We start from the raw sequence: 57671 nt of genomic DNA on the forward strand, positions 1-57671 counted from the left end.
GCGTAAATCTTCGTAAACGCTGCCCTGAATGATGCCAAAAAGCGCATTTTTGTTGCCCAAACCATCAAAACGGTCGCGGCTGCGCTTCGCCCAGCGTAAAGACATCTCCATAGAGCGTTTAGCATAATCCCAGTCCGCCGGGTACGGCGTACATTCGTCGAAAATCATGACGATATCGGAACCGAGATCATACTGAATCTCCATGGATTTTTCAGGATCGAGGAAAATCGGATCGCCGTTGATCGGGTTGCGGAAATGCACGCCCTGCTCGGTGATCTTGCGAATATCGCCGAGGCTGAACACCTGGAAACCGCCGGAGTCCGTCAGGATCGGGCCTTTCCACTGCATGAAATCATGCAGATCGCCATGCAGTTTCATGATTTCCTGACCCGGACGCAGCCACAGGTGGAAGGTGTTGCCGAGAATAATTTGTGCGCCGGTGGCTTCAACTTCTTCCGGCGTCATACCTTTAACGGTGCCATACGTACCGACGGGCATAAAAGCAGGCGTTTCCACTACGCCACGATCAAACACCAGGCGGCCACGGCGAGCGCGTCCGTCGGTAGTATCCAGTTCGAATTTCATTTTCTCTCCATACGCCAGAAAAACAGTCTGACGTTTAAACCTGTGCCGCGAACCTACTTCCCGACACGCTCATTCAAAGTCTGCGGATTGTACGTGATAAACATCGCGTCCCCGTAGCTAAAAAAGCGATAATTTTGTTCTACCGCAGCCTTGTACGCATTCATCGTGTGCTGATAACCCGCAAAAGCGGACACCAGCATAATCAGCGTCGATTCCGGCAGATGGAAATTGGTCACCAGCGCATCAATCACTTTGTATTGATAACCTGGGTAGATGAAGATTTGCGTATCGCCGAAGAACGGTTCGATCAGGTCGTTTTTCGCCGCCTGCGCCGCACTCTCCAGCGAGCGTACCGAGGTGGTGCCTACCGCGATGATCCGATTGCCCCGCGCTTTTGCCGCCAGCACCGCATCAACCACCTCCTGCGGGACTTCGGCGTACTCCGAGTGCATGATGTGATCTTCAATGGTCTCCACACGCACCGGCTGGAACGTCCCCGCGCCGACGTGCAGCGTCACAAACGCCATCTCAATGCCTTTTTCGCGCAGCGCGGCCAGCAGCGGATCGTCAAAGTGCAAACCCGCGGTTGGCGCGGCAACGGCCCCCGGTTTTTCACTGTAGACCGTCTGATACAACTCACGGTCGGCGTCTTCATCCGGGCGGTCGATGTACGGCGGCAGCGGCATATGGCCGATCGCGTTGAGAATCTCCAGAACCGGGCGCGCGTCGTTGAACTCAACTTCAAACAGCGCGCCATGACGTGCGGTCATGGTGGCGTTAATGCTTTCGTCATCGCCCAACAGCAGTTCCGCGCCCGGTTTCGGCGCTTTGGAAGCGCGAATATGCGCCAGAATGCGTTTGTCATCCAGCATCCGCTCAACCAGCACTTCAATCTTGCCGCCGCTGGCTTTACGGCCAAACAGACGCGCCGGGATGACGCGGGTATTATTAAAGACCAGCAGATCGCCAGGGTTGAGCTTATCGAGCAGATCGGTGAAAGTACCGTGCGTCAGCGCGCCCGTCGGCCCGTCCAGTGACAGCAAGCGGCAACGACTGCGCTCAGGCTGCGGATAGTGGGCAATCAGGGATTCGGGTAATTCAAAGGAAAAATCGGTAACGCGCATGACACTGACTCAGACTAAAATAAGAGGCGGGTAGTCTAGTGCCGGGGCGCGCTCCCTGCAACCGTTACCCCTCAAGTTAAGAAATATAAGCTATAGACAAAATCATTCAGGATGCATCGAGGCGGCAACTGAATGACAAATTCGTCAGGAACGAATTTGAACGCTGCTTGCAGCGGCCCCGCAGGGGTGAGGCCCGGGGATGGGCCGAGTAACTCGCAGCCAACAAAGAGGCAGTTTGAAGGATGAAGTGGATATGAATTTTCTTGCACACCTGCACTTAGCGCATCTCGCCGACAGCTCGCTTTCCGGCAATTTACTGGCCGATTTTGTTCGGGGAAACCCGGAGGCTAATTTTCCCCCTGACGTGGTGGAAGGGATTTATATGCATCGACGGATTGACGTCATGACCGATAATCTGCCGGAAGTGCGTGAAGCGCGGGAATGGTTTCGCAGCGAAACCCGTCGTGTAGCCCCCATCACTCTGGATGTGATGTGGGACCACTTCCTGTCGCGCCACTGGGCGACAATATCTCCCGATTTCCCGTTGCAGGCGTTCGTGGGCTACGCCCATGCGCAAGTCAGCACTATTTTGCCCGACTCGCCGCCGCGTTTTGTGAATCTGAACGATTATCTGTGGTCGGAAAAGTGGCTGGAGCGTTATCGCGATATGGATTTTATCCAGAATGTCCTCAACGGGATGGCGAATCGCCGCCCACGCCTCGATGCCCTGCGCGACTCCTGGTACGATCTGGATGCGCACTACGATGCGTTAGAAGCGCGCTTCTGGCGCTTCTACCCGCGCATGATGGCGCAGGCGCGTCAGAAGTCGCTTTAGCTGCCTGATAAGCGTAACGCCATCAGGCAAAAAATTGATAGGTGAAACCTGTCTCATTGATTGTCAGCACCGCGTTGAGTTGCCCTCTTCCCCTCCCTATACTTGCCCGCGTTGCGTTCCAAACCCCTTAACTTTGCAGGAGTATTTATATGGTACTGGTTACTCGTCAGGCCCCGGACTTCACAGCAGCCGCCGTACTGGGTAGCGGTGAGATCGTTGAAAACTTCAACTTCAAACAGCACACCAACGGCAAAGCAACCGTTCTGTTCTTCTGGCCGATGGACTTCACCTTCGTTTGCCCGTCTGAACTGATTGCTTTCGACAAACGTTATGAAGAGTTCCAGGCGCGTGGCGTAGAAGTTGTCGGCGTTTCTTTTGACTCTGAATTCGTCCACAACGCATGGCGTAACACCCCTGTCGATAAAGGCGGCATTGGTGCAGTGAAATACGCAATGGTTGCTGACGTGAAGCGTGAAATCCAGAAAGCTTACGGTATCGAACATCCGGAAGCGGGCGTTGCCCTGCGCGGTTCTTTCCTGATCGACGCCAACGGCGTGGTTCGTCACCAGGTAGTTAACGACCTGCCGCTGGGCCGTAACATCGACGAAATGCTGCGTATGGTTGACGCGTTGCAGTTCCACGAAGAGCACGGCGAAGTGTGCCCGGCACAGTGGGAAAAAGGCAAAGAAGGGATGAACGCCTCTCCAGACGGCGTGGCAAAATACCTGACTGAAAACGTCGCCAGCCTGTAATCGGCTCGAATTGAAAAAAGCTCGCTATGGCGAGCTTTTTTATTGCGCTTATCAGGCCTATAGATTTTTGTAGGCCGGATAAGGCGTTCCGCCGCCATCCGGCGTAGTGCCCGGTGGCACACCGTTTACCGGGCCTACAAACACGTAGCGTTTACGCCGCGCCGTCCTTTTTCACCTCACGCCAGATTCGCCACGCCATCACCAACAGTACCGCGACGCCAGCAATCAACGCCCCCCACACCAGTAACGTTTTCCAGCGGCTTTGCTGCTCCGCAGCCGACGTTGCCGTCAGCCGCGCCTCACCGCCCAGCGTTACGCGCTGCTGCGTCATCGCCCAGGGCAGGTCGTTAACATCCTGCGTTTTGCGCAGCGACGCCGGGATCAGCATATCCAGCTCAACATCGGCTTTTTCCGCCGCCCGGTTTCCCCAGGCCAGCATATACGGGCCTTTCCCCTGCGTATTGAACACCAGTTGATAACTGTCCCGCGCGCCGCTCAGCGCAGGCAGCGTTTCCGGCAATCGGGCGTTGATGGTGGTCATACGGATAGCTTCAACCTGTTGACCTGAAAGAAGAATATCCTCCGAACGCTTCCCGTCGAGGCGGTACAGGATCGTTTTCGTCAGTGGACGCCACGCCTCTTTTTCCCCGCCGCGCCATGCCAGCTCAACCGGTAAAACGCCCTCGTTTTCCAGCGCAATTCTGAGCGACGTCAGCGGCTGCGGCTGATTCCAGCGCCATACGGCTTCTGTTTCCGACACTTTCTTTGCGTGGGCCTCCAGCGCAATACGCTCCGACGCCGGTTCTCCGCTGTCCGCAATGGCGCTTACGCTGTTTAACGTCAGCGGCGGACTTTGCGAATCGAGAATCACCAGCAGGTAGCGACGGCCTTCCGCAGAGAGCGTCAGGCTGGCGCTGATGGTGTCCATTTTCAGCCGATCGTTATCGCGCGTCAGATCCATCAGCGGCGCGTCTTCTTGCACGGGTTGCCAGTAACGTAAATCACGGCTGGCATAAACGGACGCCTTCCCCTGCCAGTTGCCCGCAGGCGTGTTCCAGTTCAGGCGCAGTTGCGCCAGCGAAAAGGCCGCCGTCATCTCTTCCGGCAGAGTCAGTAAATAGCTCTGCCCAACCGCGTTAACGTCATCGCTTTCCAGATGAATTTCCACGCCGGTCTTTGAACGCAAGACAAAGGATTCGCTTCCACGGCGCTCCCCTTCCCGCGGTGATACTGGCGACATATCCAGGGGAAAAAGCCGCAGCGCCACCGTCTCTGGCGTGACAGACGGCGTTTTCTGCGCCGTCAGCGCAAAGGGCACCGTATCGCCCTGGCGGTTAAAAACCCGCACATCGCGTAAATCCGGCCAGGCGCTTTGTTGGTAAAGCGCCAGTGGCAGCGAAACGCGATACCACGGCGATGAACCCGTCGCTTCCAGCATCATGCCGGTGGCGTAATCCTGCGGCGTTTCCGGGGCTTCATCACGGCTGAACGCCGGCCACGCCACACTCAGCAACGCGCTCCAGACTACCGCTTTCATCCATTTCATTTTTCTTCTCCTGCTTTGGGCGGTAACGGTGAGAAATACCCGACGATAAGTACCAGGATCGCCACGCCGATAAAAGCGATGGCGCGCGCCAGCCCGCCGCCGCGCGCGCTATCCACCAGCATCAGTTTAACAATGACGATCCCCAAAAGCACCGCGCCGCATAACCATTCCCGCCGCGAACGGCGACGGGTCGCGAGCAACATCATAATTAACGCTGTCAGCATCCAGAACAGGGCGAAGCAGGTCTGGATCAACCGCGAATGCCACAATGTCTCCATGCTCCACGCCACCTCGCCATACCACGCCAGCGCCCGCATCAGCCCTCCGTTCAACCACCAGAATGCGAGCGCCGCCAGCACCACAGGCGCCCATGCGCGATATTTCGCTAACGGCGACGGCAGAAAACGACGAGAGAAACGCGCAAGGAGGAACAATCCCAGCAAGGCGAAAGCGGCTCCCTCCTCAAGCGGGTTCACCACTGGCAGATAGCGCTGTTGGAAAACCACGCCATCCTGTAAATTCGCCAGCACCAGAAGCAACAGCAGGATCGCTGCCACGGGCGCCAGCGCCAGCGCGCCGTACAACGCAGGCCAGCATTTGAACGGCCACAAATCGCGGCGCAGCGCGGCGTGTACCAGCAGTATGACGATTCCGCCCGCCGCCATCATCAACCCGCTGCGCCAGGCGTCCATTCCCCACGGCAACGACTGCACAAACCAGAACAGCTCCATCCCGAGCGCTAAAAGCACCATCCAGAACAAGGATAAATGCAGCGTCCGGGAGATGCGCGGCGGCAGATGCGCATCATCACGATAAAGCATGAGCACCGCACAAGGCAGCGCCACGCACCACGCCAGATTTTGCCAGCCTGCGGCGAAAATCTGGCGTTCTTCAATCTGGTACAGCAATGCCAGCAGCATCGCAGGCCACAGCAGCCAAGGGCTGTAACCTAACGCCCGCCAGGCGAGCCGCCCGCTCAGATAACGCCAGAGCCAGGCGGACGCGGCGAGTAGCGCCAGCACGCCAGACCATTCGGCAGCATAACGCGCCAGCGCCAGTTGCGAGGCCCCCGTCAGCGCGACGATCCAGAAGGCGATGCCGCCCGCCAGCAGCGCCCAACTGACCTCCTTCTTCTCGCTGCGCCACAGCCACGCGCCGCCCAGCCAGCACAAACTCAGCACGGCGAAGATCATCATCACCGTCAGCGGCGCGGCGTCATCGGCCAGCGCCCACAGCGCGCTGCCCACAGCCAGTAGCATGAGCGCAGTGCCGCTATAGCTCATCCGCCGCTGCTGTTGCTGCATACCCAGCCACAATACGCCAAGCCCCTCCAGCGCCCAGGCCATTGCCGTCCAGCGCGCCGAAAGCGCCAGCGGGATGGCGAGGGTGGTAAACGCGCCGCCCAACGCGAGCGCCGCCAGCACCAGCGGCCTTCCCATCGACGGGTAGCGGCGCAGCGCCAGCCACGCCAGCGCCATATAGAACGCGCCGTAGCCCAGCGCACTGAGCGCCGGACCATAATCCATATGTTGGGTAATGGCGTACTGCATGCCAAACCCAACCAGCGGCGGCGCAAACAACAGCACGCCATCAACAATATGTTTGCCTTTTTCCTGCGCCCGCAGCGACAGCGCCACGCTCAGCACGCCGAAAATAATGATATTGGCAATCAGGAAAAGCTGGCAGTTGAGCCAGTATTCAGGCCGGTAGTCACTGACACCCCACAGGCCGCCGACCCCGAAAGTGAATAATAACCCCAGCAGATTAAGCTCACGCCAGTGCTGCCAGACGCTTATGGCAAGAATGCCTGCCGACAGCAGGAGATAGAACGAGAACAGCGCCACATAGTTCCCGCTGCCCGTCGACAGCAGCAGCGGCGCAAGATAGCCGCCCAGGCTGGCCAGCATCGCCAGGCTAAGCGCTTTTTGCAAAATAGCCAGCCCTACGCTTGCGGCGCAAATCAGCACCAGCAGCGCAAACGCCAGCGTCATCGGCAGCATTTGCCACAGCCGGAATGCGCCAAAGACGGTCAGATAGAGCGCGCCTGTCGCGCCGCCTTGCAGGATCAGCGCATAGACCGGCTGTTTGCGTCGCAAACGCCAGCCTGTCGCGAGCAGCACTACGGCACACAGCGCCGCAGTGACAAGACGCAGTTCAAGCGGAAACAGCGCGTGTTCAACCGTATAACGCAACAGGAAAGATAAACCGAAAAAGAGGAGCAGAATGCCCAGCTTCGCCAGCGGATTTCCCTGCATAAACCAGCGCGCCAGCGAAGTGAAAACGCCGCCGAACGCGGAAGGTTTCGCCGTTTTCGCAGGCGCCGGGAGCGGTTTTGCGAGGGTTTCCTGCGCAGCCCAGGGATTTTCCGGCTCAGGTATGGCCGCTTCAATGGCATCAGGCGGCGATGGCGCGACACGCTCTTTCGCAGGTAGCGAAGGTTCCGCCGTCACCTGTACCGCTGGCGCTTCTCCCGCACGCTGCTGTTCAAGTTGCTCAACCCGTCGGCGCAACACCGCCAGCTCAAAGCGAACCGCCGCGCTGCGGTTGAGCGCGACAATCGCGAGAATGGGAACCACCACCAGCGCGAAGAATAAAACAATGCAGCCAAGGATTAAAAGCTCATCCATGTTTCCACCTTCACTGTACAAGGACAGACCAGAATGACATAGATTATTACATTTTTGCCATCCCTGAAGGTGAAAATGCCGGATCGCAGCGTAAACCAGAACGCGGCTTCGGGGCGAATAGAGCCGACCATGTTTAATGCATTATTGAGGAAATGAACCATGCTAATGACGTGGTTATTTCATCTTATTTTGCATAACAGACCCCCTCAAAAAAATGCCATGCTTTGGTCTAAATTATTCACTGGCATTGTTTTTCGACAGTCTGTACAACGTACTTATTTCATTTTCAGGATATTTTCAGATCATGCGAATCAATCTGGACGTTCTGCTCATTCTTGATGCTATCGACAAACACGGCTCGTTTGCCGCTGCGGCCGGGTCGCTGTTTAAAACCCCCGCGGCGCTTAGCTATATGATTCAGAAACTGGAAAACGATCTCGATATTGAGCTTCTCGATCGCTCTGGCCACCGGGCGAAATTTACCGATACCGGACGAATGATGCTGGAAAAAGGGCGTCTGCTGCTCAACGCCGCAAAAGACCTGGAGAAACAAGCCGTGCAGTTAAGCTCTGGCTGGGAAAAAGAGCTGGCGATAGCGCTGGATGATTCCTTCCCTTTCGAGACGCTGCTGCCCGTTATTGATGCGTTTTATGCGCTGAATAAGCAAACGCGCCTCAATTTTACACACCATACGCTGGCGGGATCGTGGGAAGAGCTGACGCACAACGGCGCGGACATCATTCTCGGCGCAATTAACGAGCCTCCGACCTCCGCCGCCTGGTCATATAAAATGCTCGGCACCCTGGACAACGTATTTGTGGTCGCGCCTTCGCACCCGCTGGCCGCCGCCACGGACGGTCTGACCAATGAGCAACTCTGTCTGCACCGGGCGGTGGTGATCAGCGACAGCGCCCGCTTCTGCCATCCCCTGCAATCCAATTTAATGGATGAGCAGCCGCAAATTCGCGTGGATGACTTCGACAGCAAAGTGACGCTGCTGCGCGCCGGTTTAGGGTGCGGATTCCTCCCCCGCCATATTGTCAGACCGTGGCTTGCCACCGGCGAGCTGGTGGAAAAATCCGTCATCTCTTTCCGGCAGAAAGATGTCGCCTATATGGCATGGCGCAACCACAGCGACGGTCTGGCGCAGCGCTGGTGGCGAGAAGCCCTGCTCGCCAGCCCGGAAGTCGCGCAGCTCTATCAGTGATTCACCCAGACCGTAGCGGAAATGGCGGGCAGGCTGAGAACACCCTCAGCCAGTTGGCCTTTCCCCTCTTTGCCTCGCCATTCGCTGACGTTAAGCAACGGTGAGGCAGGCAATACGACCTCACAGGCCTCGCCCCGGTTGATCGCCACCAGTACGCGCTGCTGGTGATAGACTCGCACAAAGACCACCACATCTTCTTCGGCATAAATCACCTGGCAACCGCCGTGACGTAGCGCCTGCGTGCGCTGGCGAAGTTTCCCCAGACGCTGGTACAGCGCCAACAGCGTGGCATCCTGTTTTTCAACCTGCCACGGGAACGGCTTACGACAGAACGGATCGTTATTGCCGTCCAGCCCCACTTCATCGCCGTAATAGATGCAGGGAACGCCAGGCCAGGTAAACAGCCAGACGACCGCCAGCGGCAAACGCGCCACGTCTTTGCCCAGCAGCGATTTGAAACGGGCGGTATCGTGGCTGTCCAGTTGATTAAACATCCGTAACTGCTGCTGATGCGACAGGCCAGCACGGTAGTTATCCATCCAGGCGATGCAGGTTTGCGCGTCAATGTGCTGCGGATCGTAAGAGATATCGGTATTGGCGAGAAATCCCCACAGCGGGAAAGTAAAGCCGCGATAGTTCATGGCGGCGTCTTCCGCATCCGCCTGGAGCCATTGCCGCGCATCGCCAAAATGCTCGCCAACGATATAGGCGTCAGGCTGCGTCTCTTTTGCCGCCTGCGTAATGCCGGCAACGTGTTGCAGGTTATTGCGCGCGCCTCCGGCCTCGCCCAGCATATGCACCACATCAAGCCGCCAGCCGTCCATATGCCACGGTGCTTTCAGCCAGTGACGCACAATGCTGTCTTCACCGCGGTAGATTTCATTGACCAGGCTTTCCGACTGGAAATCCAGCTTGGGCAGACTCGGATACCCCAGCCAGTCCAGCGCCACGCCCTCCGGGGAGAAAGAGTACCAGTCACGCCAGGGCGATTCCGGGTTGTGGCATGCGCCGCCGCTTCCCCGATTGTGCCTGTCAAACCAGGCGTGCGAGTCGCCGCTATGGTTAAAGACGCCGTCCAGCACCAGGCGCATTCCCTGCTGCTGCGTATGCTGCCGAAGGCGCAGTAGCGCCCGATCGCCGCCAAACTGCGGATCAACGTGACGATAATCTTCCGTATCGTATTTATGGACGCTTGGCGCGCTAAAGACCGGGTTCAGGTACAGCGCCGTCACCCCCAGTTTTTTCAGGTACGGCAGTTTCTCGCTGATCCCGTCCAGATCGCCGCCGTAGAACGTCGATCCCCCGGCCTGCGCAGTCACCGGATCGTCCCAGTCATGCAAGACGATATCCTGACCGGCGGCATGATGGTAATAGACATTATCCTGTTCCGCTTCGCGCGGCTGGCTGCGGGCAAAGCGATCCGGGAAGATTTGATAGAAAATCTGATCGGCGACCCATTGCGGGCCATTGTCCGGCACATCGACGGCAAACTGCTCCAGCCGCGCGGGCGGGAAACGGCTAAATCCCTGCGGCGTGAACCACAGCTGGCGATCGTGCCAGAGGAGTTTAAAGCTGTAGCGACGGCGCGGCTGTCCGCTGGCGAGATCGATCGCCGCCCGCCACGCCGTGACGCCCGGTTGCGGTTGACTGCGCAGCCGATGCATCGCCAGCGAGATTTCTTCATTATCGTTCTCAGCGCGTAGCGTCACACGCTGGGGCGGGTTTTCCCCGCTCAGCCATAACGTTATGGTCAGTTGTTCTTTGTTTTGCTTAACAAATGGGGCAACCGGAAGGTGCCAGGCGTTCAACATCACGTATCCCCTTTGATGAAAATGAAGCCACCTTGCCATAGCGACATCAAGGATAACTCATCATCTTAATGTTTATTGGGGGAGGAGTCCGGGGGAGGATATTGTTTGATACTGCCGGGCGGCGGCTTCGCCTGACCCGGCCTACGGTTGCCTGTAGGCCGGGTCAGCGTTAGCGCCATCCGGCGGGGAATCACCCCACTTCAGCCAGTTGGCGGTCGCGGCGGCGTTTAAACATCCAGCCGACCAGCAGCAGTGCGATCCAGGCGAAACCGACGTACAGCGAAATACGGGTATCTGGATGGTAGCCGATAAGCGCGATAATAAAGACCAGGAAAATCAGGCCCGTAACGGTTGTCGCCACGCCGCCCGGCACTTTAAATTTCAGCGCCTTCACCTCATCCGGCGGCAGACGGCGGCGGAACGCAATCTGCGACAGCAGGATCATAATCCATACCCATACCGTGGCGAAGGTCGCCAGCGAAGCAATCACCAGGAAGACGTTTTCCGGCATGATGTAGTTCAGGTAAACCGCGAACAGCAGCGCAATGGTCATCACCATAACCGTCACCCACGGAATACCGCGACGCGACGTTTTAGCGAACACTTTCGGCGCACTGCCCTGCTCCGCCATACCGTGCAGCATACGTCCCACGCCGAACACGTCGGAGTTAATCGCCGACAGCGAAGCGGTCAGCACCACAAAGTTCAGGATGCTGGCGGCAAACGTAATGCCAAGATGCTGGAAGGTCAGGACGAACGGGCTGCCGTTGGTGCCAACCTGGTTCCACGGGTAGATAGACATGATGACGAACAGCGTGCCCACGTAGAACACCAGAATACGCATCGGCACAGAATTGATGGCGCGCGGAATAGATTTTTCCGGGTCTTTCGCTTCTCCGGCGGTGATGCCGATAATTTCAATCCCGCCGTAAGCGAACATCACCATTTGCAGCGACATCACCATCCCCAGCCAGCCGTTGCTGAAGAACCCGCCGTTGCTCCACAGGTTGTGGACCCCGGTCGGCTGCCCGCCGTTGCCAATCCCCCAGATAATGATGCCGAAGCCGGCAACAATCATGATGATGATAGTGGCGACTTTAAAGAACGAGAACCAGAATTCCAGCTCGCCGAATACCTTCACGCTCATCAGGTTGATGGCACAGATAAGCAGCACCACGCTCAGCACCCAGATCCAGTGCGGCACCGTAGGGAACCAGACCCCCATATAGATACCGAAGGCGGTCACGTCGGCAATGGCGACAATCAGAATTTCAAAACAGTAAGTCCAGCCGGTAATGTAACCGGCGAGCGGGCCGAGGTTTTCCTGCGCATAGCGCGAGAACGAGCTGGCGGCGGGGTTATGCACGGACATTTCGCCCAGCGCGCGCATAATAATGTACGCCGCGACCCCGCCGATAATGTAGGCCAGCAACACGCTTGGCCCGGCCATTTTGATGGCGTCTGCCGAGCCATAAAATAATCCGGTGCCAATTGCCGATCCCAATGCCATAAAGCGAATGTGCCGGGTGCTCAGCCCACGCTTTAGCTTGTTATTGCTTTCCATCAATTCCGAACCCATCAAAATAATAAAAAAACCACGGGGCCTGTAGCCCCGTGGTTAAAACATACTGTCAGTGATCTTAGTGAGCGCTGGAGGTCACTTGTCGACCTGCGGCGCGATCCCAGATAATTGCCAGAACAACCATCACCACTGTTGGCATCAACCACGCCAGCCCCTGTTCCGCCAGCGGTAAACGCTGGGTCCAGGCCGGTAAGATGTCACCAATCGCAGAGGCTTTAATCCCGTCAAGGATACCAAAAACCAGGCTGATAAACATCGCCGGAGCAATGACGCGGGAAGAATTATGCCACCATGAGCGGGTAAAGCTTAATACAACCAGTGCGATACACGGCGGATAGATGGCTGTCAGCACCGGAATAGAAATCTGAATCAGATGGCTCAGACCCAGATTCGATACCACCATTGAGAAGCCGCCCAGAATAAACACCAGCGTGCGATAAGAGAGTGGGACGTACTGCGCAAAGAACTCCGCACACGCACAGGTCAGGCCAACCGCCGTCACCAGACAGGCGATGAAAATCAGCGCCGCCAGCAGCAGGCTACCCGCGCCGCCGAAGGTATGCTGAACGTAAGCGTGCAGGATTGCCGCGCCGTTAGCAGACTGATCGACCAGCGTCGCGCTATCCGATCCCAGACGGAACAGCGCAAGATACAGCAGCGTCAAACCCACACCCGCCATCAGGCCCGCCCAGACGGTATAACGGGTCAGCAGACGCGCTTCTTTAACGCCGCGCGAGCGCGCCGCATTGACGATAACGATACCAAACACCATTGCGCCCAGCGTATCCATCGTCAGATAGCCATTCACAAAGCCATTAGAGAACGCCGCGTTCTGGTAGGCATCCATCGCGTCGCTAATCGGGCCGGCAGGCCAGATGATTGCCGCAACGGAGAGAATAATCAGCGCGATGATTTTCAGCGGCGCCAGGAAGTTACCCACCGTGTCCAGCAGCTTGCCCGGATAGAGCGATACCAGAATCACAATGGCGAAATACACCAGGCTGTAGATAAACAGCGGCAGTGCGGAATCGCCGGTCAGCGGCGCAATCCCGACTTCAAAGGAGACGGTCGCCGTACGCGGCGTTGCGAATAACGGCCCCACCGCCAGATAACAGACGGTCGCCAGCAGAACGCCAGCCACTTTACCAATCGGGGTGCTCAGGCTATCAACGCCGCCGCCGACTTTCGCCAGCGCCACAACGGTAAGTACCGGAAGACCTACGGCAGTAATCAGAAAGCCGAACGCCGCAGTCCAGACGTGTTCGCCTGCCTGCAAACCGACCATCGGCGGAAAGATAATATTGCCTGCGCCAACGAACAGCGCAAATGTCATAAAGCCCAGAGCGATAATATCGCGCGATTTTAACTGATGGGTCATAAAGTTTTACTGCCTGTGGATGTGGTGTTGAAAACGTTAAATTTTCTGCCCTTCCCTGCGGGACGATACAGCGGCATTTTTAAGCAATTCCAGCGGGATATGCTCCTGGGCTGGCGCGGCGAAGAATAGTTTTTCGATTTACCGCGTAAATGCAGTCGGTATGACAGCATCTGGAGCGCAATTTAAACGCTTATAACGTTTTAAAGCAAGGTGAGATCCAAAAACCAGAAGAATATAGCGATATGAAATTAGCAACCAGTACAAAACGCTATCCATAAGAAAAAGTCATGGCTAATCATGCGAACAAAAAAGCATCAGACGTTGAAAAATTCAGCAGAGTCTTCTTTACTGCAAAGAAAATAAGCCAGCATCCGCTGGCTTATGGAAAGCTAACCTTACGAACCACAATTAAGCGCAATTTTTGGCAATTAATCGTTCCGGCAGCACAAAGCTGAAGCGCGTCCCTTTACCCGGCGAACTGTCGATAATCAATCGACTCTCGTGATGATTCAGCGCATGTTTCACAATCGCCAGACCTAATCCGCTTCCCCCGGTTTGCCGCGACCGCGCTTTGTCCACACGGTAGAAACGCTCCGTCAGACGCGGAATATGCTCAGGCGCAATCCCCGGCCCGTTATCTTCCACGCTGAACTCCGCACCGTGGGTCACATGCTGCCAGCGCACGGTAATATGCGTTCCCGCAGGCGTATGATTTACCGCGTTATAGACCAGGTTCGAAATCGCGCTGCGCAACTGTTCTTCGTTGCCCAATACGCTCAGCCGGGCATCCACTTCAAACGTAAAGGTGTGTTTCTGCTGGCTGAGCGCCTGCGCCTCACGCTCAACAACGCGCAGCATCATCGGCACATCCACCCTTTCGTTCAACAGCAGCGCGGGCGCCGCCTCAATTTTCGACAGCGTCAGCAGTTGTTTCACCAGCCCTTCCATCCGGTGCGTTTGCTCACGCATCGTATGCAGCGCCTTCTCCCGCGTCGCGCCTTCCAGAGGCTGCTCCTGCATCATCTCCAGATAGCCCTGCAAGACGGTGAGCGGTGTGCGCAGTTCATGGCTGACGTTCGCGAAGAAATTGCGCCGCGCGCCTTCAAGCTGGTGCATCTGCGTCACGTCGCGCGCGACCATCAACAGTTGCTGATCGGTATAAGGCATCACGCGGATCTCCAGATGCCGCCCGGTGTTGAGCACCAGGTTGAGCGGCCGGATAAAATCGCGTGTTTTGAGATACTGCGTAAATTCCGGGTAGCGCAGCAGGTTCAGAATGTTTTGCCCGTTGTCGTCCGGCCAGCGCAGCCCAAGCACCTGTTGCGCCAGCCCGTTACACCAGAAAATCCCGCCGTCTTCGGTTGTCAGCACCACCGCGTCGGGGAGGGATTCCGCCCCGCTGCGAAAGCGTTTAATCAGGTTTCCCAGTTCGCGACGCCGCTTTTTATTACGCAACTGCATCTGGTGCAGACCGTACAGCAGCGGCTCCCAGCTCCCGCGTCCCGGCGGCGGCGTCATACTCATATCGACCCACAGCCACCAGGAGAGGCGCAATAAATTCCAGAAATGCCAGATCAGCAATCCCGTTACCGACGCCAGTAAAAACCAGGGCAGATAACCAAAAAAAGCACTGAGGATAAAAGCGGGGATGCAGCAGAGGATCAGCTCCAGCACCAGCCTTTTCCATGACAGCCGTTCCAGCACGCGTCACACTCCCTTCAGAATAGTAAACCCGCCCGCCACACCGAGATGCCGGTCTGGCGGCAAGGTATTAAAAACGGGTCGAAAAGCGATACCCGGTTCCGCGTACCGTTTGCACCATACGATCGTGACCGCTGTGCTCCAGCGCTTTACGCAAACGACGAATATGCACATCGACCGTACGGTCTTCAACATACACATTCGTTCCCCAGACATGGTTGAGGAGCTGCTCGCGACTGTAGACGCGCTCAGGGTGCGTCATAAAGAAGTGTAACAATTTAAATTCGGTCGGCCCCATATCGAGCGGATTTTCCCCGGTCATCACGCGGTGCGAAGTTGGATCGAGGCTAAGCCCCTGCATCTCAATCACCTCTTCTACCGCCATCGGCGAAATGCGGCGCATCACAGCTTTGATACGCGCCACCAGCTCTTTAGGGGAAAACGGCTTGGTGACATAGTCATCCGCCCCGGTTTCCAGCCCGCGCACGCGGTCTTCCTCTTCGCCTCTTGCCGTCAGCATAACCACAGGGATATCCCGGGTCATCGCTTCACGCTTGAGGTGTTTAATAAACTGAAGGCCCGACCCGCCGGGCAACATCCAGTCAAGGAGGATTAAATCCGGCCAGGGTTCATTCAGTTGGTTCACAGCACTGTCATAATCTTCGGCTTCTACTGGCTGAAAGCCATTTTGCTCGAGCACGAAGCAGACCATTTCACGAATTGGAGCTTCATCTTCTACGACCAGAATACGTCTCGCCATGATTTGCCCTGTTTAAATAAGTCGTTGTCATCAATGCGGCGCCATTATGCGTCAGATTTATGACAGATTTATGAAAAAGATAGTCGACATTCGGCTCAGGTTATTGATTTATGACAGTCACGAAACAAGATATTACCGTTCCCGACGGGTTATAATCCTGCCCACGCTTTTTCGTCATGGAACCGTTATGCGCATCCTTCACACCTCTGACTGGCATCTGGGACAAAACTTCTACAGCAAAAGCCGCGCCGCCGAGCACCAGGCGTTTCTCGACTGGCTGCTGGAAACCGCGCAATCTCACCAGGTGGATGCGATTATTGTCGCGGGTGACATTTTTGATACAGGATCGCCGCCAAGCTATGCCCGCGAGTTGTATAACCGGTTTGTTGTCAATTTACAGCAAACCGGCTGTCATCTGGTGGTGCTGGCCGGAAACCATGACTCCGTCGCCACGCTCAACGAATCCCGCGATATTCTGGCGTTTCTCAACACCACCGTGGTCGCCAGCGCAGGCCACGCGCCGCAGTACCTTTACCGTCGCGACGGCACGCCGGGCGCCGTGCTTTGCCCGATTCCGTTTTTACGCCCGCGCGACATCATCACCAGCCAGGCGGGGCTTTCGGGCAATGAAAAACAGCAGCATCTGCTCGGGGCGATCACTGATTATTACCAACAACAGTATCAGGAAGCCTGTAAGCTGCGCGGCGACGGCGATCAAACTCTGCCGGTTATCGCCACCGGGCACCTGACCACCGTCGGCGCCAGTAAAAGTGACGCGGTACGTGACATCTATATCGGCACGCTGGACGCCTTCCCGGCGCAAAACTTCCCTCCTGCCGATTATATCGCGCTGGGACACATTCACCGGGCGCAGATCATTGGCGGCACGGAACACATCCGCTACTGCGGCTCTCCGATCGCGCTGAGCTTTGATGAGTGCGGCAAAAGCAAATGCGTCCATCTGGTCAGTTTTGCAAACGGCAAATTACATCAAGTAGAGAACCTCACCGTTCCCGTCACTCAACCGCTGGCGGTGCTGAAAGGCGATCTGGCCTCCATCACCGAACAACTTGAGCAATGGCGCGATGTTCACCAGGAGCCTCCCGTCTGGCTGGATATTGAAATCACCACCGACGAATACCTTCACGATATGCAGCGCAAAATTCAGGCATTAACGGAGTCGCTGCCCGTTGAGGTTTTACTGGTGCGCCGCAGTCGGGAAAATCGCGAACGCATTATGGCTAACGAACGACGTGAAACCCTGAGCGAACTGCGCGTGGAAGACGTTTTTACCCGCCGTCTGGCGCTGGAAGAGCTGGATGAGCCCCAGCGTGAACGTCTGACGCAGCTTTTTACCACCACCCTACATTTGCTGGCCGGGGAGCATGACGCATGAAGATTCTCAGCCTGCGCCTGAAAAACCTCAACTCCCTGAAGGGAGAATGGAAAGTCGATTTCACGGCAGAACCTTTTGCCAGCAACGGGCTGTTTGCCATCACCGGGCCGACCGGCGCGGGGAAAACCACGCTGCTCGACGCCATCTGTCTTGCGCTCTATCACGAGACGCCGCGCCTGAGCACCGTTTCGCAATCGCAAAACGATCTGATGACCCGCGATACGGCCGAATGCCTCGCCGAAGTGGAGTTTGAGGTTAAAGGCGAGTCTTACCGCGCTTTCTGGAGCCAGAACCGCGCCCGCAATCAGCCGGACGGAAACCTGCAAGTGCCGCGCGTGGAGCTGGCGCGCTGCGCCGACGGAAAAATCCTCGCCGATAAGGTCAAAGATAAGCTGGAGATGACGGCATCGCTCACCGGGCTGGATTACGGACGCTTTACCCGCTCCATGCTGCTGTCGCAGGGGCAATTCGCTGCGTTTCTCAATGCGAAGCCGAAAGAGCGCGCCGAGCTTCTGGAAGAGCTGACCGGAACAGAAATCTATGGGCAGATCTCCGCACTGGTGTTTGAAAAGCACAAGACCGCCCGCACCGACCTGGAAAAGCTTCAGGCGCAGGCCAGCGGCGTCTCGCTGTTAGCGCCGGAGCAGCAGCATTCCCTCAATGAAAGTTTGCAGGCGCTCACTGACGAAGAAAAACAGCTGCTCGCCCGCCAGCAGCTTCACCAGCAACATCTGCACTGGCTGACCCGTCAGAATGAGTTGCAGGCTGAAATGAATCGCCGCCAGCAGGCGCTGCGGGTCTCCCAGGAAGAACAGGAAAACGCGCAGCCGCAGCTGGCCGCGCTGAACCTGGCGCATCCTGCCCGGCAGTTACGCCCACACTGGGAACGCATTGAGGAACAAACCGCTGCCGCCGGGCGCACACGTCAGCAAATTCAGGAAGTGAATGCTCGCTTACAAAGCGTATTACACCTGCGCAGCCGCATTCGACACAGCGCTCAACAACAATCCGCCGAACTGCGCGCCACCATGCAGACGCTGACCGGGTGGCTCACCGAGCATGAACGCTTCCGCTTGTGGAGCAGTGAACTGGCAGGCTGGCGTGCGCTGTTTGCTCAACAGTCCAGCGATAAAGTGCAGTTGCTTAAATGGCAGCAGCAGTGTGCAAGCGATATCCGCAAGCGTGACGCGCTGCCACCGAATCCTCTGACGCTTACGCCAGAAGAGGCCACGGCAGCGCTGGCGCAGCATACGCAGCAGCAGCCGCTGCGTCAGCGGCTCGCCAGCCTGCATGGGCAGATAGCGCCTAAGCAAAAACGACGGGAACAACTGCAAACTGCGATCCAGAATAGTCAGCAGGAGTTGGCCCGACGCAATGCGGCGATGGAGGATAAACGACAGAAATATAAAGAAAAAAATCAGCAGTTCATGGATGTGAAAACGATTTGCGAGCAGGAGGCGCGCATCAAAGATCTGGAAAGCCAGCGAGCGCTGCTGCAATCCGGCCAGCCATGCCCGCTCTGCGGATCGACCTCGCATCCGGCGATTGCATCCTATCAGGCACTCGAACCCGGCGTGAATCAGGCGCGGCGCGATGCACTGGAAAAAGAGGTCAAGACGCTGGCGGAAGAAGGCGCCACCTTACGCGGGCAACTGGAAACATTAACGCAGCAGCTACACCGCGACGAAAGCGAAGCGCAGGCACTGGTAAAAGAGGAGCAAGCGCTCACTCAAGAATGGCAGACGCTGTGTGACGCGCTGAACGTTACGCTGCACCCTCAGGACGATATTTCACCGTGGCTGACCGCCCGGCAGGACTATGAACAACAGCTGTATCAGCTCAGCCAGCGCCATATGTTGCAGGCGCAGATCGCCGCCCATACCGGGCAGGTTACGCAATTTCAGCAGCAAATCGACCAGCGTCAAACCACGCTGCTGTCTGAACTACGCCGCTACGGGTTATCCCTGCCCGCCGACGGAGAAGAAGCGTCGTGGTTAAACGCCCGCGCGGATGACGCGCAAACATGGCAACAGCGCCAGACGGAACTGGGCGAGCTACAAACGCGCATCGCGCAGTTGGCTCCCCTGCTGGAAACACTACCGGAAACAGATATTCTCCCGGAGAGCGATGAGCGCGTGGCGCTGGATAACTGGCGGCAGGTACATGATGATTGCGTTTCGCTACAGAGCCAGTGGCAGACCTTGCAGCAGCAGGAAGCGCAGGAAATGCAGCGGATAGCACAGGCGCAGGCGCACTTTGACGCCGCGCTCAAGGCCAGCGTATTTGACGATCGCGCCGCCTTCCTTGCCGCGCTGCTGGATGATGAGACCATCGCCCGCCTCGAACAACATCGCCAGGCGCTGGAAAACCAGTTACAGCAGGCGCAGGCCTTAGCCGCTCAGGCGAACCAGGTACTGGCAGAACATCAACAACATCCGCCCGAGGGGCTGGATCTCACGCTCACACCTGAACACATTCAGCAGGCCGTGACGCAATTAACCGGACAACTGCGGGACAATACGACGCGTCAGGGGGAGATCCGCCAGCAGCTCAAACAGGATGCGGATAACCGCCAACAGCAGCAGTCTCTGATGCTGGAGATTGAAAACGCCTCGCAGCAGGTGGAGGACTGGGGTTATCTGAACGCGTTAATCGGCTCTAAAGAGGGCGATAAATTCCGCAAATTTGCTCAGGGACTGACGCTGGATAACCTGGTCTGGCTGGCGAACAATCAGCTGACTCGCCTGCATGGTCGTTACCTGCTCCAGCGCAAGGCCAGCGAAGCGCTGGAACTGGAGGTGGTCGATACCTGGCAAGCGGATGCCGTTCGCGATACCCGCACGCTGTCGGGCGGCGAAAGTTTCCTGGTCAGTCTGGCGCTGGCGCTGGCGTTGTCCGACCTGGTCAGCCACAAAACGCGCATCGACTCCCTGTTCCTTGATGAAGGGTTCGGCACGCTGGACAGCGAGACGCTGGATACCGCGCTGGATGCCCTGGACGCGCTGAATGCCACCGGTAAGACGATTGGCGTAATAAGCCATGTAGAAGCGATGAAAGAACGCATTCCTGTGCAAATTAAGGTGAAGAAAATCAACGGGCTGGGTTACAGCAAACTGGATAAGATGTTTGCTGTGGAATGACGGTTGTTCTGCCGGATGGCGGCGTAAACGCCTTATCCGGCCTACAGAGTGCACGTTGTAAACCCGGTAAGCGTAGCGCCACCGGGCATTACGCCTTATCCGGCAAAAACCGATTTACTCCTGCGGCCACAACCATGCCGCGCCGCGAACACCGCTGGAATCGCCATGTAACGCCTTACGAACCGGCGTTTCGCATTCGCCGCCAAAAACAAACGGTTTAATCAACGATGGCACGGTGTTGTACAATCGATCGACATTGCTCATCCCGCCGCCTAACACGATAACGTCCGGGTCGAGGATGTTGACCACATGGGCTAACGATTTCGCCAGGCGCAGTTCATAACGGCTAAGCGCCCGTTCCGCCAGCGCGTCCTGCTCGTTAACCAGACGGATAATGTCATTCCCTTTCAGCGGATGACCACTCAGACGATGGTAATCCGTGGCAAACCCGGTTCCTGAGATAAAGGTTTCAATGCAGCCTTGTTTGCCACAATAGCAGGGCACTTCTGCACGGTAGCGTAGTTCATCTTCATCCATCCACGGCAAGGGATTGTGCCCCCACTCGCCTGCCGTACCGTTGCCGCCGGTATGCGCCCGACCGTTCAGCGCCACGCCAGCCCCGCACCCGGTGCCGATGATCACCGCAAAAACGGTCTGCGCTCCGGCCGCCGCGCCATCCACCGCTTCGGACACCGCCAGACAGTTGGCGTCGTTCGCCAGGCGCACTTCCCGCTGCAAACGCGCACTCAAATCTTTATCGAACGGCTGACCGTTAAGCCAGGTTGAGTTGGCGTTCTTTACCACGCCGGTATAAGGCGAGATCGAACCGGGAATACCCATCCCTACCGTACCCGTCTGGCCCGTCGCCTTTTCCGCCATTTCGACCAGCGAAGCGATGGTCTCTATCGTTTGTCGATAATCATCCCGCGGCGTAGGCAGACGATGGCGAAACAGCTGTTCCCCCGCATCGCCGAGCGCAATTACTTCCGTTTTCGTGCCGCCTAAATCGATACCTATACGCACACATCGCTCCTCATTTTTAGGGAATATCAACAGAGTAGAGGCGGGTGTTCTGGTTGGCAATGCAAGCCCGCCGACAATTCGTTATTATACCCGCTGGATTTAACGACAAGGCCGTGGAAATTATCATGCTGTGGTTCAAAAATTTAATGGTTTACCGTCTTAGCCGCGATATTTCGTTGCGCGCCGAGGAGATGGAAAAACAGCTAGCCTCGATGACGTTTACCCCTTGCGGCAGCCAGGATATGGCAAAAATGGGCTGGGTTCCGCCAATGGGCTCGCACAGCGATGCGTTAACGCATACTGCCAATGGCCAAATTATTATCTGCGCGCGCAAAGAAGAGAAGATTCTGCCGTCGCCGGTGATCAAGCAAGCGCTGGAAGCGAAAATCGCCAAACTGGAAGCTGACCAGGGGCGCAAGCTAAAAAAAACGGAAAAAGACTCACTGAAAGATGAAGTGCTGCACTCACTGCTGCCGCGCGCCTTTAGCCGTTTTAGTCAGACAATGATGTGGATCGACACCGTTAACGGTCTGATCATGGTCGATTGCGCAAGCGCTAAAAAAGCGGAAGATACGCTGGCGCTGCTGCGTAAAAGCCTCGGCTCGCTGCCGGTGGTTCCGCTGGCGCTGGAAAATCCTATCGAGCTGACGCTCACCGAATGGGTGCGTTCCGGTACGGTGGCGCAGGGATTCCAGTTGCTGGACGAAGCAGAGCTGAAAGCAATGCTGGAAGACGGCGGCGTGATCCGCGCGAAGAAACAGGATCTGGTCAGCGACGAGATCGCCGTGCACATTGAAGCGGGTAAAGTGGTCACGAAACTGGCGCTCGACTGGCAGCAGCGCATTCAGTTCTTGATCTGCGATGACGGTTCGATCAAACGCCTGAAGTTCAGCGATGAACTGCGCGATCAAAACGAAGATATCGATCGCGAAGACTACGCTCAGCGTTTTGATGCCGATTTCATTCTGATGACGGGTGAGTTGGCGGCGTTAATTCAAAGCCTGGTTGAAGGTCTGGGCGGCGAAGCGCAACGCTAAGTGAATATTCCCTCTCCGCCGGGAGAGGGAAGCGCCATTATAAATAGCGGCAAAGATAGGACGTCGGTTCAGCCACCTGCAAATGGAACTCACTTTGGCCAGGGACGTTAAACACCTCGCCCGCTGCGTAGACTTTCCACTCGGTTTCCCCCGGAAGCAGTACGTTCAACGCGCCACTGACCACCGTCATCTCCTCCGGCGCGGCAGTGCTAAAGGCATATTCGCCTTCCGCCATCACGCCGACACTGGCGCGACCAGTACTGCTGCTGGTAAAGCCGATCGATTTCACTTTGCCGGAAAAGTATTCGTTACTTTGTAGCATAAACTGGCCCTTTCTCATGGTTACGTTAAGCACCAATATAGGGTCGCGACCTTCTGCCTGTCACGCAAAATTAACCGAGTAATTCCGAAGCCAGCCGTGCAATCAATACATTAGAGAGCAAGACCGGAACATCCAGCGCTCTTTGCAATAAATCACGATGACGCTGATTAAATCCAATGGAATCCAGCATGATCACATCCGCGCCCTGTTCCAGCAAATCTTTACCGGCATCAATCAGTTGTTGTTCCGATCCCTGCACGGGATTCGCCAAAGAAAAGACCGGAGGACGTTGTAAGACCTGCCATTTTCTCGCCTGCACATCCAGTAACTCTTCAACCGGCACAATCACGCCCACCTGGTGGCCATCAACAATCGACGCCACTAACGGCGGGATAATACGCAACGGCTCCAGCAGGATCGTGTTACGCGCGGTCATACTGTTAATCGCGGCGGTATTCATCAATAAAATGACATCGTAGCCCTGGTTATCCAGCACTTCGATAATACTTTGCAGGTCGCGCTCCACTTTCTGGCGCGAAACATGGACGATTTGGTTATCACTGAGCAACGTTAATAGCGGATCGTCTCCGGCCTCGACGGCGTACTCCGCCAACACCTCTTCACGGCTGATCTCACCCAACAGACTATGATGGGTAATATGTTGCTCATCAATATATTCCGTCAGAAGCGGCAGCACTTCGCTCATTGGCACAACGCCGATCGTGAGGATAGCCAACGACGCACTCATTTTCTGTTCCACCTTCTTTTTACTTCGTCGTTAATTCCCGGGTAAATGCCTGAACACTTACCTGCCCTGCGCTACAAATGCAGAAAAGCGTAGCAGGAGATCGGCAATGCATTGTGTAAAGATTCCAAATCACTCCAGTAGTATATTGTTATCGTTTAATTTTCAGTTTTAGCAGAATGCGGCAATGAGTGAAAAGTGTGATGCAAGTACGTTGTGACGTGACTCAGACGCCTTGCCGGGCGTTCCACACGTCAGGATTTATCAGCTTTTATCGGGATCTTCATAGCGCGTTTTGGCATCCATCGCTTCCTGCGCGGAAGGATGCTCGCTGATCAGTGCGTTGGGTTCGGGATAGTCGGCGCGGAGCTGATACCAGGTCACCGTCTGACCTGGCGTTCCTTTCTCAACGGTGACGATATACGCTTCCCGGGGATAAGGCGGTTTTGTTGGCATAGTTCTTCCTTTTTACTGGATGAACTTTAATTATAGACGCCGCCCTGCAATCGTTGCGCCGCCTGCGACAACGCCGCAAGAATTTCAGAAACAACCTGGTCAGGGGCATGGCTCGCATCGATGATGTAATGCGCGGCTTCACGATACAGCGCGTCGCGCTGTTCGAGCACTTCCTGCACCTCTTCACTTAAGGGCTTGCCGGTTAGCGTCGGGCGCAGTCCCTCTTCTGGCGCGGCCTCCAGCCGGTTCACCAGCGTGGACACTGGCGCGCTTAAATAAATCACAATGCCATTTTCGCGCATATAGCGACGATTGTATTCGGTGAGGATGATCCCTCCCCCCGTCGCAACCACCGTTGACGGCGCGGTAACCGCCTTCAGCGCTGCTGTTTCTCTGGCGCGAAAGCTGTCCCACCCTTCCCGGTCAACAATCTCCGCAACCGTCATCTGAACGTGCGATTGCAACCACCGATCGGTATCAACAAACTGGAAATCCACTGCCTGCGCAAGCGCCATACCGGTTGTTGTTTTACCACAGCCGCGAGGGCCAACAAGAAAGAGAGGTTGCGTCATAGCGGGCTTTCCCCAGAGAGCCGCAAAGGTGCGGGATCTGATGTCATCAAAGTAATAATCATACCACCAAACTAGTACATCGTTAAATGTAAATAAATCATTCCACAAAAACCGTGAAAGATTGTACGCGCTTACTATAACAAGAAATCATCAGCAGCAAAGTGTAAAAATAACATTACATTTAGCGCGTTCTGCGCTGGACTTCCAGCCACCACTTATCCAGCTCGGTGGCGAAATGCTGGCGATCGCGCGGAGAAAGGCTGTCCGGCCCGCCCGTCTGAATCCCGCTGGCGCGCAGGGTATCCATAAAGTCACGCATTGTCAGGCGTTCGCGGATCGTTGACTCCGTATAGCGTTCGCCGCGTGGATTCAGCGCCGCCGCCCCTTTTTCCAGCACTTCAGAGGCCAGCGGGATATCCGCCGTAATGACCAAATCTCCGGCTTCGCACTGACGCACAATCTCGTTGTCAGCGACATCAAATCCGGCGGGTACGCGCAGTGTGCGGATAAAACGCGAAGGCGGTACGCGTAAATTCTGGTTTGCCACCAGAATAAGCGGCATCTGCATACGTTCAGACGCACGGTACAAAATCTCTTTAATCACATTCGGACACGCATCCGCATCCACCCATATTGTCATAACCGCTCCAGGCTCATGTGCAATCGTCTATTGTCTCGTGCTTTTGTCTTCCGTCAAAGTGCTGTTTCTCCTTCATGAGACTTTCAATCCACGTTAAGCTAATAACCCCAACTAAAAATACGCATAGGGAGTGACGAAATGGAGAAGAAAATCGGTTTTATCGGTTGCGGTAATATGGGAAAAGCCATTCTGGGCGGCCTGATTGCCAGCGGTCAGGTTCTCCCCGGGCAAATCTGGGTCTATACCCCGTCCCCGGATAACGTCGCCGCGCTGCACGATCGGTACGGCATCAATGCGGCGCAGAGTGCGCAGGACGTCGCGCAGGTTGCGGATATCGTTTTCGGCGCCGTGAAGCCGGGCATCATGATTAAAGTGCTGAGCGAAATCAGCTCCAGCCTGAACAAGGACTCATTAGTCGTCTCTATCGCTGCGGGGGTCACGCTCGATCAGCTGGCGCGCGCGCTGGGGCACGATCGCAAAATTGTTCGCGCGATGCCAAACACGCCGTCTTTAGTCAACGCGGGCATGACCTCCATAACGCCAAATGCGCTGGTCACGCCGGAAGATACCGCTGACGTGCTGAACATTTTCCGCTGCTTTGGCGAAGCGGAAGTGATTGCCGAGTCGATGATCCACCCCGTCGTTGGGGTCAGCGGTTCCGCTCCGGCTTACGTCTTCATGTTTATTGAGGCGATGGCCGATGCCGCAGTGCTGGGTGGAATGCCGCGCGCGCAGGCCTATAAATTCGCCGCGCAGGCCGTAATGGGCTCCGCCAAAATGGTGCTCGAAACGGGTAAACATCCGGGTGAACTGAAAGATATGGTGTGCTCGCCTGGCGGGACGACCATTGAAGCCGTTCGCGTGCTGGAGGAGCGAGGGTTCCGGGCGTCGATTATCGAAGCGATGGCGAAGTGTATGGAAAAATCAGAGAAACTCAGTAAGTCCTGAGCCAGTTGCCGGACGTCAGGCCGCCACTTCGGTACGGTTACGTCCGGCGTTCTTTGCTTTATAAAGCGCCATATCCGCCGATTTCAGCCATTCCCGGTAGTGTCCGATTTGCGTGGTCAATGGCGCAACGCCCACGCTGATGCGCAAAATAACCTGTGGCGCGCACGGCAGGCGTAACGCGTTTAATCGCTCATGAACCCGCGACATCGCGGCAATCGCGTTATCCGCTGGCGTACCGCACATGATCACCGCAAACTCGTCGCCGCCAAAACGTCCTATCACATCGCTGCCGCGCAGCGTCATCTGTAACTGGCGCGTCAGGGCAATGATCGCCTCATCTCCGACATCGTGCCCCCAGGTATCGTTAATGCTCTTAAAGTGATCGATATCGATGATGAGCAACGTGGCGTCCCGGTGGTAGCGGCGACAGTTATCAAATTCATTACGCAACAATATTTCCCAGTGACGCCGGTTATAGACGCCGGTCATGCCATCCCGCATGCTCATCACCTGTAGCCTGCGTTTATGTTCCGCCAGTTTGGTCGCCGTCTGGTAACTCACCCAGGCAAACAGCAAGGGATAAATCACAATCACCGGCAGGGAGAACCACCACTCCAGCGGCGCGCTGCGAAAAGCCACGGTAATTCCGGTCAGCTGTAACGTCACCAGACATGACACAACCATTAACACCATACCGGCAATAAAGAGCCGCAGCCCTCCCGCGCCCATCAAATTCATACACATCATCATCAGCAGAGCCGTGGAGGGCAGCACGTTGACGCCCATCACCCCAACCCAGACGCCAGCAAGAATGGCGTCCGCCTTTAAGTTGTATATTTCCCGGCTTAAGGGATCGATGGCTTTACTCGCCAGCTGCCACGCCAGATGCGGCCAGACGAAAGACCAGCCGACCAGAAACAACCACCATCCTCCCGCAATCGGTTGTGAAGCCAGTACGGCGGCGATCGGGAGAAACATCCATCCCAGTCCTACCGCACGCGGCAGTCTCACCCGCCTGGCGAATCGCAGCCCGGAGCGTTGATGGTCATTTTGAGGAGAGTGAGGTGGCTCACTCTGTGCGACCGCTTTTTTGTAAAAGTTTTCATCATTCATTATTTTTTGGGAACATTCTGAAACAATTTTCCCAAATTATAGAGAGGGGGATTGTGAAGGAAGTATGAAATTTCGGGTGAGTGATTTTCTCAGCTCACCCGTTAGCACTATGCGGATTTTTTCAGACAGGCACTCATAAACTTGCTGCGATCGTCGCCTTTCAGCGACTGGTCCGTCGCCTGCTGGTTGCACTCACGCATTCTCTGTTGCTGCGGCGTCAGGCTTTTCTCACCTGGGGCGGATTTACTGTTTTTCAGGCAATCGCTCATGTAGGTCTTACGCGCATCCCCTTTTAACGCCTGCGCCGTCGCCTGCTGATTGCAGCTCGTCATACGCTGTTGTTGCGGGGTTAATGTCTTCTCGGCAGCGCCGACGGCGGTTAAAAAAACCAGCCCAAACAGCAGGGTAACCAGTAATGTTATTTTCATAGCACCATCCTTCTGTGAGTGTTGACACTACACGTCATCCTTCTGGTTACGTGCGCCGTAACCGAAGGAGGCTAACTCTAAGTCTGGCTGCTGACGACGAAAATACCACCTGACGGCAAAAGTATTGCCGTCAGGTGTCCGTTTACTTCAGTCCCAACGCCGCTTTCATGGTGTAGAACAGATCGGTCTGGTCCGTTAATCCGACGACATTCGCCGCATGCGGGCCGTATGCGGCAATGCGCAACTGGCTGCCGGTATGTTCCTGCGACTCCTCTTCCGAGTTGCCGTAGCTGATGACCATCACCGCGCCATCTTTGGTATTTAACGCCTGCGTCAGTCCCGGCGCTTTGCTTTCCGGCGCGATAATCTGGCTGGAATGCGCATGATCGGCAGTCACCACAACCAGGGTATTGCCCTCTTTTTTAGCGAATGCCAGCGCACGCTGCACGGCTTCGTCCAGATCGACCGTTTCACCAATCTGCCCGCATGGGTTGGCGGCGTGATCCTGTTTATCGATGGACGCGCCTTCAACCTGCAAGAAGAAACCTTTTTCATTCTTACTCAACAGCTCAATCGCTTTGTCCGTCATTTGCGCCAGCGTAGGCACGGTATCATCGCGCTGCGGGTTTGCCTTGCAGGTCACCGCAGGTTGTTCAAGGTTGCCGTGATAAGAGGCTTTCGGGCCTTCCCAGCGAACCGGCATGTTGCCGTCGGAGAACAAGCCCAGCAGCGGCTTATCCTGATTTGCCGCCGTTACCGCCTTCAGCGAGGCGGCATCGTTCACCAGCTGATATCCCCGCTCCAGCGCCTGCTCACGCAACGTTTTCCCCTGCCATTCGCCTGCTGTCGCCATTTCAGCAAAGGTGGCCGCGCCGCCGCCAAGCGTAACGTCCGCCCGCGCATTCAGCAGTTGCTCGGTGATCGACCCTTTTCCACCCTTCTCCAGCGCGTTTGTCGGGCAAAGAGTGCTGGTAAGGCTGGGGCCGTAGCATTTGCGTGAGGTTACATGGGAGACTAACGCGGCGGGTGTCGCATCCTGTAATTCTGCGGTCGAGACGTTGCCCGTCGCCAGACCTGCCGCTTTGGCCATCTCCAGGATCGTGGTGTGATCTTTTTCGTGGATATCGACGCCTAACGCGCCGTTATAGGTTTTAACTCCCGTCGACCACGCCGTTGCCGACGCGGCGGAATCTGTGACGTAATCCGGTTTACCCGTTTCTTTATCCAGCGCGTAATGGGTGTATTGCCCGGTCAACGGTAAAGCATCAATTCCTTTAAAAAAGCCGCCGGCCCCTTGCGCATAATTTCGCGCCGCAGTGATTTCAGAATCACCCATACCATCGCCGATCAGCAAGATAATATTTTTGGCCGGTTTATCGCTCAGCGAATCTCGCAGCGCCGCCGTTTGATCGCCCGCTAATCGGCGCGCCCCGCCTGGCGTGGTAATATCTCCCTGTGCGGCACGATTATCCAGCACCGTCATCGCGGACGTCCTGGCATGCGTAATGGGGGTAAACAGCAGAGGTAACAGGGCAATAGCAATAGCGCTTTGTTTCACTTTATTTTCTCCATGTGCCTACCCTAAATAATTCGGGTTACAGAAAGCCAATACATATGCAACCTGAAGTACAACGGGTATAAATACAGTAAAATAAAAACAAAGCGACTATAGGTAACTGACGTGACAAGGTTATGACAGTGTTTACTCTGAATACGATCAGCTACGAGGATGCCTCAGTAACTTTTTTACATACTGGCGCAGCAATTCCGTATCGTAATCTGGAACGCTGGCATCCGGCTTTACGCCGTCGAGCGCATCCTCAACCTGATGAATGAGCTTCTGCTGCTCATTTTGCGCCATATTACGCAGCATCGCCGTGACAATAATCTCTAACGCTTCTACCTGAGCAACCAGTTCTTTCGACTCTTCTTCTTTTTGGGCGAGCCTCAGCAACAACTCTGAAATGAGATTTTTCATGACCGTATTTCCTTATCCGAGGAATGCTGACGTTATCATTATGGTTCACGACTGCCTAGAGGGTAAAAGTAGTATTTTTATGATAAAGGAAAGACTTTCTGTAAATAATGCGCTGACAAAATGGAGCGAAACGTTTCTCGCGAGAAAATAATTCAACCGTAAAAAATCAGGGTATAAATAGTCACGCCATTACATAAATTAAAGTTATGGTAAATACGCCAGAATTTAACTTAAAGCGTATCGCCATAATATATTTGATATCCCAGATTGACCCTGTCCAGCGTCTCTTTTCCGCCCAGACGTTTAATCAGCATATCTGCGGCTACGCTTCCCATATCGTAGCGGGGGGTAATCACGCTCGCTATTTTTTGCAAACGTGCGCGGCCGATTTCCAGGCCATGAAATCCGGCAATAGCAACCTGTTGCGGAACGGGGATCTGCTGCGACTGACACTCCAGCAGCGCGCCAACGGCTAAGTCGTCGTTGGTGCAAAAAATCGCGTTAATATCCGGTCTGTCGCGCATCGTCTGCAAAAACAACTGACGACCTAAGGCCAGTGACGAAATGGCTTTTGGCACCACATGGTAAGGCTGTAACCCCTGCTCGCTCAGCGCACGCTCAACGCCGCGATAGCGACTGACATCACGCGGGTCGTCCATTGAGCCGAAAAACGCCACGGCGCGTTTTCCCGCCTCCAGAAACGCCTGAGTCATATCCCACGCGGCTTTTTCGTTATCAATACCAACCTGCATATCCAGACAATGCTCGGTGATATCCATTAACTCCGCCACGGGGATACCGCTGGCGCGCACATACTGCACCATACGTTCAGTATGTTGTTTTCCGGTCAGAATCAGCGCATCAATGTTGTAGGAGAGCAGGTTAAGCACTTCGCGTTCTTCCCGCTCCGGGTCATATTCATAGTTAGCGATCAGCGTCTGGTATTGGTGAGCGGAAGTCACCGACTCAATCCCCGCCAGGACATCGGCAAAAATCTGGTTGCGAAAGGAGGGAATCAGCACCCCGATCGTTTTACTGCGCGCATTAAGCAAAATCTCGGGGGCGCGATTGGGAATATAATTATTCTCCTCCATGATCTTCGAAATCAGCTCGCGGCTACGCTGCGAGACCTGACTGGGATCGCGAAGATAACGGCTTACCGTCATCTTATTTAGCCCAGCCAGCGTGGCGATATCCTGCAAGGTCATCCGATTGTTTTTCATGAAGTTCTCTGCGAAAGACAGCGTGATCAATTCGCAGAGAACCTTAACACAGCCAGCGAGGGACTGCATCTTATCCGACCGGATTAGCCCACCGCTTTCCCGGTTTGTAAGGATGTGGACGACGGCGCCTGGTTAGCGCGCACGTTATACATCAATACCACCGAGGCCAGCAGGGAAATCGCCATAAAGGTGTACGAAACGCCCGGCCCGCCCGTCAGGCCATTGAGATACCCCACCAGCCATGCGCCGAGGAATGCCCCTAACGCGCCGAAACTGTTGATTAAGCCCATCGACACGCCCGCCACATTACGCGGCAACAGTTCAGGAATTAAGGCAAAAAACGGGCCGTAAGGCGCATACATGCAGGCTGCGGCAACCACCAGCAATCCATAAGAGAGCCAGAAAGCGTTGCTCCCCAACAGCCAGGAACATAAGAAAGCGATGGCGGCAATCAGCAGCAACGGCCAGATAAACAGCTTACGGTTCTGAAACTTATCCGATAACCACGATACGGTAAGCATCAGACAGATCGCCGCCAGATAAGGCACGGCGGCCAGCCAGCCGACGGATACGATATCCATTTGGGCCGCTGATTTCAGGATGGATGGCATCCACATCATGAATCCGTACACGCCGATACTCCACAAAGCATGTACCGCGCACAGCATGACAACGTTACGCGAGCGCATGGCTTCCCCGTAGTTACGTACCGGTTTAATATGGGTTTGCTCACGATCCATCGCCTGTTGCAGCGTCTCTTTTTCCTCCGCCGTCAGCCAGCTGGCATCGGCCGGTTTATCACGAACCAGCACCCACCAACAAAATGCCCACAGTACTGCCGGGATGCCCTCAATAATGAACATCTCGCGCCATCCCCAGGCCTGAATCAGATAACCGGAGACAATCGACATCCACAACACGGTGACCGGATTACCCAGAATCAAAAAAGTATTCGCCCGCGAGCGTTCGGTTTTCGTAAACCAGTTGCTGATATAAATCAGCATGGCTGGCATCACCGCCGCCTCAACCACGCCAAGAGTAAAACGGATCGCCATCAGCATGGGAATATTACTGACAAACCCCGTCGCGGCGGCACATATTCCCCACAGGATCAGGCTGAAAAAGATCATTTTCCGTACGCTGCGTTTAACAGCGTACAAAGCCCCCGGCACCTGAAAAAAGAAATACCCGAGGAAAAAAAGCGCGCCAATTAAGGATGCAGTTCCTTTCGTAATACCCAGATCGGTTTCAATACCTGCCGCAGCGGCAAAACCATAATTGGCGCGATCGAGATACGCTAAGCTGTAAGTAATAAAAATAATCGGCATTAAATACCACCAGCGCCGGGCTGGTAATTTAGCAAGAGCGTTCATACACATTCCTTTTGATAATGAGTCTATACCGCAGCTAACATTCCGCCGTCGACGAAGAGAATATGACCGTTAACAAAATTCGAGGCCGGGGCCGCAAGATAAACCGCCGCGCCAATCAACTCCTCCGGCTTTCCCCAACGCGCGGCGGGCGTACGCTGGTACAGCCAGGCGGAAAAGGCGTCGTCGTTCACCAGCGCTTCCGTCATCTCTGTGGCAAAATAGCCCGGCGCAATACCGTTAACCTGAATATTATATTCCGCCAGTTCCACGCACATTCCTCGCGTCAACATTTTCACCGCGCCTTTTGAAGCAGCGTAGGGTGTAATTGTTTTCCGGCCTAATTCACTCTGCATGGAACAAATATTAATAATCTTCCCTTCCCGGCGCGCCATCATATATTTGGCCACCTGTTGAGAAACAAGGAAGACGGATTTCTGATTGACATCAATAACGCGATCCCACTCTGCTTCAGGAAATTCCGTCAGGGGGTAACGACGCTGGATACCGGCATTATTGATGAGAATATCAATCGCCCCAATTTCCTGCTCAATATGCGCAATCGCTTTTTCCACCTCCGCCGCGTGAGTGACATCAAACCCATAACCCACGGCGTCATAACCCAGAGCCGTCAGAGTGCTCGCGGCCTGCTCCGCCCGCTGCTGCGTAATGTCGTTAATCACCAGGCTGGCGCCATGCTCTGCCAGCCCCCTTGCCAGCAAATTACCGATTCCCTGCGCTGACCCCGTAATCAATGCGCGTTTACCTGCAAGACTAAAAATACTTTTCATCAAAAACCTCTTTTTCGATAACTGTTACGCGTAACTGTATACGCGTAACAGTAGAGAAAAGAAGTTCTCTTACACAACTAATGGTCAATTTGTGATCTACGTTGGATTTGGTAGCAAAGAAAGGATCATGTACAGAATGCTTTCTGCACATGATCACGATTAACAGCGGATCTCAGGCAGCGTGACGGCGGCGCAACGCAATCGCCAGTTGCCAGATATTCACCAGCACAATGAGCGCCGTCGCGACAAATACCCAGCGAAAGCCCGCCATCGCCGATACGGACGCCCCCATCAGCGGCCCGGCCACATTTCCGAGATACATAAACGACTGGTTATAACCAAAGATACGGCCGGTTATTCGATCGCTGGAATACTTCACCAATAAGGTCTGTACGGCAGGCAGCATCGCGCCATCGGCAAAACCTAACAGAAAACGCAGAACCCCCAACTGGAACGGCGTCGTCACCCACGACATGGCGAAAAACAGCACCACGGCACAGACCAGCGTCGCCATCAGTATCCTTTCCGTCCCGATCCTGTCGCCAAGTTTGCCAAGGCGGGGGGCGGAAATGAGCGCTGAAACGCCGGGCACCGACGCAATTAATCCGCTCAAAAAGGCAATGTTCGTGCTGTCCGGCAGCATGGATTTGATAAACAGCGCCAGGATGGGGCTGATCGAACCGTTACAGAGCTGTATCACCATCGTCGTGAAAAACAGGCTAATCACCAGACCCGGATAGGGCAATGAGGCAAAAACCGCTTTGCCGCTCAGTCGTTCACTCTTTTTGAGAGCCGGACGAACGCCCTCTTTAATTAAAAACAGCGTTACCAGAAAGCTCACCATCAACAGCGTGGCGGTAATAAAAAAGACCGCCCGCAGCCCGATATGATCGGCAATAACTCCGCCCATTAACGGCCCGCCGATCACCCCGCTGATCTGGGCGGTGGAAAGCGTGCTGAGCGCCCAGCCGCTACGCTCTCTCGGCACCTGCGAAGCCACCAGCGCCATCGCGTTAGGAATGTACCCGGAGGTAAGCCCCATGACGCCGCGCAAAAGAAACAGTTGCCAGACATTGGTCGCAAACGCCTGAAGTAAAATCGCGATCGCCATGCCGAGCGATGCGCGCAGTAGCATCAGTTTGCGGCCTTTACGGTCAGCCAGACTGCCCCACATGGGCGAAACAATCGCGGAGATGAGAAAGGTAATACTGAAGGTTAAGCCAGACCACATGGAGAGCGCTTCATGCGAAGTGACGCCCATTTGCGAGATATACAGCGGTAAAAATGGCAGGATCTGGCTGATCGCCAGCCCGGTAAAAAAGCAGCCGAACCAGACGGAGATAAGATTAACCTTCCAGGATTCCATAAGTGCTCATAACGATAAATAGCTGAAAACGCTCACCAGCTTAGCAAGTTGCGCCAGCAGAAGCGGTTCCAGAGATGCGGTAACCTCTATTTTGCTATTTTATCTCCCCGTTCATCAGATTTGTGAAATATGTCACATTATATACCCGCTCAGAACAGGGATTTATGCTTCAACGACAAAGCCCGTATCCGCGCATACCGAGATGGAAATGGTTGGCGTGCGCGGCGTTGTACTCCGGCCCCAGTCCATTGCCATAATAAGTGCAACTGGCGTTAAGCATCGCGCGCAGCCAGGGGGCGGTTTTCTCATCCTTCCATCCCCGCAGAACCGTAACTTTTCGACCGTCCGCCAGTTGAAAACCGCTGATATCCCACGCCTGCGCGCTGGCATGTTCACTGCGACGCGCATCCGCCCGGTGATAGATATTGCGACAGGCATAGCTGCCAAGGTGCTCAATACGGATCAGTTGACTGCCCATAAACGACTGGGTTAGCGGTTTCGCCTGGCGCGCCACAAACAGCGCAGAACTCAGCGCCAGCGGGCAAGAGGCCAGGAAACTGCTACTCAACGACACGGAGCCAAAATGCCTGACCCGTACCACGTCTGACAGCGGACATTCGCCCGCGCTGTCAGCGACGGTTTGCGACGAGATCATTCCCTGGCGATTGGCCTGCTCAAGTAATCCCTGGCACTGTTGCGGCGTCAGACGCTGTAGTTTGAATTTGGTGAGCCAGCCCGGAGGATCGGACAGTTGCAGGGAAACAAAAGGATTGTAATGCGACGGAAGAGAGCGGTAACCCACCACACCCACGGCCCCCAGCAGCACAATCGCAAGCCAACCCTTACCTTTCACGCCCCCTCCTCTCTGATTCCCTTAAACATTATGGCAGAAGCCCGCGAATCCGACGTTTTGTCGTGGTAATGTATACGCTTTGCGTTCGATGGAATGGGTTTTTAAGATGGCAAAATTGCGGGTAGGTATCGTATTTGGTGGTAAATCAGCGGAACATGAAGTGTCTTTGCAATCGGCAAAAAATATTGTCGATGCCATCGACAAAGCCCGCTTTGACGTTGTGCTGTTAGGCATTGATAAACAAGGGCAATGGCATGTCAGCGATGCCGAAAACTATCTGCTGAATGCAAACGACCCCGCGCACATTACGCTGCGCCCCTCTTCTACCAGCCTGGCGCAGGTTCCGGGCAAACACGAACACCAGTTAATTGACGCACAGAACGGCCAGCCGTTGCCGACGGTGGACGTCATTTTCCCGATCGTACACGGCACGCTGGGGGAAGACGGCTCGCTGCAAGGGATGCTGCGCGTAGCGAATTTACCGTTTGTCGGCTCCGATGTGCTGGGTTCCGCCGCCTGCATGGATAAAGACGTCACCAAACGTCTGCTGCGCGATGCCGGGCTGAACATCGCGCCGTTTATTACGCTGACTCGCGCGAATCGCGATGCGATCCGTTTTGCGGAAGTGGCGTCCCGGCTGGGTCTGCCGCTGTTTGTGAAACCCGCAAATCAGGGCTCCTCTGTGGGCGTCAGCAAAGTCACCAGCGAAGCGCAATATGAACAGGCCGTCGCGCTGGCGTTCGAATTCGATCACAAAGTGGTTGTTGAGCAAGGGATCAAAGGCCGTGAGATCGAGTGCGCCGTGCTGGGCAACGATCACCCGCAGGCCAGCACCTGCGGCGAGATCGTCCTGAACAGTGATTTTTACGCTTACGACACCAAATATATCGACGACAACGGGGCGCAGGTCGTGGTTCCCGCCCAAATCCCGCAAGAGGTGAACGACAAGATCCGCCAGATCGCCATTCAGGCGTACCAGACGTTAGGTTGCGCGGGAATGGCGCGCGTGGACGTCTTCTTAACGGCGGAAAACGAGGTGGTGATTAACGAGATCAATACGCTGCCGGGATTCACCAACATCAGCATGTACCCGAAACTCTGGCAGGCAAGTGGCTTAGGGTATACCGATTTGATTACCCGTCTGATTGAACTGGCGCTGGAACGTCATGCGGCGGACAACGCCCTGAAAACCAGCATGTCATGATGACGATGCGCCATCTGGTGTTGATCGCCTGATGGCGCTGTGGCTTATCAGGCCTACGACGTTTTACGCCCGTAGGCCGATACCGCCATCCGGCACACTACCGCATTAAGCTTCTTCGGTTTTATCATCCTCACGGCGACGAATAATCAGTCCGGCAAGCCAGAAACTGAATACCCACGTCACCAGGCCTACCGCGTAGGTTTGCCATCCTTTTGCTTCAAAGCCCAACAACCCCACCACGCCATTCAAAATAAAGATCAGCCCAATGGCGAAAGCATAATAGTGCCAGTCACGGCGAATTTTTACAGGCAGGTTCATGACAGCTCCGACGCTAAAACAATAAAAAATCATCCTCGCACATTTCTGCCTGAGCGTCTGTGGCCTGTGCGGAATTTCTCAAATGTTAATCAATTTAGATTAAGGTAACAAAATTGTGACATAAGACAAAAAATCCGCAATCCTGGAGTCATCCCTGAGTGAAATTACCATCATTCTGATATTGACAAACACGATGACCTGTCAGACTTCACGATAAGCCGCTGGCATGACGCCAGATTCGTGCAGAAGACTATCCCGGAGGTCTTTATGGCTGACTTTACCCTCTCAAAATCCCTGTTTAGCGGGAAACATCGAGATACCTCCTCCACGCCAGGTAATATCGCCTATGCCGTGTTTGTGCTGTTTTGCTTTTGGGCAGGGGCGCAGATCCTGAACCTTCTGGTTCACGCGCCTGGCGTTTATGAACATCTGATGCAGATGCAAGAGACCGGACGCCCCCGCGTGGAAATTGGATTAGGCGTCGGCACCATTTTCGGACTGGTGCCTTTCCTGACAGGTTGCCTGATTTTTGGCGTCATTGCCGTAATTTTGCGCTGGCGTCACCGTCATCAGTAACCCTCCCTGTGCCGGATGACGCCAGGTTTATCCGGCCTACAAATTCATACAACGCGCCCGACGCTCATCCACACGTTTAGCAAACCACGCGGTAGTGAGATTACGGGTGATCTTCGGACTTTCCAGCTGAATACCTGGCAACATCTCGCGCGGTAATGCCTTACCGGTTTTGGCTTCCGCCAGCTTATACACTTTCTCGTACAACGCCGTCTCCTCAAAAGCGAGGCTGTCTCCCTTTTCCAGTTGACGTCGAATCGCGCTGTCGCTCATGTCCAGCTTGCCCGCCAGCTTACGGATTGCCTGTTCCGTTTTCCCGGCTTCTTTGCTGTCATAACGAATCAAGTCGCCGTCCAGCGCCAGCTTAACGCCGCTGGCTTTACTGACCGCATTCTGAAATGCCGCATTACGACTGGCGTACCAACCGGCATTAAAATCAGCAAAACGAAATACAGGCGCGCTGTAATTCGCCGGATAGTTCAACAGATGCCAGGTTCCAAACCACAGTCCGCCACGGCGGCTAAAGACCTCCTGGCGAACCGTCCCGTTCATGGTCCACGGATAACCTTTTGTGTGCTGTTCAGCAAAGGCGATGCTGACCTGCATCGGCCCGCCGGTATGCACCGGATTAAGCGAACCGAACAGCGTCTGCCCCATCGGCACCATATTAATAAAATCATCAAAAATCGCGCTGAGCTGTTTTTCCGTTTTCACCGCGTCCAGACGTTCGCTGTAGCTTTTTCCATTCGGGGAGTTAATTTTCAGCGCGGTATGCACCAGAAAAACGGGGATATGCATCCGCTCAGCACGCCTGTCGATCTCCTGCCAGGCGATTTTGCTCAACCCCGGCACCACCGGGTCCGCCTGATAGTTAGACTCCTGCTGCGCCACCGCCAGCACCGAGCAGACATTCTCAACCGTTGGCGCCAGCCCCTGGCTTTCGAAGGTCTTTGCAATGTCCTGCGCCCACGCGTCCCTGTCTTTTACGCTGGCGGGCATTTTCTGGCGCACCACGCTTGCCACATCGACAGGTTTTTCCCCTTTTTTCAGCGGTTGCGAAGGCTGGCTACTACACCCTGCCAGCACCAACGCAGCCAGGAATGATAAAGGGTAAAGACGGGACGCCGCCGACATAACGTTTCCTTTTGTTTGTTAGCTAAATGTATTCGTCACTTCCTGGATATCCTGCCCATCCAGTTCGCGCTCAAAGCTGCGCAGACGTTTATAGATGGACATCAGTTCCACCAGCGTGGTCCAGGAGTTAATCAGATACTGGAAGGAACCGCGCACCTGACCAAACACGTTGGTAATCTGCGTCATCAGGCCCAGCGTAATCGTACCGGCAACAATCGACGGAAACAGCAGGAACAGACCGAAAACGTTATCCACCTGTAGATAGAGAATGCGCGCAATGTTGAAGTACATATAGTGGAAGTAGAGGCGGAAATAGTTCTGGCGCACCGCGCTGAACAACTCACGCACGGTGGGCGGCGTAGCGCGGCTGGCGTCGTCTTCACCGTAGACCAGCTCTTTACGGTAAGCGGCCTCAACCCGCTGGTTTTTAAACTCCAGCCCCGGCAGTTTGATCCCCACCACGGCCAGCAATCCTGTTCCCATCAGCGACCAGATGATAGCCGCGATAACCAGCCCATAAGGAATATGCCCGACGATCGGCAGGTCCGGTACGTGCGCAGACAGCGTAACCAGTACGGGTAAAAAGGCGATCAACGTCATGATGGCATTGATAAAGCTTACGCCCATATTCTCCAGCGTAGAGGCAAAACGCATCGTATCTTCCTGCACACGCTGCGCGGCGCCTTCAATATGGCGCAAATGCTGCCAGTGCGCCATGTAGTGCTCGTTCATCGCGGTACGCCAGCGAAACACATAGTGGCTGACGAAGAAATTGTTCATCACGCCAATCACTACGGCAATCAGCGCTATCCCGAGAAACACGCCGACTTCACGGTAAAACTGTTCGATAGTGACCTTATGCGGCGAGCTCAGCGCCGTCTGGATCAGGTCGTAAAACGGCGCGTACCAGGCGTTGACCGCCACGCCTACTTCCACCAAAAACCAGGTCACAAAGATGATCAACGAAGTGCCCAGAATCGACCAGTATTGCCAGCGATGCGGGCTATAAATAAACCAGAACATCGCAAACAATCCGACGCAAAGGACGTAATACGCGTAGAAAATCAGGTAGTCCAGCGACCAGAAGCGTGCGGCACTGATGGGAACATCACCGGAAGCGCCAGTAAGATGCGCAACCCAGGCGCCTCCGCCCGCTTGCCAGAAAATGACGGCGACAAGCGCCCAAAAAAACGCCGAGATAAAAAACGGCCCCGGCTTTGGGAAAAAAGACTTAAACATGATGCTCTCCTGCTAACTTCTTATCGTTATGACGACTGCTGTGCTTTTGCCGCAGCGCTGAGCGCGACAAGACGGGCCTGACCCAACAAAACCGCGACGGAAACCGAGCATTGTGACCCGTATTCGCCAGCTTAGTTCGCACATCATTTTTTCAGAATTGTTTCAGCGAGTTTCGGCTCCCCTTCAACGACAACAGGAAGGCGAAACCCAAAAACCGACCAAGGTTACCACAAGCGCGGGATCACAAAAGCGGACATTCGCGATTGGGAAAAAATGCCCTGTTTACTCGTCGTTACGTTTTTCACACTATTATTGTCTTTTTAGCGCTTTGCAACGCGCCGCCAGGTAGTATAAATACGCATAGTTTTTTCATTTAACTGATGGACACAACCGTTGAAACGTAGTCTGCTTTTTTCTGCCGTGCTGTGCGCGGCGTCATTGACATCTGTCCAGGCGGCACAGCCAATCACCGATCCGGTTTTCGCTTCCGATATCGTTGATCGTTATGCCAACCATATCTTTTACGGCAGCGGCGCAACGGGAATGGCGCTGGTGGTGATTGATGGTAATCAACGCGTGTTCCGCAGTTTCGGGGAGACTCGCCCCGGCAATAACGTACATCCTCAACTGGACTCCGTTATTCGCATTGCGTCTATCACGAAACTCATGACCAGCGAGATGCTGGTCAAACTGCTCGATCAGGGGACGGTGAAATTACACGACCCGCTGAGCAAGTATGCCCCGCCCGGTGCGCGTGTACCGACCTACAACGGAACGCCTATCACCCTGGTGAATCTGGCGACCCATACCAGCGCCCTGCCGCGTGAGCAACCCGGCGGCGCGCCGCATCGCCCGGTATTTGTCTGGCCAACCCGCGAACAGCGCTGGAGCTACCTCTCTACCGCAACGCTAAAAGCGGCTCCTGGCTCGCAGGCGTCTTATTCCAACCTTGCGTTTGACCTGCTGGCTGACGCGCTGGCAACCGCATCCGGCAAACCCTACACGCAGTTATTTGAAGAACAGATTACGCGCCCATTGGGGATGAAAGACACAACCTTTACCCCCTCCCCCGATCAGTGCAAGCGCCTGATGGTGGCGGAGAAAGGGGCCAGTCCCTGTAACAACACGCTGGCGGCAATTGGCAGCGGCGGCGTCTATTCCACGCCGGGAGATATGATGCGCTGGATGCAGCAATATCTCTCATCCGACTTTTATCATCGCAGTAATCAGGCCGATCGTATGCAGACGCTGATTTATCAGCGAACTCAGCTCACACGGGTGACAGGTATGGACGTGCCGGGCAAAGCCGATGCGCTGGGCTTAGGCTGGGTCTATATGGCGCCTAAAAACGGACGTCCGGGGATTATTCAAAAAACCGGCGGCGGCGGTGGTTTCATCACCTATATGGCGATGATTCCGCAACACAACGTTGGCGCTTTTGTGGTCGTCACTCGCTCACCGCTTACGCGATTTACTAATATGAGCGATGGCATCAACGACCTGGTAACAGAATTGAGCGGAAATAAACCGCTGATCGTGCCTGCGTCCTGATCAATACTCTGAAGGCAAATGGTTGATATTGACCAGTTTGCCTTTTTTCATTTCGATGTAGTTCCCTTTGCGTAACGCGGCGAGCACTTCAGCCACTACGGAACGGGAAATTCGCGTTCTCTGATGAATGTAGTTCATCACGCCAATACGCGCTCGCAGGCCCTCATCCCAGTCAACCATCGCGATCAACGTCGCCCGAATTTGATCATACGAGTTGTTGCCAATTAATTGCAGATCGCGCAGTTCCAGAGTTCTGTTTTCCCATGCCAGCCAGCAAAAGGCTTCACGCCATAACTGGTGTTGCTCAAGGATTTTTATCGCGTGGGAAGAAGGAAGAAAATAACCGGTACAACGACTTTCCGTGACTAATTTATATTCGATATCATTTTTCATCACGCCATCAGCAATACCCATAATAAAGGGAGCCTGCGTTATCCCCATAAGCACGTTCTCCCCTCTGCGCAAAGAGATGAGACCGTCTAAAATGACAAACGTATCGCCTTGATTGGCATCATTCGAATAGACAACCTGCTTTTCATCGGCGTATTCAAAATACGTGCCGTATTTAGACAGGCACTTATCGAGCTTACTAAATTCCTGAAGTGGTTTATTCAGAGACAGCATATGCGCATCCTTGCATTAATGCCCGCCATATCCATGACGGGCATTTCCTTTGATTAAATCACCTGTGTTTTCATCATGAAAAACAATTACCAGGTGTATTTAACGCCCACATTCGCGGACCAGTCTTGATCGACATCACCACCACCGAGGTAGTTGGCATCGGTATAAGCGCTGAAGTTTTTGGTGAAGCTGAACTGAGTGCCCAGACCAACACGTACCGCAGAACCTTCTACGCCGTTATCGATGGAATCACCATTTACGTCGGCGTCGTTATTCGCATCGTCATAAACATAGGCCAGTTTGAAGTAAGGCGTCAGCGCCTGATCTTCGCTGTAGGTGAAGGTATAACCTGCATCAACACCCAGTTCATAACGCATGCTGTCATAAGACTGACCGTCAACTTTCATGTCATTGCTGAGCTGATAATCGTCGCCGGACTGGAACAGGCCGGATACGCTACCGTACGGCGTGACATAGCCAGCGTCGCCCAGTTTCCAGTCATAACCCAGTTTCAGACCAAAGCCCCACGCATCCGCAGAGGTGTTGCCATCAACGTACTGGCCGTTGCTCATGTTGGCAGACAGATCGTTGTTGAAGTGAGAGTAGCTCAGGCTACCATCAACAAAGACATTGTTGGCAAAGCGAGCGGAAGAGTAGATATAGGCAGACTGGCTGTCCTGATCCACCTGACCGGTACGGTCGCTCATGTCGCCTTTCGCAAAGCCAGCCGCCGCACCGACAATCCATTTAGCGTTGTTACCGTCAATTTTGGTATCAACACCGACCATGATGCCGTTCACATCCTGATCGTAGTTAATGGTGCCGTTGTCGCCATCAAAGCTGCCGCCAAAGTAGCTCACCCATGCGCCGCCGTTATCAGCCAGACCATGACGAGAGTTGGTCAGACGAGTACCAACGGTGTCTTGTTCCAGGTTCCAGATATTGGTGTTTGCAGACGGGATGCTCAGCGCCATGTTCGCGTAGTCGGTCAGTTCCATCTGTTGCATAACAACAGTGTTGCCTTCCTGCTGAGCCTGATAGGTGTATGCCCCCAGGTCAGCTTTGTTCGCTGCGGAGAAGGTGGCTTTGCTGTTCTTGTCGTTAACGTAGATCAGCTCTTTGCCTTTGTAATCAGCGACAGAACCTTCACCGGTCGCGTTATCGATACGCACTTTGTAGTTACCGGTTGCCGCAGCAACGTTATCACCCGCGTTATCGACTTCAGATTGATCGCCAGTCCAGGCATCGCCATTACCGTTGATGGTCAGGTGACCATCAGAGTTCATCGCGATCACACCGTAGCCGTAGTTAGACTTAGTGATGTCGTTAGTACGATCGTTGGTCAGATCGGCATCCAGCACAAAGCTGTTGCTGTGAACGTTGAAGACACCTGCATTCACGTTACCGTTAGCATCGGTGTAGCTGGTCAGATTCAGGGTATCAGCTTGCAGCGCATACGCGGTGCTGTTGCCCACATCCAGAACGCCGTTGTTGGTGACGTTGATGGTGTTTGCATACAGTGCGGCATCGTACACGCCCCAGCCAGCAGACACATCATCAGCAATCGTGACGGTACTGTTGTTGATTGTCAGTTCATCCGTTGCAACATGACCATCTTCATTGATATTCAGGGCCGCGCCGCCGGTCAGGGAGATGCTGTCAGAAACCAGCGCAGAGTCTGCCACATTCACGACGGAACCGCTGTTGATGCTCAGCGTATCAATCAGCGAGGTTTTCGTGGTATCCCACTGTGAACCACCGTTCAGCGTCACATTGAACAGGCCGCTCTGATAGACTTCATTACCAACAACATGACCATCTTCGCCATACGCGGTGTCATTATTGTCAATGCCGTAAGTAGAGAAAGGCCACAGGCTGTTAGCCGCAATGTCGATCAGCGTCGCAGTGGCGTCGGTGCCCGCAGCAAAGCTGCCGTACACGCCGTCACCATCAGAATCAACCTGATGTACGGACATTGCCGCGCCAACCCACTTGCTGCCGTTGTTCAGCGTAACATCCATACGGTCAGTGCCATCCCAGCCGTTGGTGTCCAGGTCAGCGTCCGTATCGCGATAAGTATCCGCCCCGTTCGGGAAGAAGTTTTCGTCAAAGTTGCTGGAGAAAACGACGTCGCCCATCAGGGTAGAATTGCTGAGGTTAACAGTGGTCTGCATTGCGTTATCCGCATTCGGATGCGCAATCGCCGCAATCGCCACGTCATCAGCAGTATAAGAATCGCTGTAATCGCTCGCGTTATTGGTGTTACCGAACCAACCGGAAGTCCCTTCATCCGACCATGAGCCAGAGGTCACCGTAGAGTCAGTCACCGTGACGGTGTTGTTGAACACTTCAGCGCTGTTGACGCCGGTGCTAACGGTATTATCGTCAATGTCTTCCCACTCATAACCCTGAGTCAGCGTAATACCCGCAACGTGGGAATTATTTTTGATAACCAGGTCAACTTCCTGATCCAGCGTAATCGCAGTACCCAGGTTGTAAACGTCGACAACATGCGTATCCGCCGTACCATCAGTGTACGTGCCATTATAGGTATAATGCTCGTAGTTATCATCGATGGTTGAGTTATCAACAGTCAGCGCCAGACGGTCATAAACATAACCGGTCGCATCGCGACCCACGCAATCAGTGGTCATGCACTCAGAGGTGATCATCCCGTGAATGGTGCTGTTTTTGATTGTCAGACTATTACTGTTGGTGTTGGTAGAAAGACCATCATCCAGATAGTAGGTTGAGATTACGCCGTTAACGGTAGCGTTGTTGATAACCGGATAAATATCACCGTTATAAACGCTATCGGTCGCGTAGTTGTTCCAGCCTACGTAACCATCATAATAAACACCATCAGCGTAGGTTGCGTCGTTATAGTGGTTGAATGTTGTGTAGGTGGTTCCAGAAATATCCGTAGAAGCATTTGCCTGAGAGGTGATTGCCAGAGTGCAGGCCAGTGCTAATTGTGAGACTACAAGTTTCTTTTTCCAGGAGTGCATTTGTCATCCCTCCTCAGGGACGTAATATAGTTGATCCATCAATTATCAATGCATAGAAAACATTTTATGTTTCGCAGGTCGATTATGCGGCGTCAGCATTGAAAGGTTCAATTATTCTTTGTTTAATGTCCGAAAGCGGACAATTAAAAAATCACCAGCAAAATCACAGATATTTTTTAAATCGCCAGTTTTCAATAAATTAGAAAGGGAAATAGAAGTTACTTATTTAACTGAATGATATATGATGAAGAAATAAAGAAATCACCAATAAATAAAGGACAGAAGAGCTTAAAACAACATTTAATAAAATTAAAACCAGAAATAAATGTATCACTAACAAAAATAATCTTATTCATAGAAATACTAATTGCGAATATTTAATCGCTTCATTAACAGCAACCCGCAATACTTCACATAAGGACAACTTTCGTAAAACACCTCGCGGCAGGTTCAGGTATACTCGACGTTTCGATTCCACAAACATCAGGCATACCATGACAGACCTAATCCAACGCCCCCGTCGCCTGCGCAAATCCGCTGCGCTGCGCGCCATGTTTGAAGAGACAACACTCAGCTTAAACGACCTGGTGTTGCCGATTTTTGTTGAAGAAGAACTCGACGACTACAAAGCGATCGACGCCATGCCTGGCGTCATGCGCATTCCTGAAAAACACCTGGCGCGCGAGATTGAACGCATCGCCAACGCCGGCATTCGGTCAGTGATGACCTTCGGCATTTCCCACCATACCGACGATACCGGCAGCGATGCCTGGAAAGAAGACGGCCTGGTGGCGCGCATGTCGCGCATCTGCAAGCAAACCGTGCCAGAAATGATCGTGATGTCTGACACCTGTTTCTGTGAGTACACCTCCCACGGTCACTGCGGCGTGCTGTGCGAACACGGCGTCGACAACGATGCAACCCTGGCGAACCTCGGTAAACAAGCGGTGGTCGCCGCTGCTGCGGGCGCTGATTTTATTGCCCCTTCCGCCGCGATGGACGGTCAGGTGCAGGCGATTCGCCAGGCGCTGGATGCCGCCGGGTTTACGGATACGGCCATCATGTCCTACTCCACCAAGTTCGCCTCCTCTTTCTACGGCCCGTTCCGTGAAGCGGCCGGTACGGCACTGAAAGGCGATCGTAAGACCTATCAAATGAATCCGATGAACCGCCGTGAAGCGATTCGCGAGTCGTTGCTCGACGAAGCGCAGGGCGCGGACTGCCTGATGGTAAAACCCGCTGGCGCTTATCTGGATATTCTGCGTGATATCCGCGATCGTACCGAATTACCGCTCGGCGCGTATCAGGTCAGCGGCGAATACGCCATGATCAAATTCGCCGCGATGGCGGGCGCGATCGACGAAGAGAAAGTGGTGCTGGAAAGCTTAGGCTCGATCAAACGCGCGGGCGCGGATCTGATCTTCAGCTACTTCGCGCTGGATCTGGCGGAGAAAAAAATCCTGCGTTAATCCTTTCTGACCTGCGGTGCCTGCTGGCGCCGCGCTTATCCGGCCTACGGGATTGACATCTGTAGGCCGGGTGCCGCCATCTGGCACTGTCACAAAACGTCACCTCATCGTCATACAAACGACATTTGTACCTTCTACTGTCAGCACAGGACGGGAGGAGGAGCCGCTATGTTTAGTCTCGATAACGTACTCGACGACCTGTGGCCTCAGGCGAGGCCGACACCCTGGCAAAAAAATCTGCTCAGGCGGTTGCTGTATGAAGAAGAATTTCAGCAATTTGCATCCCGCCATCCCCATCTGAAAGGGGTGGACATGGTGGAACAGGTTCTCGAACACCTTGAAATACGCTGCGATATCCCCGCACACGACCTCGAAAACATCCCCGCACATGGCCCGCTGGTCATCATTGCCAACCACCCGACAGGCACGCTTGATGGGCTGGCCCTGCTGTATGCCATCTCGCGTGTGCGCCGTGACGTGAAAGTAGTGACCAACCGCCTGCTCTCGCATCTGCAACCGCTCAGCTCACTTTTCATTCCCGTGGACAACATCGGCGGGCGCACGCCAAAATCATCGCTACAACAGATAGATGCGCATTTACAGGCTGGCGGAGCGTTAATTTTCTTTCCGGCGGGCGAAGTGGCGCGCTTCACAACGCAGGGAATCAGGGAAGGCCGATGGCATTCCGGGTTTATCCGGGTGGCGGAGAAATACCGCACGCCGTTGCTTCCCGTACATATCAACGCGCGTAACAGCTCGCTGTTTTACGCCAGCAGCCTGGTGTCCCCCACCTTCGCATTGCTACTCCTGATGCAGCAGATGTTTCGTCGGCGTCGCAGCAGCCTGCCGCTCCGCATCGGCCAACAAATCGCCTGGACACAGTGGTCCGCCACGAAAACCAACGTCCGCGAGCAGGCCGAAAAATGCCGTCAGCACGTCGCGGCATTAGGTAAAGGACGCCCTGGGTTATTCACCACCGAAAGTACGATAGCCCGCGCAGAAGACAGAGCGCACCTCAAACGCGATCTCGCCCAGGCGGAATGCCTTGGGCACACCGCCGACGGGAAGCACATTTACCTCTGGCAGCGCAACGGCAAAGAGGATGTCCCCATCCTGCGGGAACTGGGGCGGCTGCGTGAAATCGCCTTTCGCGCGGTTGGCGAAGGCAGCGGAAAGCGTCGGGACACCGACCGCTATGATGACGACTATCTGCACCTGATTTTATGGGACGAAGACGATCTGGAAATTGTTGGCGCCTATCGGTTCATTCCCTGCGCGCAGCAGCAGGAAAAACGCGGCATAGAAGGGCTTTACAGCTACAGTTTGTTCCATTACGACGAGCAGATGGCGCAAGTGATGCAGCACGGCATTGAGCTGGGTCGCAGTTTTATCCAGCCGCGTTACTGGGGACGTCGCGGGCTGGACTATCTCTGGTCTGGCATTGGCGCTTATCTGGCGCGCTATCCGCAATACCGATACCTGTTCGGCCCGGTGTCTATTTCCGGCGGTCTGCCTGCGGATGCGCGGGATTTACTGGTGGCCTTTTATCGCCTGTGGTTCCCGCCGACGCACCCGCTGGCGATATCACGCCAGCCCTACCCCGCGTCATTGCCGGACGTACTGGCGCAGTTTGAAGGCAAAAGCTACAACGACGATCTGACGCGGCTGAAATCGCTGCTCGGCAATCTGGGCTGCGGTATTCCCCCGCTCTACAAACAGTACTCCGAACTTTGCGACCCCGGCGGCGTACAGTTTATTGATTTCGGTAACGATCCGGCGTTCAGCAACTGCGTGGATGGTCTGGTGCTGGTCGATTTAACCTATCTGAAGGCAAACAGGTATCAGCGCTATATTGGCGCGCATTTGGGTTTCCAGGCAGGATAAGGCGTTTACGCCGCCATCCGGCGCGGTGCCACATCGTGCCTGATGGCGCTACTCTTACCAGGCCTGAATTTCCCTAACCGTTCCCTAACCGAATAGTGTGGTTATCTATTACGGTGCGCGATAAAACGGCTTATCTCCCAGAATCGTCGCCCGGTGCATAATGCGCCGCTGCGGCAGGTAATCAGCGTTGGCATAATGCTGGGTGACGCGGTTATCCCAGATGGCTACGTCATCAGGCTGCCAGCGCCAGCGCACCTGAAACTCCGGTTTTGTGATGTGCGCAAACAAGAATCCAAGCAGCGCCTCGCTCTCTTTCTCCGTCACATCGACAATCCGCGTAGTAAAGCCTTCATTCACAAACAGCGCCTGTTTGCCGCTCACCGGATGGGTACGCACCACCGGATGCAGCAAAGGCGGATGTTTTGCTACCGCCTCAAGCCAGCGCTGATGCTCCTCGTCAGTTTTGCGGTATTTGTATTCCGGGAACGATTTACGGAAATCATGCTCCGCTCGCAAACCGCTCAGCAACTGGCGAAACGGTTCGGAAAGCGCGTCATATGCGGCAATGCCGCTGGTCCATAGCGTATCCCCGCCGGTAGAGGGCAGTTCCTTTGCCGCCAGAATCGCCCCTGCTGGCGGCGTCTCAATAAAGGTCACATCGGTGTGCCAGTTATCGTTATCCGGCGGGTTATCGTTATGGGTATCCAGCACGATAATCTCTTCGACGCCTTCGGCGTGGGGATAGACCGGATGAATATGCAGATCGCCAAAACGCTGTGCCAGCGCGCGCTGTTGCTGTGGCGTAATGGCTTGTTCACGCAGAAAAACCACCTGGTGGCGCAGCACCGCGTGATACAGCTGTTCGAATTGATTATCGCTCAGCGGGCGGGTCAGATCCGCGCCGGAAACCAGCGCGCCAATATACGGCCCCAGCGGGGTAATGCTCAGACGTTCACTCATTGTACTTCTCCATGCCAGGGCGTCAGGCGGCGCTGAAGCGCACGCAGACCCAGTTCTAAAATAAACGCGATCACCGCAATCACCGCGATCCCCGCCAGCACCACGTCGGTTGCCAGAAATTCCCCGGCGGACTGCACCATAAACCCTAAACCCCGGGTGGCGGCAATCAGCTCAGCCGCCACCAGCGTCGACCAGCCCACGCCCAGGCCAATGCGTAACCCGGTGAGGATCTCCGGCAGCGCGCCGGGCAGAATCACAAACCACAATACCTGTACTCGTCCGGCGCCTAACGACTGCGCCGCACGAATGCGAACCTGCTGCGCGCTTTTGACGCCCGCCAGCGCCGACATGGCGACCGGGGCGAAAATCGCCAGATAGATCAGCAGGATCTTGGAGGTCTCACCAATCCCGAACCAGATCACCATCAGCGGTAAATACGCAAGCGGCGGAACAGGTCGGTAGAGTTCAATGATCGGATCGAGAATGCCGCGTATCGTTGGGCTTAGCCCCATCGCAATGCCCACCGGAATGCCGATAATCACGGCAGCCAGCAGCGCCAGCAGAATGCGCGTCAGGCTCGCCGCCAGATGCTGCCACAGCGTGGCGTCCATAAACCCTTGCGGCCCGGCGATGGCGATCAGTTTTTGCAGCACCTGCCCCGGCGGCGGCAGAAACAGCGGGCTGATTAACTGCAACGCCGCTACGCTCCACCACACGGCCAGAATCACCGCTAATGTGCTGATACTCAGGGTAATGCGACGAGAGAACGGCCAGCGCCATTTCAACCCGCGTTGACGCAGCTTATCGTTGATGACCACGCTCATGAGAAGGCCTCCCGTTGTTCAAAGACGCGGCTTAACACATACTCCCGCGTCTCGATAAACTGCGGATCGGATTTAATGCTGCGGCAGGATTCGCCCCCCACAAAGCGGCGGGCGAAATCAAGCAACAGCCGTTCCTGCACGCGACCGGGGCCAGGAGAAAGCAGCACCAGCTCCGTCGCCATAAACACAGCCTCTTCAATATCATGCGTAATGAGCAACACCTGTTTGCCGGTCTCATGCCAGAGTTTCAGCAGCAGCGTTTGCATCTGCTCACGGGTGAAAGCATCCAGCGCGCCGAAAGGCTCATCCAGCAGCAGAAGTTGAGGATTGGCCGCCAGCGCGCGGGCGATGCCGACACGCTGGCGCTGCCCGCCGGAAAGCTGCCAGATAAAGCGTTTTCCCGCCCCTTCCAGCCCGACTTTTTTCAGCATCTGCTGCGCAACGTGCTGACGCCGGGTTTTGTCTGCTCCTGCCAGTTGCAGGCCAAACCCAACGTTATCCTGCACGTTGCGCCAGGGCAGCAGCCCTTCGTTCTGAAAGACGACGCCGCGCTCCGCACCCGGCCCATCGACCCGTTTGCCCGCCAGTTGGATCGTGCCGTGCTGATAAGGCAGAAAACCGGCGATCAGATTCAGCAACGTGGTTTTCCCGCACCCTGACGGGCCCAGCACCACTAACAGCTCACCGCTGTCGAGCGTCAGATTGATATCTTCCAGCGCCGGTTTACCGGCGTAATCGGCAAAGAGATGGGAAACTTGCAGCATCCGCGCCTCCTTATTGCACAAAGCGATCGGTGACGTACTGGCTGTAATCCGTCGCGACGGCGGGCACTTTGCCCTGCTCTTTCAGGAACTGCGCGGTGTCGATAATCGCTTTATTGACCGGCCCGTTCAGCTCAACGGCCTGCTGTTGCGCCGTCAGGTAGGTATTGCCTTTCACCAGCCCCGGCACGTCCGTTTCCGGCACACCGCTTAAGCGCGACAGTTTGCTGATGTTATCCGGCTGCTGAAGCCACGCCTCAGGATTGGCGATATAGGGTTGCTGCGCGTCGATGGCGCTTTTCGCGAATGCCTTGACCACCTCTGGATGTTTTTCCGCGAAGTCTTTACGCACTACCCACACATCCAGCGTCGGCGAGCCCCATTCGCCAACTTTCCCCGAGTCTGTCAGCACGTTCCCGTCTTTTTCCAGCGCGTTAACGGCGGGTGCCCAGACGTAAGCGCCGTCAATATCGCCACGCTGCCAGGCGGCAATGATCGCCGGTGGTTGCAGATTGATGATTTCGACCTGCCCGGGCTTAATGCCCCAGTGTTTCAGCGCGGCCAGCAGGCTGTAATGGGTGGTGGAGATAAACGGCACCGCAATGCGTTTGCCGATGAGATCCTCCGGCTTAGCGATCGTTTTCTTCACCACCAGCGCTTCGGATTCCCCCAGTTTTGACGCCAGCAGGAAAACCTCAATCGGCACCTGTTGGCTGGCGGCGACCGCCAGTGGGCTGGAGCCAAGGTTGCCGATCTGTACATCACCGGAAGCCAGCGCGCGCACGATGCTCGCGCCGCTGTCGAATTTACGCCAGTCAACGGTCGCCCCGCTCTCTTTGGCGAAGGTGTTATCCGCCTGCGCTACTTTCGCCGGTTCGGCGGATGTCTGGTACGCGACGGTGACGTTAACCGCCTGCGCCTGGAATGCAATAAACGCCAGTGCGGCGAGAAGTGTGTTACGCGATGAAATACCCATTATTGTCTGCTCCCCTGTCTTGTTATGGGGGCAGTATTTCGTTGCGGCCGTGTTTGATAAAGGAATTAAAAATTCTTGCTAATAGCAAAGCGTTTTTAGAAAAAAAACGGGAATGGTTAGTGTGGAAATGTATTTAGCATTGAGTTGCAGGCCGGATCAGGCGCTTGCGCCGCCATCCGGCAATCCATGCCTGATGGCGCTGCGCTTATCCGGCCTACCACGACAACAACCCCCTGCAAATTATTGCGATTTTGTTACATTCATTCCATAACCACACCCGGATGATTGCCAGCGCAGCGGGGGCAGGCATCATAGAGGCATTATTCGGCAAGAGAGTAAGCATATGATTCGTGTGGTGCTGGTTGATGACCATGTGGTGGTGCGTTCCGGCTTTGCGCAATTATTAAGTCTTGAAGACGATCTGGACGTAGCAGGCCAGTACAGCAGCGCGGCGGAAGCCTGGCCCGCATTATTGCGCGATGACGTTAACGTCGCGGTGCTGGATATCGCGATGCCGGACGAAAACGGGCTGAGTCTGTTAAAGCGGCTACGCGCGCAAAAACCCACGTTTCGCGCCATCGTCCTCAGCATTTACGACACGCCAGCGTTTGTGCAAAGCGCGCTGGATGCAGGCGCCAGCGGCTATCTGACCAAACGCTGCGGGCCGGAAGAGTTGGTTCAGGCGGTGCGTTCCGTTGGTATGGGCGGCCACTATCTGTGCGCCGATGCGTTGCGGGCGCTGCGCGGCGGTGAACAGCCGGCGCAGGTGCTGGAGGTATTAACCCCCCGTGAGCGAGAAGTTTTTGATTTACTGGTCAAAGGCGACAGCGTCAAAGAGATCGCATTTAAGCTCGACCTCAGCCATAAAACCGTTCACGTCCACCGTGCTAACGTACTGGGTAAGTTGCAGTGCCACAGTACCATCGAGCTGGTGCATTTCGCCCTCGACCACCAGTTGCTGACGGGGCACTGATGTCTCGCGGCGTGCGTTACTGGGTGATCTCACTGTTTATCCTGCTGGCCTGGGGAACAGGTTGGCTGATGCTATGGACGCTGGGCTTTTACCTGACCCATAATGGCCAACAGGCGGCGCTCTTTTTGCCGCACGGCGTTTATCTTGCGCTGTTGATTTTACTCTCCCGCCGTTACTGGCCCGCGCTGATACTGCCGCCGGTGCTGATGCCGTTATGGCTCCATAGCGAGCAATTGCTCAGCGGCTACGTCCTGCTGGCGGCGCCGCTGATCTGCCTGATCCCGGCCAGCATCGGACAAAAATTCTGGCACCGTTTTCCCCTGTACTGGCAGCGTCTCACGCTGCTGCTGGCCACCGTCACGCTGGCCTCGCTGCTGAATACCGCCCTGCTGTCGCCCTTTATAAAAAGCCCGGCAATGCTGACTGGCCTGGCGTCGTTTACCGGCGGCGTGCTGCTCACCCCCTTTGTTTATCTGGTATTTGAATTTTTACGCCAGCAGCACCGTTATCACCTGTTGGGGCTGGATACCAACAACCCGCCGCTGCGCACTTCGCTGATCATCTGGTGCAGCCTGTTCTTTATTATCGGCATCGGCACGCAAATGGTGCTGTCGCCAGAAATTGAACGCCTGCTGCTGATCGTGGTGTTCCTGCCTAACGTGGTGATGGCGTGGAAGTTTGGCTGGCAGGGTGGCGTGCTCTCCGGGCTGCTGGGCAGCATGATGATCACCATCGCTCGCCAGGTCGGCGTCGGGTTTAACAACCTGGTCGAGCTGGAGATTTTCCTCGCCACCCAGGCGCTACTCGGTATAGGTCTTGGGATCGCCATCAGCCGCCAGCAGCATCTGGCGCAAAACCTGCACCACTATCGCCAGCGTCTGGAGGCGGAGCTGGCGGCACGCCGGGCGCTGACCGAAAAGCTGATCCATACCGAAGAGGATACGCGCAAAAACCTGGCGCGCGAGCTGCACGACGAGATCGGGCAGAACATCACCGCCATTCAGATCCAGTCACAGCTCGTGAAACGCGCACGCGATCCGGCGCAGACGCAGGCCGCCGCCAGCCAGATAAACGATCTCGCCCGCCGTATTCACCACTCTACCCGCCAGCTGTTACGCCAGCTACGTCCCCCCGCGCTGGATGAGCTGTCGTTTAAAGAGGCGCTGCATCATCTGGTCAACGAATTCGCGTTCCCCGAACGTGGGATTCGCTGCCAGTTTGAGTATCGCCTTACGCTTACCCCGGAAAATGAAACCGTCAGGTTTACCCTCTACCGCCTGTTGCAGGAACTGCTGAACAACGTCTGTAAACATGCCGAAGCCAGCGAGGTCACGATTCTGTTAAGCCAGCAGAAACAGACCCTCCATCTGGAAGTTCGGGACAACGGCACCGGCATCCAGCCTGAAAAAATGCCGGGATTCGGTATTCAGGGGATGCGAGAACGGGTCAGCGCGCTGGGCGGCGAACTGACGCTCGAATCGCTGCACGGCACGCGGGTAATTGTTAACTTGCCCACAATTTTGCAACAAACCACGCCCTGACCAGGAAAAAGTCTTAGTCACTGCGGACTTTCTCTCATCCCCTTTGGTTTTCACTTTCCTATAGTCAGCACAAACGGAGACGGCCATGCACCCACGCCCAGTAAACGAAACAGACCAACGATACCGGGCGCTACGCCTGCGGTTGCTGATGTGCATGGTCATTGGGTACGCCGCGTTTTACCTGACGCGAAAAAGCGTGAATTACGTACTTCCGGCGCTGCAAACGGATCTGGGACTCGATAAAGGCGATATCGGCCTGTTGGGTTCACTGTTTTACCTGACCTACGGCCTGTCGAAGTTTACCGCCGGGCTGTGGCACGACAGCCACGGGCAGCGCTGGTTTATGGGCGTTGGCCTGTTCGCCACCGGCCTGCTGAATGTGGTGTTCACCTTTGGCGAGTCGCTGACGCTGCTGCTGGCGGTCTGGACGCTGAACGGTTTCTTTCAGGGCTGGGGATGGCCGCCCTGCGCCCGACTGCTGACCCACTGGTATTCGCGCAACGAGCGCGGCTTCTGGTGGGGCTGCTGGAATATGTCGATCAACATCGGCGGGGCGATTATCCCGCTGATTAGCGCTTTCGCCGCCCACTGGTGGGGCTGGCAGGCGGCGATGCTGGCGCCGGGGATCATCAGCATGGCATTAGGTATCTGGCTCACGCTACAGCTGAAAGGCACGCCGCAGGAGGAGGGATTGCCAACGGTCGGCGCATGGCGTCATGACCCGCTGGAGCTGCGCCAGGAGCAGCAAAGCCCGCCGATGGGACTGTGGCAGATGTTGCGCGCCACGATGCTGAAAAACCCGATGATCTGGCTGCTGGGCGTCTCATATGTGCTGGTCTATCTGATCCGCATCGCCCTCAACGACTGGGGCAACATCTGGCTCACGGAAAGCCACGGCGTCAATCTGCTCAGCGCCAACGCCACGGTGATGCTGTTTGAAGTTGGCGGTCTGCTCGGCGCGTTGTTCGCCGGTTGGGGGTCGGATTTGCTGTTCAGCGGCCAGCGCGCGCCGATGATTTTGCTGTTCACGCTGGGGCTGATGGTGTCCGTCGCCGCATTGTGGTTAGCGCCGGTACACCATTACGCACTGCTGGCGGTCTGTTTCTTTACGGTGGGCTTTTTCGTTTTTGGCCCGCAAATGTTGATTGGCCTTGCCGCCGTCGAGTGCGGGCACAAAGCGGCGGCCGGTTCCATCACCGGGTTTCTCGGCCTGTTCGCCTATCTGGGGGCAGCGCTGGCGGGCTGGCCTCTGTCGCTGGTCATTGAACGCTACGGCTGGTCGGGCATGTTCAGTCTGCTCTCGGTCGCTGCGGTACTTATGGGTTTATTGCTGATGCCGCTGCTGATGGCGGGCATCACCACCTCGCTCAGTCAAAGGATAAAACAATGAAATTGACGCTTACCTCTACCCTGATTGCATCCGGCATTGCGCTGGCAACCTTAACCGGCGCCGCGCAGGCCAAAGGCCGCCTGGTGGTTTATTGCAGCGCCACCAATGAAATGTGCGAAGCAGAAACCAAAGCGTTTGGCGACAAATATGACGTCAAAACCTCCTTCATCCGCAATGGCTCCGGCAGTACGCTGGCGAAAGTCGACGCCGAGAAGAAAAACCCGCAGGCGGACGTCTGGTACGGCGGGACGCTGGACCCTCAGTCTCAGGCGGGTGAAATGGGGCTGCTGCAACCCTACAAGTCTCCCAATCTTGAGCAGGTCATGGAGAAATTCCGCGATCCGGCGAAAGTAAAAGGCAACCTCTCTTCAGCGGTGTATGTCGGTATTCTCGGTTTTGGCGTCAACACCCAGCGCCTGAAAGAGAAAAATCTGCCGGTGCCAAAATGCTGGAAGGATCTGACCAAACCGGAATACAAAGGCGAGATCCAGATTGCCGACCCGCAAAGTTCAGGCACCGCGTATACCGCACTGGCAACCTTCGCCCAGCTGTGGGGAGAAGATCAGGCCTTTGATTACCTGAAACAGCTCAACGCCAACGTGTCTCAGTACACCAAATCCGGTATTGCCCCGGCACGTAACGCCGCCCGTGGCGAAACCGCTATCGGCATCGGCTTCCTGCACGACTATTCGCTGGAAAAAGAACAGGGCGCGCCGCTGGAGCTGATCTCTCCGTGCGAAGGCACCGGCTATGAAATTGGCGGCGTCAGCATCCTGAAAGGCGCGCGCAATCTCGACAACGCCAAACTGTTCGTGGACTGGGTGCTGTCAAAAGAAGCACAAGAACTGGCGTGGAAGAAAGGCAAGTCTTATCAGATCCTGACCAACACCACAGCGGAAACGTCACCGAACTCGCTGAAGCTCGACGACCTGAAGCTCATCAATTACGACATGGATAAATACGGTTCTACCGACGTCCGTAAGCAGCTTATCAATAAGTGGGTTAGCGAAGTGAAGATGGGTAAATAAGCCCACATTGCGTTCATTTGCCGGGTGGCGGCGTAACGCCGTACCCGGCCACAATACCGGAACCGCTATGTCACACACACTTGCACACCATCCCGTGAAAAAACGGGATGCGATATTCTTTTGGGTTCTGCTGGGCTGGCTGGCGTTTGCCCTGCTGCCGAGCTGGAGCCTGGATTACGGCCTGCTGGAGTCCACGGGCGATGAAATCCTTGAGTCCTACGGCTGGTCACAGCGCAATATCAGTTGGCTGTGGTATCTGCTGCCAAGCCTGCTACTGATTCGCCCGTTCCATGAAGCCAGGCGCGAACAGCGCAGCCGCCATTACCTTGATGCGGGCTGGGCGCTGTTGTGTATGGCCTTTATCGTCATCAGCGCCACCGTTGAAGGCCGTGGTTTAGGCTACGCCACTATCGTGCTGTTCGTCGCGCTGGGCGCGATCATGACGCTGGCGTTGACCCGTCTGGAATGGCTGGGCGGCGATCGCTTCGTGATCGGCTCGCTTACCGCCATTGTGGCGCTGATCGGCATCTTTATCGTCTGGCCGAGTATCGCGATTTTCATCCCGATGTTCACCAACGACGCCGGGGAATTCGCGCCGCTGGCGTTTATGACGGTGCTGTCGCAGGCGCATATCATCCAGGTGATCCTCAACTCCATCGCCCTGTCGATTGCGGTGGGCGTGGGCTGTACCTTCTTCGGCCTGGTGCTGGCGATTTACACCACCCGCATTGCCAAACGCAGCGCCATTATTGGCCGCATCTTCTCGATTTTGCCAATCGTCACGCCACCGTTCGTAGTGGGTTTAGGCGTTACGCTGATGATGGGACGCTCCGGCTACGTCACCGAATTTATGGTCGAGTGGTTCGGGCTGACCAACACCAACTGGCTGTACGGGTTTACCGGCA

General features: G+C 55.3%; 50 protein-coding genes (2 of these 50 only partly in view). 17 read left to right on the forward strand and 33 right to left on the reverse strand.

Going from position 1 to position 57671, the window contains the following annotated elements; translation table 11 throughout:
- A protein-coding gene (tgt, locus tag OGX93_RS07370) for a tRNA guanosine(34) transglycosylase Tgt (RefSeq protein WP_012133574.1) crosses the window boundary here: on the reverse strand, positions 1–585 show its 5' portion. The gene continues 543 nt to the left of window position 1, outside the view; 585 of the gene's 1128 nt are visible here — the first part of the coding sequence; its start codon is at positions 583–585; its stop codon lies beyond the left edge, outside the window.
- A gap of 53 nt (positions 586–638) precedes the next feature.
- On the reverse strand, positions 639–1709 hold the full coding sequence (queA, locus tag OGX93_RS07375) for a tRNA preQ1(34) S-adenosylmethionine ribosyltransferase-isomerase QueA (protein WP_286449408.1): 1071 nt from the start codon (positions 1707–1709) through the stop codon (positions 639–641).
- A 253-nt stretch (positions 1710–1962) separates the two neighbouring features.
- Here queA and acpH point away from each other — a divergent pair, with 253 nt between their 5' ends.
- Together acpH and OGX93_RS07385 are read left to right on the forward strand one after the other, a co-directional pair.
- Positions 1963–2544, forward strand: a complete 582-nt coding sequence (acpH, locus tag OGX93_RS07380; protein WP_049009713.1) for an ACP phosphodiesterase — start codon at positions 1963–1965, stop codon at positions 2542–2544.
- A gap of 149 nt (positions 2545–2693) precedes the next feature.
- Entirely contained in the window at positions 2694–3296 is a 603-nt protein-coding gene (locus OGX93_RS07385) for a peroxiredoxin (RefSeq protein ID WP_012133577.1), read from the forward strand.
- 151 nt (positions 3297–3447) lie between these two features.
- Here OGX93_RS07385 and OGX93_RS07390 read toward each other — a convergent pair whose 3' ends face one another.
- Together OGX93_RS07390 and OGX93_RS07395 are read right to left on the reverse strand one after the other, a co-directional pair.
- On the reverse strand, positions 3448–4842 hold the full coding sequence (locus tag OGX93_RS07390; RefSeq protein WP_248622856.1) for a DUF3999 domain-containing protein: 1395 nt from the start codon (positions 4840–4842) through the stop codon (positions 3448–3450).
- On the reverse strand, positions 4839–7469 hold the full coding sequence (locus OGX93_RS07395) for a DUF2339 domain-containing protein (RefSeq protein ID WP_286449407.1): 2631 nt from the start codon (positions 7467–7469) through the stop codon (positions 4839–4841). The genes OGX93_RS07390 and OGX93_RS07395 overlap by 4 nt, the downstream gene beginning before the upstream one ends.
- A 304-nt stretch (positions 7470–7773) precedes the next feature.
- Here OGX93_RS07395 and OGX93_RS07400 point away from each other — a divergent pair, with 304 nt between their 5' ends.
- Complete coding sequence (locus OGX93_RS07400; protein WP_024130600.1) at positions 7774–8676, forward strand: LysR family transcriptional regulator; 903 nt, start codon at positions 7774–7776, stop codon at positions 8674–8676.
- Here OGX93_RS07400 and malZ read toward each other — a convergent pair.
- The 5 genes from malZ to phoB all read right to left on the reverse strand — a co-directional run bounded on the left by malZ (position 8670) and on the right by phoB (position 15908).
- On the reverse strand, positions 8670–10487 hold the full coding sequence (gene malZ / locus OGX93_RS07405) for a maltodextrin glucosidase (protein WP_286449406.1): 1818 nt from the start codon (positions 10485–10487) through the stop codon (positions 8670–8672). The genes OGX93_RS07400 and malZ overlap by 7 nt on opposite strands.
- Positions 10488–10677: 190 nt before the next feature.
- Positions 10678–12051: a proline-specific permease ProY gene (proY, locus tag OGX93_RS07410; RefSeq protein ID WP_024130602.1), complete on the reverse strand. Its 1374-nt coding sequence runs from the start codon at positions 12049–12051 to the stop codon at positions 10678–10680.
- 76 nt (positions 12052–12127) lie between these two features.
- The gene (brnQ, locus tag OGX93_RS07415) at positions 12128–13447 is read right to left on the reverse strand and encodes a branched-chain amino acid transporter carrier protein BrnQ (RefSeq protein ID WP_012133587.1); all 1320 of its coding nucleotides are present in this window, start codon (positions 13445–13447) and stop codon (positions 12128–12130) included.
- Positions 13448–13855: 408 nt separating this feature from the next.
- Positions 13856–15151, reverse strand: a complete 1296-nt coding sequence (phoR, locus tag OGX93_RS07420; RefSeq protein WP_012133590.1) for a phosphate regulon sensor histidine kinase PhoR — start codon at positions 15149–15151, stop codon at positions 13856–13858.
- Between the two features lie 67 nt (positions 15152–15218).
- Positions 15219–15908, reverse strand: coding sequence for a phosphate response regulator transcription factor PhoB (phoB, locus tag OGX93_RS07425; protein WP_012133591.1), 690 nt, complete (start codon positions 15906–15908; stop codon positions 15219–15221).
- A 187-nt stretch (positions 15909–16095) separates the two neighbouring features.
- Here phoB and sbcD point away from each other — a divergent pair, with 187 nt between their 5' ends.
- Both sbcD and sbcC read left to right on the forward strand, forming a co-directional pair.
- Entirely contained in the window at positions 16096–17304 is a 1209-nt protein-coding gene (sbcD, locus tag OGX93_RS07430; RefSeq protein ID WP_286449405.1) for an exonuclease subunit SbcD, read from the forward strand.
- Entirely contained in the window at positions 17301–20444 is a 3144-nt protein-coding gene (sbcC, locus tag OGX93_RS07435) for an exonuclease subunit SbcC (RefSeq protein ID WP_286449404.1), read from the forward strand. Before sbcD ends, sbcC begins: the two co-directional genes overlap by 4 nt.
- 114 nt (positions 20445–20558) lie before the next feature.
- Here the strand turns inward: sbcC and mak are convergent, their stop codons facing one another.
- Positions 20559–21467 (reverse strand): fructokinase, encoded by a 909-nt coding sequence (gene mak, locus OGX93_RS07440; RefSeq protein ID WP_286449403.1) that lies wholly within the window; start codon positions 21465–21467, stop codon positions 20559–20561.
- Positions 21468–21592: 125 nt separating this feature from the next.
- Here mak and rdgC point away from each other — a divergent pair, with 125 nt between their 5' ends.
- The gene (gene rdgC / locus OGX93_RS07445; protein WP_024130604.1) at positions 21593–22504 is read left to right on the forward strand and encodes a recombination-associated protein RdgC; all 912 of its coding nucleotides are present in this window, start codon (positions 21593–21595) and stop codon (positions 22502–22504) included.
- 37 nt (positions 22505–22541) lie between these two features.
- On the opposite strand, the gene ppnP is transcribed toward rdgC, so the two are convergent.
- The 5 genes from ppnP to OGX93_RS07470 all read right to left on the reverse strand — a co-directional run bounded on the left by ppnP (position 22542) and on the right by OGX93_RS07470 (position 25239).
- Positions 22542–22826 carry a pyrimidine/purine nucleoside phosphorylase gene (gene ppnP / locus OGX93_RS07450; RefSeq protein WP_024130605.1) on the reverse strand — a complete coding sequence of 95 codons (285 nt, stop codon included), beginning with the start codon at positions 22824–22826 and terminating at the stop codon, positions 22542–22544.
- A gap of 70 nt (positions 22827–22896) precedes the next feature.
- A complete protein-coding gene (locus tag OGX93_RS07455) occupies positions 22897–23574 on the reverse strand; it encodes an AroM family protein (protein WP_012133600.1) in 678 nt (225 codons plus the stop codon).
- Between the two features lie 261 nt (positions 23575–23835).
- Positions 23836–24027 (reverse strand): protein YaiA, encoded by a 192-nt coding sequence (yaiA, locus tag OGX93_RS07460; RefSeq protein ID WP_012133601.1) that lies wholly within the window; start codon positions 24025–24027, stop codon positions 23836–23838.
- A 26-nt stretch (positions 24028–24053) separates the two neighbouring features.
- Positions 24054–24599, reverse strand: a complete 546-nt coding sequence (gene aroL, locus OGX93_RS07465) for a shikimate kinase AroL (RefSeq protein WP_047458531.1) — start codon at positions 24597–24599, stop codon at positions 24054–24056.
- 181 nt (positions 24600–24780) lie between these two features.
- Positions 24781–25239 (reverse strand): YaiI/YqxD family protein, encoded by a 459-nt coding sequence (locus tag OGX93_RS07470; protein WP_286487801.1) that lies wholly within the window; start codon positions 25237–25239, stop codon positions 24781–24783.
- A gap of 138 nt (positions 25240–25377) precedes the next feature.
- Between OGX93_RS07470 and proC the strand changes: the two genes are divergently transcribed.
- Positions 25378–26187 (forward strand): pyrroline-5-carboxylate reductase, encoded by an 810-nt coding sequence (gene proC, locus OGX93_RS07475; RefSeq protein WP_047458533.1) that lies wholly within the window; start codon positions 25378–25380, stop codon positions 26185–26187.
- A gap of 15 nt (positions 26188–26202) precedes the next feature.
- Here the strand turns inward: proC and adrA are convergent, their stop codons facing one another.
- The 9 genes from adrA to OGX93_RS07520 form a co-directional block, all read right to left on the reverse strand.
- A complete protein-coding gene (gene adrA / locus OGX93_RS07480) occupies positions 26203–27300 on the reverse strand; it encodes a diguanylate cyclase AdrA (protein ID WP_012133605.1) in 1098 nt (365 codons plus the stop codon).
- 107 nt (positions 27301–27407) lie between these two features.
- Positions 27408–27728, reverse strand: coding sequence for a phosphate starvation-inducible protein PsiF (gene psiF, locus OGX93_RS07485; protein ID WP_012133606.1), 321 nt, complete (start codon positions 27726–27728; stop codon positions 27408–27410).
- Between the two features lie 142 nt (positions 27729–27870).
- On the reverse strand, positions 27871–29286 hold the full coding sequence (gene phoA / locus OGX93_RS07490) for an alkaline phosphatase (RefSeq protein ID WP_071259932.1): 1416 nt from the start codon (positions 29284–29286) through the stop codon (positions 27871–27873).
- A gap of 159 nt (positions 29287–29445) precedes the next feature.
- The gene (gene iraP, locus OGX93_RS07495) at positions 29446–29706 is read right to left on the reverse strand and encodes an anti-adapter protein IraP (RefSeq protein WP_012133608.1); all 261 of its coding nucleotides are present in this window, start codon (positions 29704–29706) and stop codon (positions 29446–29448) included.
- Between the two features lie 230 nt (positions 29707–29936).
- Positions 29937–30929, reverse strand: coding sequence for a DNA-binding transcriptional regulator IdnR (idnR, locus tag OGX93_RS07500; protein ID WP_219935869.1), 993 nt, complete (start codon positions 30927–30929; stop codon positions 29937–29939).
- Between the two features lie 83 nt (positions 30930–31012).
- Positions 31013–32302, reverse strand: a complete 1290-nt coding sequence (locus OGX93_RS07505) for an MFS transporter (protein WP_024130608.1) — start codon at positions 32300–32302, stop codon at positions 31013–31015.
- Positions 32303–32325: 23 nt separating this feature from the next.
- Positions 32326–33090 carry a gluconate 5-dehydrogenase gene (gene idnO / locus OGX93_RS07510; RefSeq protein ID WP_012133612.1) on the reverse strand — a complete coding sequence of 255 codons (765 nt, stop codon included), beginning with the start codon at positions 33088–33090 and terminating at the stop codon, positions 32326–32328.
- 172 nt (positions 33091–33262) lie between these two features.
- A complete protein-coding gene (locus tag OGX93_RS07515) occupies positions 33263–34456 on the reverse strand; it encodes a multidrug efflux MFS transporter (protein ID WP_115615017.1) in 1194 nt (397 codons plus the stop codon).
- A 169-nt stretch (positions 34457–34625) separates the two neighbouring features.
- Positions 34626–35309, reverse strand: a complete 684-nt coding sequence (locus OGX93_RS07520) for an extensin-like domain-containing protein (protein WP_286449402.1) — start codon at positions 35307–35309, stop codon at positions 34626–34628.
- 106 nt (positions 35310–35415) lie between these two features.
- Between OGX93_RS07520 and ddlA the strand changes: the two genes are divergently transcribed.
- Positions 35416–36513 carry a D-alanine--D-alanine ligase gene (gene ddlA / locus OGX93_RS07525; protein ID WP_047458545.1) on the forward strand — a complete coding sequence of 366 codons (1098 nt, stop codon included), beginning with the start codon at positions 35416–35418 and terminating at the stop codon, positions 36511–36513.
- Between the two features lie 105 nt (positions 36514–36618).
- Here the strand turns inward: ddlA and OGX93_RS07530 are convergent, their stop codons facing one another.
- Positions 36619–36831: a DUF2754 family protein gene (locus OGX93_RS07530; protein ID WP_024130610.1), complete on the reverse strand. Its 213-nt coding sequence runs from the start codon at positions 36829–36831 to the stop codon at positions 36619–36621.
- A 267-nt stretch (positions 36832–37098) separates the two neighbouring features.
- Here OGX93_RS07530 and OGX93_RS07535 point away from each other — a divergent pair, with 267 nt between their 5' ends.
- Complete coding sequence (locus tag OGX93_RS07535) at positions 37099–37407, forward strand: YaiY family protein (protein ID WP_024130611.1); 309 nt, start codon at positions 37099–37101, stop codon at positions 37405–37407.
- A gap of 36 nt (positions 37408–37443) precedes the next feature.
- Here OGX93_RS07535 and OGX93_RS07540 read toward each other — a convergent pair whose 3' ends face one another.
- A complete protein-coding gene (locus OGX93_RS07540; RefSeq protein WP_012133619.1) occupies positions 37444–38538 on the reverse strand; it encodes a DUF1615 domain-containing protein in 1095 nt (364 codons plus the stop codon).
- 18 nt (positions 38539–38556) lie between these two features.
- Complete coding sequence (gene sbmA / locus OGX93_RS07545; RefSeq protein ID WP_047458548.1) at positions 38557–39777, reverse strand: peptide antibiotic transporter SbmA; 1221 nt, start codon at positions 39775–39777, stop codon at positions 38557–38559.
- Positions 39778–40170: 393 nt separating this feature from the next.
- Here sbmA and ampH point away from each other — a divergent pair, with 393 nt between their 5' ends.
- Positions 40171–41328: a D-alanyl-D-alanine-carboxypeptidase/endopeptidase AmpH gene (gene ampH, locus OGX93_RS07550; RefSeq protein WP_049011959.1), complete on the forward strand. Its 1158-nt coding sequence runs from the start codon at positions 40171–40173 to the stop codon at positions 41326–41328.
- On the opposite strand, the gene iprA is transcribed toward ampH, so the two are convergent.
- Complete coding sequence (iprA, locus tag OGX93_RS07555; RefSeq protein WP_047458555.1) at positions 41329–41952, reverse strand: hydrogen peroxide resistance inhibitor IprA; 624 nt, start codon at positions 41950–41952, stop codon at positions 41329–41331.
- Positions 41953–42038: 86 nt separating this feature from the next.
- A complete protein-coding gene (ehaB, locus tag OGX93_RS07560) occupies positions 42039–44960 on the reverse strand; it encodes an autotransporter adhesin EhaB (RefSeq protein ID WP_286449401.1) in 2922 nt (973 codons plus the stop codon).
- A 494-nt stretch (positions 44961–45454) separates the two neighbouring features.
- On the opposite strand from ehaB, the gene hemB reads away from it, so the two are divergent.
- Together hemB and olsF are read left to right on the forward strand one after the other, a co-directional pair.
- Positions 45455–46429, forward strand: a complete 975-nt coding sequence (gene hemB, locus OGX93_RS07565; protein WP_012133626.1) for a porphobilinogen synthase — start codon at positions 45455–45457, stop codon at positions 46427–46429.
- A 168-nt stretch (positions 46430–46597) separates the two neighbouring features.
- Positions 46598–48313: a bifunctional ornithine lipid synthase OlsF gene (gene olsF / locus OGX93_RS07570; RefSeq protein ID WP_115609559.1), complete on the forward strand. Its 1716-nt coding sequence runs from the start codon at positions 46598–46600 to the stop codon at positions 48311–48313.
- A gap of 108 nt (positions 48314–48421) precedes the next feature.
- On the opposite strand, the gene tauD is transcribed toward olsF, so the two are convergent.
- From tauD to tauA, 4 genes are read right to left on the reverse strand one after another with little or no spacing between them, the layout of a single operon-like run.
- The gene (tauD, locus tag OGX93_RS07575) at positions 48422–49273 is read right to left on the reverse strand and encodes a taurine dioxygenase (protein ID WP_112002459.1); all 852 of its coding nucleotides are present in this window, start codon (positions 49271–49273) and stop codon (positions 48422–48424) included.
- Positions 49270–50097, reverse strand: a complete 828-nt coding sequence (gene tauC, locus OGX93_RS07580; RefSeq protein ID WP_012133629.1) for a taurine ABC transporter permease TauC — start codon at positions 50095–50097, stop codon at positions 49270–49272. The genes tauD and tauC overlap by 4 nt, the downstream gene beginning before the upstream one ends.
- Positions 50094–50861: a taurine ABC transporter ATP-binding subunit gene (tauB, locus tag OGX93_RS07585; RefSeq protein ID WP_286449400.1), complete on the reverse strand. Its 768-nt coding sequence runs from the start codon at positions 50859–50861 to the stop codon at positions 50094–50096. The genes tauC and tauB overlap by 4 nt, the downstream gene beginning before the upstream one ends.
- 10 nt (positions 50862–50871) lie before the next feature.
- Positions 50872–51834, reverse strand: a complete 963-nt coding sequence (tauA, locus tag OGX93_RS07590; protein WP_012133631.1) for a taurine ABC transporter substrate-binding protein — start codon at positions 51832–51834, stop codon at positions 50872–50874.
- Between the two features lie 343 nt (positions 51835–52177).
- On the opposite strand from tauA, the gene OGX93_RS07595 reads away from it, so the two are divergent.
- The 5 genes from OGX93_RS07595 to OGX93_RS07615 all read left to right on the forward strand — a co-directional run.
- Positions 52178–52807, forward strand: coding sequence for a response regulator transcription factor (locus OGX93_RS07595; protein WP_047458568.1), 630 nt, complete (start codon positions 52178–52180; stop codon positions 52805–52807).
- Positions 52807–54348: an MASE1 domain-containing sensor histidine kinase gene (locus OGX93_RS07600; protein WP_275147911.1), complete on the forward strand. Its 1542-nt coding sequence runs from the start codon at positions 52807–52809 to the stop codon at positions 54346–54348. Before OGX93_RS07595 ends, OGX93_RS07600 begins: the two co-directional genes overlap by 1 nt.
- Before the next feature lie 85 nt (positions 54349–54433).
- A complete protein-coding gene (gene uhpC, locus OGX93_RS07605; RefSeq protein WP_275055217.1) occupies positions 54434–55738 on the forward strand; it encodes an MFS transporter family glucose-6-phosphate receptor UhpC in 1305 nt (434 codons plus the stop codon).
- Positions 55735–56766: an ABC transporter substrate-binding protein gene (locus OGX93_RS07610; RefSeq protein ID WP_012133638.1), complete on the forward strand. Its 1032-nt coding sequence runs from the start codon at positions 55735–55737 to the stop codon at positions 56764–56766. Before uhpC ends, OGX93_RS07610 begins: the two co-directional genes overlap by 4 nt.
- 67 nt (positions 56767–56833) lie before the next feature.
- On the forward strand, positions 56834–57671 hold the start of the coding sequence (locus OGX93_RS07615) for an ABC transporter permease (protein WP_012133639.1). 1241 nt of this gene lie beyond the right edge of the window; the window shows 838 of its 2079 coding nt (coding positions 1–838); it begins with the start codon at positions 56834–56836; its stop codon lies off the right edge, out of view.

Origin of the sequence: Citrobacter sp. CK195 (assembly GCF_030333365.1) — a bacterium.
Taxonomy (GTDB): domain Bacteria; phylum Pseudomonadota; class Gammaproteobacteria; order Enterobacterales; family Enterobacteriaceae; genus Citrobacter_B; species Citrobacter_B koseri.

Coding starts and splice junctions, on each gene's coding strand:
- OGX93_RS07505 (WP_024130608.1), bottom strand. CDS start 32,302: ATGAACGCTCTTGCTAAATTACCAGCCCGGCGCTGGTGGTATTTAATG.
- ppnP (WP_024130605.1), bottom strand. CDS start 22,826: ATGCTACAAAGTAACGAATACTTTTCCGGCAAAGTGAAATCGATCGGC.
- proY (WP_024130602.1), bottom strand. CDS start 12,051: ATGGAAAGCAATAACAAGCTAAAGCGTGGGCTGAGCACCCGGCACATT.
- OGX93_RS07395 (WP_286449407.1), bottom strand. CDS start 7,469: ATGGATGAGCTTTTAATCCTTGGCTGCATTGTTTTATTCTTCGCGCTG.
- ddlA (WP_047458545.1), top strand. CDS start 35,416: ATGGCAAAATTGCGGGTAGGTATCGTATTTGGTGGTAAATCAGCGGAA.
- yaiA (WP_012133601.1), bottom strand. CDS start 24,027: ATGCCAACAAAACCGCCTTATCCCCGGGAAGCGTATATCGTCACCGTT.
- iraP (WP_012133608.1), bottom strand. CDS start 29,706: ATGAAAAATCTCATTTCAGAGTTGTTGCTGAGGCTCGCCCAAAAAGAA.
- sbmA (WP_047458548.1), bottom strand. CDS start 39,777: ATGTTTAAGTCTTTTTTCCCAAAGCCGGGGCCGTTTTTTATCTCGGCG.
- proC (WP_047458533.1), top strand. CDS start 25,378: ATGGAGAAGAAAATCGGTTTTATCGGTTGCGGTAATATGGGAAAAGCC.
- brnQ (WP_012133587.1), bottom strand. CDS start 13,447: ATGACCCATCAGTTAAAATCGCGCGATATTATCGCTCTGGGCTTTATG.
- psiF (WP_012133606.1), bottom strand. CDS start 27,728: ATGAAAATAACATTACTGGTTACCCTGCTGTTTGGGCTGGTTTTTTTA.
- OGX93_RS07610 (WP_012133638.1), top strand. CDS start 55,735: ATGAAATTGACGCTTACCTCTACCCTGATTGCATCCGGCATTGCGCTG.
- idnO (WP_012133612.1), bottom strand. CDS start 33,090: ATGAAAAGTATTTTTAGTCTTGCAGGTAAACGCGCATTGATTACGGGG.
- OGX93_RS07535 (WP_024130611.1), top strand. CDS start 37,099: ATGGCTGACTTTACCCTCTCAAAATCCCTGTTTAGCGGGAAACATCGA.
- adrA (WP_012133605.1), bottom strand. CDS start 27,300: ATGAATGATGAAAACTTTTACAAAAAAGCGGTCGCACAGAGTGAGCCA.
- rdgC (WP_024130604.1), top strand. CDS start 21,593: ATGCTGTGGTTCAAAAATTTAATGGTTTACCGTCTTAGCCGCGATATT.
- OGX93_RS07470 (WP_286487801.1), bottom strand. CDS start 25,239: ATGACAATATGGGTGGATGCGGATGCGTGTCCGAATGTGATTAAAGAG.
- acpH (WP_049009713.1), top strand. CDS start 1,963: ATGAATTTTCTTGCACACCTGCACTTAGCGCATCTCGCCGACAGCTCG.
- idnR (WP_219935869.1), bottom strand. CDS start 30,929: ATGAAAAACAATCGGATGACCTTGCAGGATATCGCCACGCTGGCTGGG.
- hemB (WP_012133626.1), top strand. CDS start 45,455: ATGACAGACCTAATCCAACGCCCCCGTCGCCTGCGCAAATCCGCTGCG.
- OGX93_RS07600 (WP_275147911.1), top strand. CDS start 52,807: ATGTCTCGCGGCGTGCGTTACTGGGTGATCTCACTGTTTATCCTGCTG.
- OGX93_RS07595 (WP_047458568.1), top strand. CDS start 52,178: ATGATTCGTGTGGTGCTGGTTGATGACCATGTGGTGGTGCGTTCCGGC.
- tauA (WP_012133631.1), bottom strand. CDS start 51,834: ATGGGTATTTCATCGCGTAACACACTTCTCGCCGCACTGGCGTTTATT.
- uhpC (WP_275055217.1), top strand. CDS start 54,434: ATGCACCCACGCCCAGTAAACGAAACAGACCAACGATACCGGGCGCTA.
- sbcD (WP_286449405.1), top strand. CDS start 16,096: ATGCGCATCCTTCACACCTCTGACTGGCATCTGGGACAAAACTTCTAC.
- OGX93_RS07455 (WP_012133600.1), bottom strand. CDS start 23,574: ATGAGTGCGTCGTTGGCTATCCTCACGATCGGCGTTGTGCCAATGAGC.
- OGX93_RS07390 (WP_248622856.1), bottom strand. CDS start 4,842: ATGAAATGGATGAAAGCGGTAGTCTGGAGCGCGTTGCTGAGTGTGGCG.
- OGX93_RS07515 (WP_115615017.1), bottom strand. CDS start 34,456: ATGGAATCCTGGAAGGTTAATCTTATCTCCGTCTGGTTCGGCTGCTTT.
- OGX93_RS07530 (WP_024130610.1), bottom strand. CDS start 36,831: ATGAACCTGCCTGTAAAAATTCGCCGTGACTGGCACTATTATGCTTTC.
- phoB (WP_012133591.1), bottom strand. CDS start 15,908: ATGGCGAGACGTATTCTGGTCGTAGAAGATGAAGCTCCAATTCGTGAA.
- sbcC (WP_286449404.1), top strand. CDS start 17,301: ATGAAGATTCTCAGCCTGCGCCTGAAAAACCTCAACTCCCTGAAGGGA.
- aroL (WP_047458531.1), bottom strand. CDS start 24,599: ATGACGCAACCTCTCTTTCTTGTTGGCCCTCGCGGCTGTGGTAAAACA.
- olsF (WP_115609559.1), top strand. CDS start 46,598: ATGTTTAGTCTCGATAACGTACTCGACGACCTGTGGCCTCAGGCGAGG.
- malZ (WP_286449406.1), bottom strand. CDS start 10,487: ATGTTGAACGCCTGGCACCTTCCGGTTGCCCCATTTGTTAAGCAAAAC.
- tauC (WP_012133629.1), bottom strand. CDS start 50,097: ATGAGCGTGGTCATCAACGATAAGCTGCGTCAACGCGGGTTGAAATGG.
- OGX93_RS07385 (WP_012133577.1), top strand. CDS start 2,694: ATGGTACTGGTTACTCGTCAGGCCCCGGACTTCACAGCAGCCGCCGTA.
- tauB (WP_286449400.1), bottom strand. CDS start 50,861: ATGCTGCAAGTTTCCCATCTCTTTGCCGATTACGCCGGTAAACCGGCG.
- queA (WP_286449408.1), bottom strand. CDS start 1,709: ATGCGCGTTACCGATTTTTCCTTTGAATTACCCGAATCCCTGATTGCC.
- ehaB (WP_286449401.1), bottom strand. CDS start 44,960: ATGCACTCCTGGAAAAAGAAACTTGTAGTCTCACAATTAGCACTGGCC.
- iprA (WP_047458555.1), bottom strand. CDS start 41,952: ATGCTGTCTCTGAATAAACCACTTCAGGAATTTAGTAAGCTCGATAAG.
- OGX93_RS07540 (WP_012133619.1), bottom strand. CDS start 38,538: ATGTCGGCGGCGTCCCGTCTTTACCCTTTATCATTCCTGGCTGCGTTG.
- OGX93_RS07400 (WP_024130600.1), top strand. CDS start 7,774: ATGCGAATCAATCTGGACGTTCTGCTCATTCTTGATGCTATCGACAAA.
- tauD (WP_112002459.1), bottom strand. CDS start 49,273: ATGAGTGAACGTCTGAGCATTACCCCGCTGGGGCCGTATATTGGCGCG.